At 74.9% G+C, this 47,293-nt stretch carries 35 protein-coding genes (1 of these 35 only partly in view); 20 read left to right on the plus strand and 15 right to left on the minus strand.

The genetic code is table 11. The features are described 5' to 3' along the window. The 6 genes from ABZ793_RS09890 to ABZ793_RS09915 all read left to right on the plus strand — a co-directional run. Positions 1-5,372 carry the 3' portion of a DUF6603 domain-containing protein gene (locus ABZ793_RS09890; RefSeq protein ID WP_357454643.1) on the plus strand. Its footprint begins 4,219 nt before the window's first position, so 5,372 of the gene's 9,591 nt are visible here — the last part of the coding sequence; its start codon lies beyond the left edge, outside the window; its stop codon occupies positions 5,370-5,372. After that, on the plus strand, positions 5,369-6,694 hold the full coding sequence (locus ABZ793_RS09895; protein WP_357454646.1) for a hypothetical protein: 1,326 nt from the start codon (positions 5,369-5,371) through the stop codon (positions 6,692-6,694). Before ABZ793_RS09890 ends, ABZ793_RS09895 begins: the two co-directional genes overlap by 4 nt. Then, complete coding sequence (locus ABZ793_RS09900) at positions 6,691-7,719, plus strand: hypothetical protein (RefSeq protein ID WP_357454649.1); 1,029 nt, start codon at positions 6,691-6,693, stop codon at positions 7,717-7,719. Before ABZ793_RS09895 ends, ABZ793_RS09900 begins: the two co-directional genes overlap by 4 nt. Before the next feature lie 72 nt (positions 7,720-7,791). Further along, a complete protein-coding gene (locus ABZ793_RS09905) occupies positions 7,792-11,193 on the plus strand; it encodes a DUF3892 domain-containing protein (RefSeq protein WP_357454652.1) in 3,402 nt (1,133 codons plus the stop codon). A gap of 250 nt (positions 11,194-11,443) precedes the next feature. Next, positions 11,444-11,959 (plus strand): GNAT family N-acetyltransferase, encoded by a 516-nt coding sequence (locus tag ABZ793_RS09910; RefSeq protein WP_357454655.1) that lies wholly within the window; start codon positions 11,444-11,446, stop codon positions 11,957-11,959. A 207-nt stretch (positions 11,960-12,166) separates the two neighbouring features. Then, positions 12,167-13,306 carry a CaiB/BaiF CoA-transferase family protein gene (locus tag ABZ793_RS09915; protein ID WP_357454658.1) on the plus strand — a complete coding sequence of 380 codons (1,140 nt, stop codon included), beginning with the start codon at positions 12,167-12,169 and terminating at the stop codon, positions 13,304-13,306. A gap of 19 nt (positions 13,307-13,325) precedes the next feature. On the opposite strand, the gene ABZ793_RS09920 is transcribed toward ABZ793_RS09915, so the two are convergent. The 7 genes from ABZ793_RS09920 to ABZ793_RS09950 form a co-directional block, all read right to left on the minus strand. Beyond that, positions 13,326-14,192, minus strand: a complete 867-nt coding sequence (locus ABZ793_RS09920) for a MauE/DoxX family redox-associated membrane protein (RefSeq protein WP_357454661.1) — start codon at positions 14,190-14,192, stop codon at positions 13,326-13,328. A 74-nt stretch (positions 14,193-14,266) separates the two neighbouring features. Next, a complete protein-coding gene (locus tag ABZ793_RS09925; protein ID WP_357454664.1) occupies positions 14,267-14,863 on the minus strand; it encodes a cell wall protein in 597 nt (198 codons plus the stop codon). A 13-nt stretch (positions 14,864-14,876) separates the two neighbouring features. Then, complete coding sequence (locus tag ABZ793_RS09930; RefSeq protein WP_357454667.1) at positions 14,877-15,290, minus strand: hypothetical protein; 414 nt, start codon at positions 15,288-15,290, stop codon at positions 14,877-14,879. Positions 15,291-15,391: 101 nt separating this feature from the next. Next, a complete protein-coding gene (locus ABZ793_RS09935; RefSeq protein ID WP_357454670.1) occupies positions 15,392-15,958 on the minus strand; it encodes a GNAT family N-acetyltransferase in 567 nt (188 codons plus the stop codon). 11 nt (positions 15,959-15,969) lie between these two features. Beyond that, entirely contained in the window at positions 15,970-18,435 is a 2,466-nt protein-coding gene (locus ABZ793_RS09940) for an ATP-binding cassette domain-containing protein (RefSeq protein ID WP_357454673.1), read from the minus strand. Next, positions 18,432-19,376 (minus strand): ABC transporter permease, encoded by a 945-nt coding sequence (locus ABZ793_RS09945; RefSeq protein WP_357454676.1) that lies wholly within the window; start codon positions 19,374-19,376, stop codon positions 18,432-18,434. The genes ABZ793_RS09940 and ABZ793_RS09945 overlap by 4 nt, the downstream gene beginning before the upstream one ends. Continuing rightward, positions 19,373-20,950: an ABC transporter substrate-binding protein gene (locus tag ABZ793_RS09950; protein WP_357454679.1), complete on the minus strand. Its 1,578-nt coding sequence runs from the start codon at positions 20,948-20,950 to the stop codon at positions 19,373-19,375. Before ABZ793_RS09950 ends, ABZ793_RS09945 begins: the two co-directional genes overlap by 4 nt. Before the next feature lie 172 nt (positions 20,951-21,122). On the opposite strand from ABZ793_RS09950, the gene ABZ793_RS09955 reads away from it, so the two are divergent. The 3 genes from ABZ793_RS09955 to ABZ793_RS09965 all read left to right on the plus strand — a co-directional run bounded on the left by ABZ793_RS09955 (position 21,123) and on the right by ABZ793_RS09965 (position 24,626). Next, positions 21,123-23,573: a PEP/pyruvate-binding domain-containing protein gene (locus tag ABZ793_RS09955; protein WP_357454682.1), complete on the plus strand. Its 2,451-nt coding sequence runs from the start codon at positions 21,123-21,125 to the stop codon at positions 23,571-23,573. 12 nt (positions 23,574-23,585) lie between these two features. After that, complete coding sequence (locus tag ABZ793_RS09960) at positions 23,586-24,170, plus strand: TetR family transcriptional regulator C-terminal domain-containing protein (protein ID WP_357454685.1); 585 nt, start codon at positions 23,586-23,588, stop codon at positions 24,168-24,170. A 96-nt stretch (positions 24,171-24,266) separates the two neighbouring features. Continuing rightward, positions 24,267-24,626: a hypothetical protein gene (locus ABZ793_RS09965; protein ID WP_357454688.1), complete on the plus strand. Its 360-nt coding sequence runs from the start codon at positions 24,267-24,269 to the stop codon at positions 24,624-24,626. A 77-nt stretch (positions 24,627-24,703) separates the two neighbouring features. Here ABZ793_RS09965 and ABZ793_RS09970 read toward each other — a convergent pair whose 3' ends face one another. Continuing rightward, positions 24,704-25,894 (minus strand): hypothetical protein, encoded by a 1,191-nt coding sequence (locus ABZ793_RS09970; RefSeq protein ID WP_357454691.1) that lies wholly within the window; start codon positions 25,892-25,894, stop codon positions 24,704-24,706. A gap of 469 nt (positions 25,895-26,363) precedes the next feature. Between ABZ793_RS09970 and ABZ793_RS09975 the strand changes: the two genes are divergently transcribed. After that, the gene (locus ABZ793_RS09975) at positions 26,364-28,838 is read left to right on the plus strand and encodes a low temperature requirement protein A (protein ID WP_357454694.1); all 2,475 of its coding nucleotides are present in this window, start codon (positions 26,364-26,366) and stop codon (positions 28,836-28,838) included. A gap of 286 nt (positions 28,839-29,124) precedes the next feature. On the opposite strand, the gene ABZ793_RS09980 is transcribed toward ABZ793_RS09975, so the two are convergent. Next, positions 29,125-30,024, minus strand: a complete 900-nt coding sequence (locus ABZ793_RS09980; protein ID WP_357454696.1) for a bifunctional helix-turn-helix transcriptional regulator/GNAT family N-acetyltransferase — start codon at positions 30,022-30,024, stop codon at positions 29,125-29,127. Between the two features lie 119 nt (positions 30,025-30,143). Between ABZ793_RS09980 and ABZ793_RS09985 the strand changes: the two genes are divergently transcribed. The 3 genes from ABZ793_RS09985 (at position 30,144) to ABZ793_RS09995 (ending at position 31,686) form a co-directional block, all read left to right on the plus strand. After that, positions 30,144-30,350: a hypothetical protein gene (locus ABZ793_RS09985; RefSeq protein ID WP_357454699.1), complete on the plus strand. Its 207-nt coding sequence runs from the start codon at positions 30,144-30,146 to the stop codon at positions 30,348-30,350. A 162-nt stretch (positions 30,351-30,512) separates the two neighbouring features. Further along, positions 30,513-31,277 carry a rod shape-determining protein gene (locus ABZ793_RS09990; RefSeq protein ID WP_357454702.1) on the plus strand — a complete coding sequence of 255 codons (765 nt, stop codon included), beginning with the start codon at positions 30,513-30,515 and terminating at the stop codon, positions 31,275-31,277. Positions 31,278-31,413: 136 nt separating this feature from the next. After that, positions 31,414-31,686, plus strand: a complete 273-nt coding sequence (locus ABZ793_RS09995; protein ID WP_350708186.1) for a potassium transporter TrkA — start codon at positions 31,414-31,416, stop codon at positions 31,684-31,686. A 96-nt stretch (positions 31,687-31,782) separates the two neighbouring features. Here ABZ793_RS09995 and ABZ793_RS10000 read toward each other — a convergent pair whose 3' ends face one another. Next, positions 31,783-32,778 carry an esterase family protein gene (locus tag ABZ793_RS10000; protein ID WP_357454707.1) on the minus strand — a complete coding sequence of 332 codons (996 nt, stop codon included), beginning with the start codon at positions 32,776-32,778 and terminating at the stop codon, positions 31,783-31,785. 73 nt (positions 32,779-32,851) lie between these two features. Beyond that, positions 32,852-33,967 carry a DUF4185 domain-containing protein gene (locus ABZ793_RS10005; protein ID WP_357454710.1) on the minus strand — a complete coding sequence of 372 codons (1,116 nt, stop codon included), beginning with the start codon at positions 33,965-33,967 and terminating at the stop codon, positions 32,852-32,854. A 393-nt stretch (positions 33,968-34,360) separates the two neighbouring features. Between ABZ793_RS10005 and ABZ793_RS10010 the strand changes: the two genes are divergently transcribed. After that, positions 34,361-35,845 carry a peptidoglycan DD-metalloendopeptidase family protein gene (locus ABZ793_RS10010; protein WP_357454773.1) on the plus strand — a complete coding sequence of 495 codons (1,485 nt, stop codon included), beginning with the start codon at positions 34,361-34,363 and terminating at the stop codon, positions 35,843-35,845. Between the two features lie 42 nt (positions 35,846-35,887). Here the strand turns inward: ABZ793_RS10010 and ABZ793_RS10015 are convergent, their stop codons facing one another. The 3 genes from ABZ793_RS10015 to ABZ793_RS10025 all read right to left on the minus strand — a co-directional run bounded on the left by ABZ793_RS10015 (position 35,888) and on the right by ABZ793_RS10025 (position 37,980). Next, the gene (locus ABZ793_RS10015) at positions 35,888-36,175 is read right to left on the minus strand and encodes a DUF1905 domain-containing protein (RefSeq protein ID WP_357454713.1); all 288 of its coding nucleotides are present in this window, start codon (positions 36,173-36,175) and stop codon (positions 35,888-35,890) included. 105 nt (positions 36,176-36,280) lie between these two features. Then, positions 36,281-37,468: a hypothetical protein gene (locus tag ABZ793_RS10020; protein WP_357454716.1), complete on the minus strand. Its 1,188-nt coding sequence runs from the start codon at positions 37,466-37,468 to the stop codon at positions 36,281-36,283. After that, positions 37,465-37,980: a SigE family RNA polymerase sigma factor gene (locus ABZ793_RS10025; protein ID WP_357454719.1), complete on the minus strand. Its 516-nt coding sequence runs from the start codon at positions 37,978-37,980 to the stop codon at positions 37,465-37,467. Before ABZ793_RS10025 ends, ABZ793_RS10020 begins: the two co-directional genes overlap by 4 nt. Before the next feature lie 190 nt (positions 37,981-38,170). Here ABZ793_RS10025 and ABZ793_RS10030 point away from each other — a divergent pair, with 190 nt between their 5' ends. Continuing rightward, on the plus strand, positions 38,171-39,115 hold the full coding sequence (locus tag ABZ793_RS10030; protein ID WP_357454722.1) for an ATP-grasp domain-containing protein: 945 nt from the start codon (positions 38,171-38,173) through the stop codon (positions 39,113-39,115). On the opposite strand, the gene ABZ793_RS10035 is transcribed toward ABZ793_RS10030, so the two are convergent. Continuing rightward, positions 39,045-40,913 (minus strand): transketolase, encoded by a 1,869-nt coding sequence (locus ABZ793_RS10035; RefSeq protein ID WP_357454775.1) that lies wholly within the window; start codon positions 40,911-40,913, stop codon positions 39,045-39,047. The two genes, ABZ793_RS10030 and ABZ793_RS10035, sit on opposite strands and share 71 nt — an antisense overlap. A gap of 247 nt (positions 40,914-41,160) precedes the next feature. On the opposite strand from ABZ793_RS10035, the gene ABZ793_RS10040 reads away from it, so the two are divergent. From ABZ793_RS10040 to ABZ793_RS10060, 5 genes are all read left to right on the plus strand, one after another. Further along, the gene (locus ABZ793_RS10040; RefSeq protein WP_357454725.1) at positions 41,161-42,027 is read left to right on the plus strand and encodes an SPFH domain-containing protein; all 867 of its coding nucleotides are present in this window, start codon (positions 41,161-41,163) and stop codon (positions 42,025-42,027) included. A 314-nt stretch (positions 42,028-42,341) separates the two neighbouring features. Then, positions 42,342-43,964 (plus strand): serine/threonine-protein kinase, encoded by a 1,623-nt coding sequence (locus ABZ793_RS10045; RefSeq protein WP_357454728.1) that lies wholly within the window; start codon positions 42,342-42,344, stop codon positions 43,962-43,964. A 44-nt stretch (positions 43,965-44,008) separates the two neighbouring features. After that, complete coding sequence (locus ABZ793_RS10050) at positions 44,009-45,232, plus strand: hypothetical protein (protein ID WP_357454731.1); 1,224 nt, start codon at positions 44,009-44,011, stop codon at positions 45,230-45,232. Between the two features lie 140 nt (positions 45,233-45,372). Next, positions 45,373-46,332 carry a hypothetical protein gene (locus tag ABZ793_RS10055; protein WP_357454734.1) on the plus strand — a complete coding sequence of 320 codons (960 nt, stop codon included), beginning with the start codon at positions 45,373-45,375 and terminating at the stop codon, positions 46,330-46,332. A gap of 200 nt (positions 46,333-46,532) precedes the next feature. Beyond that, positions 46,533-47,249, plus strand: coding sequence for an MFS transporter (locus tag ABZ793_RS10060; protein ID WP_357454737.1), 717 nt, complete (start codon positions 46,533-46,535; stop codon positions 47,247-47,249). Positions 47,250-47,293: the final 44 nt, after the last annotated feature.

The following is a 47,293-nucleotide window of genomic DNA, read 5'->3' on the forward strand; positions in this document are numbered from 1 at the left end:
CCCGGCTGCCCGCGCTGGTCGACCGGGCCGCCGGGCTCCTCGGCCTGGTCCGGGACACCGCCGCCGGCGGCGGTCCCTGGCGGCGCCGCCTCGCCGGGCTGCCGGTCGAGCTGGTGCTGGAGGCCCAGCCGTGGCGGCTCACCGCCCGCACCACCGGCACCGGGCTGCGCCTCGGCCGCGGCGTCACCCTCACCGGTTCCTCGACCGTGGCGCTGGCCGACCCCACCCCGCGGGTGCAGGCCGCGCTCGCGGTCGGCGGCGTCACCCTCACCCGGGCCGGCGGCGCGGTGTCGCTGGCCGCGCCGTGGCTGCCCGGGCCGGTCGGGCTGTCGCCGGCCGCCCCGGACCTGCCCGCCCGGCTCGCGCCGCTGCTGCCCCGGCTGCTGGTCGGCGGGGCGCTCGGCGTCCTGCTCGAACAGCTGACCGGCGAGGACCTGCGGGTGGCCTCCCTCGACGGGCTGCTGACCGACCCGGCCGCCTGGCTGCAGCGCACCTTCGCCGGTACGCCCGGCGCGCCGCCGCAGGCCGCGCCGCTGGCCGGCCTGCTGCGCCTGGCCGCGGCCCCGCTGGGCCTGGCCGCCGACCCCGCGCACGCCCTCACCCTGCCCGGCGGTGTCACCGTCGACCTGCTCGACGTCGGCGCCGCCGAGGACCGGGCGCTGCGGCTGCTGGTCGGCGCCGCCGACCCGATCGTGTTGTGGACCGACGACGCCGGCACGGCCACCCTGGACCTCGCGCTGCGGCTGGACGTCGACGCCGCCCGGCAGGTGCAGCCGGGCGGCGAGTTGACCCTGCACCTGCCGCTGCCCGGCGACTGGGGCGCGCTCGACCTGCGGCTGGGCGCCGACGCCTCGGGCCTGTCCGTGGCCGTCACCCCGGCCGCGCTGGACGCCACGGTCACCCTGCTGCCGGCGGTGAGCGGCCTGGACACGCTGGTGGAGGCCGCCGGGGCGCGGCTGCTGCCGGAGGTCCTCGACCGGCTCGTCGACGGCATCGGCGCCCGCGACCCGCACCCCGCCGTCCTCGACGACGTGCTCGACGTCGCCACGGCGCTCGGCGTCTACGACCCGAAGGCGGCGCCGCACGGGTTCGCCGCCCGCACCGGCGCGCTCGCCGACCTCGTGCGGGACCTGTCCACCGGGGCCCTCTCCGGCGCCGGCTCGGTCGTCGCGCCCGCCGTCGTGGCTCTGCTGCGCCGCGTCCTGGGGGACGCCCAGGTGCCGCAACCGGCCACCCCGGGAGAGGTGCTGGTCCGGGTCGCGGTGCTCGACGGCACCGTCGAACTGCGTACCGACCTGGCCGCCGATCGACCGGAACTCGGCATGTCCGTGCGGGGCCTCACCGCCGGCGCGGTCACCGCCGACATCGCCGTCGGCTACGCCGACTCCACCGTGACCGCGTCGCTGAGCGCCCACGCGTACGTCGACACGGGACTCGGGGTGGCCCTGCGCGCCCGGCTGTCGGCGCAGGCCACGGCGGCGGGGCTGGCCGTGCGGCTCGGCCTGCTCGGCAGCGACGACGCCGGCACCGGCGAGCTGGGCGTCCAGCTCGCGCCGGTGGTGCAGCTGCCCGGGCCGGCCGAGCTGGCGCAGCTCGCCCAGCGGCTGGTCGTGCCGATGGCCGGCACCCTCGCCCTGCGCGCGGCCGAGCCGTGGCTGCGCCGGCCCCTGTGGTCCGGCGGGCGCACCGCCGCGCAGATCCTCACGACCGCCGGCGTGGCCGTGGACTCCCCGGACGGGATGCGGATGGCTCCCGCCCTGCCCACCCCGGTCATGGTGCTGCGCGGAGCCCTCGACGCCGTCATCGGAGTGCCCGTGCCGGTGCCGGGCGGGCTGACCCTGTCCGTGGTCACCGACGGCGCCCGCTACGGCCTCGTGCTGCGCGGCGAGCTGGCCCTGCCCGCCGGCGACACCGCCGTGCAGCTGCGCTTCGGGCTCCCCGACACCGTCGACGCCGGATGGGGCCAGGCCGGCCGGGGCGTCGGCCTGCTGCTGCTCGACCTCACCACCCCCGCCGCGCCGCAGCTGCGGCCGGTGCTGCGGCTGGGCGGGCTGGGCATCCGGGTGGCCGCCGCCGCGTCCGGCAGGGCACTGGTCGAGACCGGCGGATTCCGCCTCGGCGCCGTCGGCGCCCACGTCCGCGCCGACCTGGCGCTGACCGGACCGGCGGCGCTGGACCGGCCGACCGTGGTCGACGGCGCCGTCATGCTCGACGGGCTGGGGTTCCCGATGGCCCCCGGCGGTGGCGGGTCCAACCCGGTCGCGGCGTCGCTGCTGCAGACCGGCGGCGGCGGCGACGCCGCCCCGGCGAATCCGCCCCTGGACGTGCTGGTCGCCCGCGGCGGCGGCCGGTGGCTGGTGCTGTTCGGCGGGAAGGCCGAGGCCCGGTTCGAGATCAACCGGAGCTACGGTCCGCTGCACATCGCGGAACTGGCGCTGCTGTACAAGGCGGCCACCTCGGGGCCGGGCAAGGTCGGGGTGTCCGTCGACGGCGGGGTCGCCGTCGCCGGGCTCACCCTCGACGTCGACGACCTGTCGCTGCTGGTGCCGCTGCGCAACCCCACCGACCTCAGCGCCTGGGAGGTGGACCTGGCCGGCCTGTCGGTGTCGTTCAGCTCGCCCGGGGTGTCGGTCGCGGGCGGGCTGGTCAAGGTCACCGGCGCCAACGGCGTGCAGTACGACGGCATGCTCTCGGTCGACCTGGCCGGGCGCGGCCTGACCGCGGTCGGCTCGTACGCCCGACCCCGCGACGACCTCGGCGAGTACACCTCGCTGTTCGTGTTCCTCTCCGTCGGGTTCCCGCTCGGCGGCCCGCCCTACCTGTACGTCCTGGGCCTCGCCGGCGGCGCCGGCTACAACCGCCGGCTGATGGTGCCCCGCGACCCGCAGGGCGTGCCCGCCTTCCCCCTGGTGAAGGCCATCGACGAGGGCGGCTTCGGGGGCTCCGGCGGCCCGATGGGCGCACTGGCGCGGATGTCCAGGGACATCCCGCCGGCCCGGGGCGCGTTCTGGCTCGCCGCCGGGGTGAAGTTCTCCACCTTCCAACTGCTGCACACCACCGCCCTTGCCTACGTCTCCGCCGACCGGGGACTGGAGGTCGGCCTGCTCGGCCTCATGCGGATGGCGCTGCCCGACGCGCAGGCCGCGGTGGTCAACCTGGAGTTGGCCCTGGCCGCCCGGTACAGCACCGTGGACAAGGTGCTGTCCGTCCGGGCGGCGCTGACCCGCAACTCGTGGCTGCTCAGCCGCGACTGCCAGGTCACCGGCGGGTTCGCCTTCGTGGTGTGGTTCGACCGGCCGGAGGTGCTGCTCTCCATCGGCGGCTACCACCCCCGGTTCAACAAGCCGGCGCACTACCCGGACGTGCCCCGGGTCGGGTTCCACTGGTCCGTCGGCGGCGGCGTGGTGGTCAAGGGCGAGGCGTACTTCACCCTCACCCCGTCGGCGGTGATGCTCGGCGGTCGCCTGGAAGCCTCGTACGACCGCTCACCGGTGCGGGTCTGGTTCGTCGCCGCCCTCGACGTGTACCTGCGGTGGGACCCGCTGACCTACGACATCACCGCCAGCGTCAGCGTCGGCGCGCGCTTCACCATCAAGGTGTGCTTCTTCGCCTGCGCGCGGATCAACGTCAGCGTCTCCCTCGGCGCGCGGGTACGCATCCAGGGCCCGCCGCTGCACGGCACCGTCACGGTCGACCTGGCCATCGCCTCGGTCACCGTCAAGTTCGGCAGGGCGCAGCCGCAGCCGTTCCTCGACTGGAACCAGGTCACCGTCAAGTACCTCGGCGGCGGTGACGCGGCCCGCCCGGCGACCAGCGGCACCGTCACCGCCGGCACCCTGCCGCCGGCGGTGGGCAGCCGTCCCGACGGCACCCTGGAACGCCCGTGGTCCGTGGCGCCGGAGTTCGCGGTCCGGCTGGAGTCGCTGATGCCGCTGTACGGATGGCGGCTGACCGGCAGCGGTCGCGCCGACGACCGCACCGGCGGGCGGGAGGTCGACGTCGTCCCCGCCGGAAGGAACATGGGCAGAACCCGCGCGACCATGGTCGTCACGGTCGAACAGCGCGTCGGCACCACCTGGGTCACCGTGCCCACCGCCCAGATCCGGTCGCTGCGGCCGTCCACCGCCAGCACCGGATTCCCGGCCGGCCTGTGGGACAGCGCCCTCGCCGGCACGGCGAACGGCGGCGCCACTCCCACCATGGTCCGGGCCCTGTCGTCGGTGGGCCTGGCCGCCCCGATCACCGTCTCCGAGGCGACCGGCGTGCTGCCGGACGTGGCCCTGGCCACGATGATCGAGGAGGAGACACAGCGACACCTGCCGCTGTCGGTCCCCGGCGCCGCCGCGCCGGCGCCGTCGGTGCTGCGCCTGCGGCGCACCACCGACTCGTCCGAGACCGCCGTGACCGCCCGCCGCGCCGTGGCGGCGCCGGCCGGGCCGAGGCTGCGGGCGACCGTCTCCGCCGACCAGCACCGGGGCGCGGCGCGGGCGGAGTTCCGCGCCGCCGCCCGGGCCCGCACCGGGCACGACAGCGGCGCGGCCCTGCCGGTGGGCGGCACCCAGGTCTGGGACACCACGGGCGCCGGCGGGCTGCGGCTGCGCCTCGACGAGGGGCCGACGCCGCTGCGGCTGGTCACCTTCACCGGCACCGGCGCGCCGCTCAGCGACGGCCCGGCCCGGGCGGGCGCCCGGGTGCCCGCCGACGCCGCCCGCGCGGTGGTGACCCCGGCGGCCGGCGCCGCCGCCGGCTGGGCCGCCGACACGCCGCTGGTCCCGGTCACCGACGGCGTGCTCGTCGCCCCGGGCGCCACCGTCCTGCTGCCGCACCCGTGGCATCCGCCGGCCCGCTACCGCCAGGCCGGCGAGCACGTGCCGGTGCCCGCGGCGCTCCTCTCCGCCGCCGTCGACGGCCTGGTCACCACCCTGCCCGCCACGACCCGCGCGGTCGTGGTGTCCCTGGAACCGGTGTCCGCCGCCGCCAGCCTCGCCGACGTCCGCATCGAACTCGACGGGGTACGGGTGAGCAGCCGGGAGGACGCCCCCGACGACGACCAGCCGCACCGCATCCTCCTGACGGTCGACGCGGAGCGGGGCGCCGAGGCGATCTCGGTGCAGGTCGTGGCGGGGGACGGCTGGCGGGTCGCCGCCGTGATCGGCACCCCGGAACACGCCGTCGACACCGACTGCACCGCCGCCCGGCGGGAACTGGCCCGGGTCACCAGACCCGCGACGGTGCCCGGCCGCCCGGGTGCCGCCGCCCGGTCGGTGGCGCGTACCGCGGTCGCCGAGGCGGCCCCGGCAACCGAGCCGGCGGCCCCGGCACCAACGGCGGCGTTCGTCGCCTTCGACGACGACGAAACGGAGGCGTCATGACGGAGACCCCCGTCGCGCCAGGCTCGATCCGGCTGCACGACACGGTGACGCCGTCGCTCACCGCCGGCATCTACCGGTTCACCAGCAGGCTGGAGGTGACGGACCGGGGCACCCCGAAGACATCGCCACCCGAGCACGCCACCCACGTGCAGGTCGGCGCGCCGCGACTCGCCCTCGACGCCACCGAGGTCGCCGGGCAGCACCCGCCCCGGGACGCGGTGGGCGCGTTCGGCGACCGACTGCCGCACGTGGTCCTCGGCCGACGGGCCCTGCCGTGGGAGCGGCGGCTCGGCGACGGCACTCCCTGGCTGGCGCTGCTGGTCGTCCGGTCCGACGAGGCGACCCTGACGACCGGGACGCTACGCTCGGTCGTCGGCGAGGCGGTGTTCACCCGCCTCAACGGCATCGAGCCGGTCGACGGCAACCGGGCCGTCGTCGGGCTGCGGGCCAAGGACCTGGCCACCTTCCGGGCGCTGCTGCCCAGCCGCACCGACGTCGGGCTGCTCACCCACGTCCGTCAGGTCAACGTCGCGGACACCGCGCTGGCCGGCAGCGACGACGACGGCTGGTTCGCCGTGGTCACCGCCAACCGGCTGCCGCTGGGCGGGGCCACGCCCACGCCGTACACGGCCTGCCTGGTGTCGCTGGAGGCCCGTGACGACGTCTGGGCGACCAACCTGACCAGCGTGCCCACGTTGCTCGTGCTGGCGTCCTGGCCGTTCGTGACGAGCACCGCCGGTGGCACCTTCGAGCACGTCGCCGCGCACCTCGACCTCGGCGCGTTCGGTGCCCCGCCGGCCGGGCAGCCCCCGCTGGTGGACGCCGACGGGGCGCTCGCGCTGGCCGCCACCCGCCGCGACGGCACGCCGGCCACCATGGGCTACCGCCCGCCGCTGCTCGGTGCGGCGCCCGACCCGCTGCCCGCCGGGCCGGGCGACGTGACGGGCGCCGCCGCGTTCGAGCTGGGCCGGCTCCTCGCCGCCGCCGACGGCAGGTTCATCCGCGAGGTGGTGGCCTGGCACCGCGCCGCCGACGACGCGGCCCGAGCCGGCAGCGCGGCGGGCCTCCGCGAGGACAACGCCCGCTCGTACGCCGCCTCCGGCACCGCCGTGCGCCGCACCGCCGCGGTGGCCGCCGAGGGCACCGACCTGCGGCGTGCCGCCGCGGTGGCCGTCGACGGCGCCGACCCCCTCGCCGCCCTCGGTGCGGCGTTCGCGCAGCGGCTGCTGTCCCGCACCGCCCGCGCCGACCTGTGGCAGGCGCACCCGGGTGGCTCCACCGTCATCCCGCGCCAGTTGCACCCGGAAGGAGAATCCTCGTGACGACCCACCTGTCCGCCGGCGGCCGGCTGCTCGCCGAGCGGCTCGGCGCGCTCGTCGGCCCGCCCGCCGACCCCGCCGGGCAGCCCGAGCCGCGGGCCCGCACCCTGGCCGCCGCCGCGCGTGCCGGCACCGCGGTCGCCGGGCCGGTCACGGAGGCGACCGCCGACGCGCCGCCGCTGCCCCCGTACGTCGAGCACGTGCTGGCCCGCTGGAGCCTGCTGCACGACCTGCCGTTCCGCTACCTCGTGCCCGACGCGCGCCTGCTGCCGCCGGAGTCCATCCGGTTCTTCCGCCTGGACGGCGGCTGGCTGGAGCGGCTGCGGGCGGGGGCGCTCGCCGTCGGCGGCGACGGCAGCCGGGAACGCGCCGGCACCCAGACGTTGCTGCCGCAGGTCACCGCCGCGGTGACCGAGCAACTGCCGCTGGTGCGGGAGGTGCAGCGCACCCGCATGTCGATACCGGTCGCCGCCGACCTGCTCGCCGAGGCCCGGGCCGCGGGCGACCTCACCGCCGCGGCCGGGCCGGTCCCGGTCACCGGGTTCCTGCTCCGGTCGTCCCTGGTCAGCGGCTGGCCCGGCATGGAGGTACGCGCCTGGACCAGCGACGACCAGGCCGTGGTGCGGCCGGGCGTCGACCCGGACGAGCTGGCCCGCACCCGACCCGACCTGGTGGTGGAGCTGCTGCGCCTGGAGCGGCTGTCGCCGTCGGTGCTGGTGGCGTTGTTCCACGGCGCCCCCCGCCTGGTGTGGCTGGAGGAGCCGCCGCAGAGCGTGCAGTTCGGCCTGGAAGCCGACGGGACGGGCTGGCGGGCCCCGATCCGCGACGGCGCGGGACCGGACCTGGGCAGCGTCGCCGTGCCGATGCGCCCCGGCCCGGTGCCCGGCGTCGTCGACGTCGCCGGCCTGGCCCGCAACCTCGACCAGGCCCGGCCCCTGCCCCGGCCGCGCGGCGGCGCCGCCGTGGCGCTGTCCCTGCTCCAGGCGCCGTCGCGGCAGCGGTTCGGCGCCTCCACCCCGCCGGCCTGATCCTCGGCGTCGCCGACCCACCGCGGGCCCGACCGCGGTCAGGCCCACCCCGAACAGAGGGAGCCCCCTGTCGTGACAACTGTCCTCGTCCCGGTCGCGCTCGACGTCCTGGTCGTGCGGGAGCCCGGCGCCGCCTCCGACTGGGCGCGTACGGCGCTGACCCGGCCCACCCCGCCGGCCAGCGGCCGGGTGCAGCAGGACGTGCTGCCCGAACCGTTCAGCGCGCGGCAGACCGCCCGGCCGCCCGGCGCGCACCTGCACTGGGGGCTGCCCGACGGGCTGACCCGCGGCGTCGCCGACGACACCGGCGCGACCATGTTCCCGCCGGTGCCCGACCGGTGGCTGGTCGTGCGGATCTCCGGCCCGGCGACGCCCGGCCCCCGGGCGGTGGAGGCATGGCTGCTGCCGTACGCGGGCGCGATCGAGCCCGTCCGGGTGGACCGGGCGTTGACCGGCCCGACCCTGCCGGCCCCCGGCGCCGCGCCGAGGTCCCCGCTGACGGCGCTCGGCCACGGCGACCTCGGCTGGGCCGGCTACTACGACAACGTGACCCACCGGTTCGCCCTGCACGACGAGCTGACCGGGGTGACCGGGCCGGTGGCGTACCTGGTGCTCGGCTGGTACACCGACCCCGTTCGCGACCCGCTGCACGTGGCCGGGGAGACGGCGTACACGGAGCGGATGGAGGACCTCGGCTGGGAGGTCCACCCGCCGCGCCGCGACGACCAACCGGTGCCGGACCGGTCGGTCTACCACGCGGCGGCGGTGTCCATCGGCTGGCCGCAGCCGAACTGGCCCGGCGACGGCGGGCTGCTCGGTCGGGAGACCGACCACCGTCCCGCGTCGGACGCGGTGGCGGTGGCGCTGGGGGAGACCCTCGCCGAGGCCCTCGCGGCGCTCGCCGCCGAACCGGACGACCCCGCCGACGCGGCCCGCATGGTCGAGGCGCTGCTGCAGGGCGCGCTGTCCGACGTGACCGGCGCCGACGGTCCCGCCCGGCTGGACGCCTCGCTGCACCAGAGCCGGTTCGGCTCGGCCCCGGCGGCGGCGGGCAACGAGTACATCTGGCAGCCGGCGGCCGGCTCCGGCGGTGCCGCCGGCGGCGGGTCGTTCGTGCAGGTGGAACGGACCCGGCCGCGGGTCTGGCACGCGTTGGAGCCGGCGCTGGTGGTGGCCGGCGGCGGACGCAGCCCGAAGCACGGCGCCGACGGCCGCTACTCCGAGCTGGGCAACCTGCTGTGCCGGGTGGACGGGCAGACCGTACGCGGCTTCGGCGTGGCCGGCGGCGACGCCGGCCCGGGCGCGGCGGTGCTGCCGCCCACCCCGCTGGCCGGGCTGCTGCCGCAGTACGGCGTGCCGGCGGTGGCCACGGACCTGCTCGTCGAGCTGGCCAGCATCGACCCGGGATCCGCCCCCGACCTGGCGCTGGCCACCGACGCCCAGCCGTCGCCGGTGGCCGCCGCGCGGGCGGCGTGGTGGGCGACGTTCGACCCGGGCGTGGGGGACCCGACGCGACCGCCGGCGGGCGCCGTGGTCGACGGGCAGTTGCCCAGCCCGGTCGGGGTGACCCCGCCGGGCCGGCCGTGGAACCCGCTGCTGCTGGAGTGGTCGGCCACCTACCTGCCGACGCCGCGCGGCGCGCACGACTGGCCGCTGGGCGAGGTCGACCACGACCTGCCACCCGTCGTGACCGAGCCGGCGCCGGAGACGGGCCGTACGCTGCGCGGGCGGGTGATGCTGTCGGCGTCGGCGGCGGCGCTGCTCGACGGCACGGTCGACCCGCAGGACGCCGAACGCGACCTGCTCTCCGGCGAACTCGTCGGGATCGCCGAGCAGTTGCGCCGCGACGCCACCGGCCTGGTGGTGGACGCCCCGAACGCCACCGACGCCGCGCAGCCGCCACAGACCCCCCGCGCCGCGGACTTCGTGGCCCTGCGGGCCGGGTTCCTGCGGCTGGACCGGGCCCGCCTGGTCGACGGCTACGGCCGGTTCCTGGAGGTGCTCGGTCCGGACGTGGCGACGCCCGCGCCGGTGACGCACGGGGTGACGCTCGCCGTGCCGGGCCACCCGGACCTGGCCGCCCTGCGGCCGCGCTTCACCGCCCCGGCCCGGGTGCTGCTGCGCTTCGCCGACGCGCTCGGCGCGCCGCGCGACGCGGACGCGGGCGTCAGCCCGGTGTGCGGCTACCTGGTGCCGTCGTCGGTGGACCGCACGCTGGAGTTCTTCGACGACAAGGGCAACGGCTACGGGCGGCTGCGCCCCGACCCGGAGACGGTGACCGCGTGGGAGGAGGATCCGGGCCGCCCGGCGACGCTGGGCGCGCCGCCGAGCCGGTTCCTGCCGAACCCGCTGTTGGCCCGGTTCGCCGACCGCATGCTGGCCGCCGACCACGCGCTGGCGACCGCCCGGGCGGGCGGCCATCCGGCCGGCGGCGCGCAGAGCGCGCTGGAGTCGCTGCTGCGGGTGCTGGACACCACCCGGTGGACGGTGGACGTGACCGGCCGGGCCGGCGACGAGCACCTGGCGCTGCTGCTCGGCCGGCCGGTCGCGGTGGTGCGGGCGTACCTGAAGGTGGAGGTGGAGGATCCGCGGCAGCCCCCGGAGAACGCGCGCACCGGCGTCCCGGTGCGGCTGGGCACGCTGGCACGGGCGCAGGACGGGCTGCTGGCGTACTGCGTCGGTGACGACATGGACCGGCTGCACATCGTGGACCCGGCGGTGGCGCTGCTCGCGCCGGGGCTGCCCGACGCCAGTGGGGCGGCCGCGCTGCCGGGCGCGGACCCGATCACCTCGCCGTACGTGGACACCTCCGGGGTGTTCACGGTCAACCCGGGGGTGCCGGTGCCGCTGACCCTGCTGATGGTGCCCGGCTCCGACGTGCACGTCACCGCGGGGCTGGTGCCGCAGAAGTCGGTGGGGCTGCTGCGGGAGTGGACGTCCTCGGCACTGTCCCGGCTGTCGCCCGCCCTGCGCTACGGCCCGGTCCTGCACGACCTGGAGACGACCCGCCTGCCGCTGCCACAGGACGTACGCGGCTCGTGGCACTGGCACCGGCGCGCCGAGCCGGGCACGTGGCGGACGGACGTGGTGGTGCCGAGCACCCCGGACGCGTTGCTGCCGAACGAGCCGTCGACGGCCAGCGAGGGCTGGTTGCAGGTGGCGCTGGTCGCCGACACCGAGTACCACGACACGGCCGTGCCGGTGCGGGTGAGCTGCGTGCGCACGTCGAGCGGCACGACCCTCGCCCTGGGCGGGCACAACGGCGACGGCAGTCACTTCCTCATCCCGGTGCCGGAGGCGATCGAGCTGATGGGCAGCGGCCGGTTCGCGTTCTTCGTGCAGGAGCCCGGCACGGAACGTACGGCCATCCGGGTGGTCCGGCCCAAGCGTGGTCGGCCCTACCTGCGTACCGTCGCCGACGACGCGTCGCCGAACAACCTGGACAGCCTGCCGGAGTGCCAGCACGTCGCGTGAGGCGGCACATGGCGGCGTCGATGCCGGCCGGGCGAGTGGCGCGCGGGTCGCGCCGCGATCCCGCCGGCGCGAAGGGCGGCTGCGCGCCGGGCTCCGGGCCTGCTAACGTCGCGTCAGCGCGAGAGGCGCGTGATCACGGGACAGGGAGGTTGATGAATATGGCCGCCGTCGGCCTTCATCAGCATGCCCTTGTCCGGCCCGCGCGACAGTAGCGCGCGGTCCGGGTCGTTACCACGACCAGGAGTGACACGTGTCTTCCTCTTCCTCATCATCCCGGATCGACCTGACCACCGACCGCCTGGTGCTCCGGCCCTGGACCACCGCCGAGGCCACCGCGGTCCTCGGTGACACCAGGTCCGCGCACTGGGCGGACGACTTCCCCGCCGACGGCGATCGCGTCGTGGCGGGCCTCTTCGACCAGCACCCCGCCTGGCTGGGCGCGTACGGCCACCGCCTGATCGTCGAGCGCGACAGCGGGCTGGTGGTGGGCTCGATCGGCCTGTTCTGGCCGCCCAGCGAGGGCACCGTCGAAATCGGATACGGCATCGTGCCGTCCCGCCGCGGCCGGGGCTACGCCGCCGAGGCGACCCGGGCCCTGGCGGAGTTCGCCCTCACCGTGTCGGCGGTCCACGCCGTGACCGCCGACGTGGAACTGTCGAACCCGTCATCCGTCCGGGTGCTGGAGAAGGCGGGCTTCCACCGATGGGCCACCGAGGGGAACCTGGCCCGGTACCGGATCACGAGACCGGACCACCACCGGCGGTGACCCGGTGGGCCGGCGCGACGACCCCCGCGACGCGACGCGGGCGTTCGTCGCGCCGGCCCGTCCGGCGTGGGATCCCTCGGGGCGGGCGACGCCCGGCGCGCCGGCTGTGCCATCGTTGTCCTTCCATCGGGGACCGTCGGGTGCGGACGGCGAACCGCCCGTACCCGACGGCGCGCGCCCACGGCGGCAGCGGGTAGGGGAGGGGCGATGGCGGAGCAGCAGGCCGGGCCGCTGAGCGGCATCCTCGTCGCGGACTTCTCGCGGATCCTGGCCGGGCCGTACGCGACCATGCTGCTCGCCGACCTCGGCGCCGAGGTGGTCAAGGTGGAGGGGCCCGGCGGGGACGACACCCGCGCCTGGATGCCGCCGGTCCGGGAGGGGACGTCCACCTACTACCTCGGCGTCAACCGCAACAAGCGCTCGGTGGTCCTCGACCTCGCCGACCCCGACGACCTCGACGTCGCCCGGCGACTCGTCCGGCGGGCCGACGTCATGATCCAGAACTTCCGCCCCGGCGGGCTGAAGCGCTTCGGCCTCGACTACGACGGCGTCGCCGCCGACAACGAACGGATCGTCTACGCCTCGATCAGCGGCTTCGGCACCGGCGCGGGCGCGGACCTGCCCGGCTACGACCTCGTGGTCCAGGCCGCGTCGGGCCTGATGAGCCTCACCGGCGAGCCGGACGGCCCGCCGTACAAGGCCGGTGTCGCCGTGTTCGACGTGATGGCGGGTCTGCACGCGGCCCTCGGCATCCTCGCCGCCCTGCACCACCGCGCCCACACCGGCGTCGGTCAGCACGTCGAGGTGAACCTGCTCTCCTCGGCGCTGTCCGGCCTGGTCAACCACGCCAGCGGCCACGTCGCCGGCGGCGCCGCGCCGTTCCGGATGGGCAACGCCCACCCGAGCCTGTTCCCGTACGAGCCGCTGCCGGCCGCCGACGGCGACCTCGTCGTCATCGCCGGCAACGACGGTCAGTTCCGGAAGCTGTGCGAGGTGCTCGGCCTGCCCGGGCTGCCCGACGACCCCCGGTTCCGGCGCAACCCCGACCGGACCGCGAACCGGGAGGTCCTGCGCCCGATGCTGGTCGAGCGGCTGGTCCGGCGGACCCGCGACGAGTGGTTCCGGGACCTGCGCGCGGCGGGCGTGCCGTGCGCCCCGATCAACACGGTCGACGGCGGCGTCGCCCTGGCCCGGGACCTCGGGCTCGACCCGGTGGTCACCGTCGGCGGGGTGCCGGGCGTCCGCAACCCGATCGGCCTCTCCGCCACGCCGCCCCGGTACGACCTGCCGCCGCCCCGCCTCGACGAGCACGGCGACAAGATCCGCGCCTGGCTGACCGCCGACTGAGACCCCGGCAGGCGCGGCGTCAGACCGGCGCGACGGAGAGCCGAGGGCCGGCGGGCGGCGGCGCGGCGGCCAGGCTGAGCAGGGTGTGCCCGGTGGCGTCGTCGACCACGGCGACCCGCACGGCATCGGGCTCCCGGTCGGCCAGCGGCACGGCGAACACCGCGGTCGCCGGGCGGCCCCGGTAGCGCGCGGCGTGCCCGACGAAGCGCCAGTCGCCGTCGTCCCAGTGTTCCCGCACGTCGGAGCGGAGCAGCGGGGCCACCCGCCGGTAGGCGTCGCTGAGCTGGAGTTGCTGCACGGTGGCCAGCAGCGGCACGCCGGTGCCGCCGCGCAGCGGATGGGTCAGCCGGGCGCGCAGCCGGCGCAGCGGCAGCAGCCAGGCAGCGTCCAGCTCCGGCGAGAGCGCCACCACCGCCGCCAGTTCGGCGACCAGCACGGCGCCGCCGGCCGCCGGCCGCCCGGCGAGTGCGCCCGCCCAACCGCCGTCGGCCAGCCCCGCCAGCCCGGCCGCCGCCAGCAGCAGCCCGGCCCGGGCCAGGCCGCGGCCGGAGACCGGGGTTGGCCGGGCGCTCAGGCACCCGCAGGAGGAGGCGGGGGCGGCGCGCCGGGCGTACGTCAGGTAGGCGAGGAACCCGGCCGTCAGGAGGGTCGCGCCGACCGCCTCCAGAGGCAGCGCGGGCGGCAGCACGAGCAGCGCGCCGAGGGCCAGCTCGACACCGCCGAGCAGCCGATACGCGGGCAGTGCCCGGTGCTGCCCGAGCAGGCGGGCGAGCGCCGACCGGCCGGCCGCCGCGGCGGCGTGCCGGCTGAAGAGCTTCACGCGGGCGGACCAGATCAGCACCGCGCCGACGACCAACGGTTGCAGCGCCGCGATCATGTCGATCATGTGGTCTCCATCGGGTGGTCCGACGGGCGGCCTCCGGGCGGTCCGCGGCTGCGTACCGCCCGGAGGCCGCGCCGTCAGGCGGCGGCGTAGATGGTGGCGATGTCGATCTCGTTGGTGTCCGGGTGCCAGGCGCCGAGCACCTGAACGTGCCGGCCGACCCGCAGCAGGGACATGTCGCTGACGGCCGGGGTGCCGTTGTAGACGGCGGCGGACCGGTCCGGCACGACGTGCGCGACGATCCGACGGCCCTTGTGGTCGAGGTGCAGCACGTTGCGGCCGACCGCCGCGATGTGTCCGTGCAGGTTGACGATGTTGACCCACACGGCGTCCGCGGCGAGCGTGCCGTCGGGCAGGCGGACGCCGCGGGCGTAGAGCCCGTCGCCGACGGCGACCCGGTCGAACGTGGTCGGGTGCAGCTTCCAGATGCTCGTGCCGTCGGTGATCCGGATCGAGTGGAGCACGGTGTCCGAGCCGGTGACCAGCAGCATGTTGCCGGAGATCGTGCTGATCCGGCCCTCGGCGAAGTTCGGGTCCGGCGTGCCGGGTTCGACGGTCGCGGCGTCGGCGGCGAACGCCGCCTCGGGGGCGAGCGAGCCGAGCCCGGTGGCACCGACCACGCCGCCGAGCGCGGCGGTGGCGAGCAGCCGGCGGCGCCTCAGGGTCTGGTCCATGGGGTCCTCCCGTTCAGACGCTGTCGACCGAGCAGGGCCGCAGCCCGGTGGAGAGACTGGCGATCGCGCTGTACGCCGCGGGCGTCAGGTCGATGATCCGGTTGCTGCCGCAGGCCGAGCCGCAGCAGGTGCGCTCACCGCAGAACAGGTCGGTCTGTGGGCCGCAGTCGGCGATGGCGGTGCCGACCCGGGCACCGTTGCAGAGGTTGGTGGTGTAGTGCCGGAAGCCGCAGCCGCGGCGGCTCATCCCGCTGATTCCGCACACGTGTGGGCGGGTGATGGCCAGGCACGCGTCCGAGGTGTTCGGCCAGGCGTGCTGGTAGTTGCCGGACGAACAGGTGCCGCATGCACCACCACCGGCCGAGCCGCAGGGACCCCAGGCGTTGCCGCAGCAGAACCACGACATCTCGCCTCTCAGAGCAACCACGGGTACCTCCCTCCAGATCCGATCAACAGCGATATCCATCGATATGGAAGGTGATTGTTGTGGCGTAAATCATCGAAGTCAATGGATGATCGGAAGGATTCTTACGCCCACGGCCGGCGGCCGGCCAGCGGGATCCGGAAGTGGACGGTCTGGTGGGTGTCGGCCCGGCCGTCGCGCGCGTCGTGCACCGGCTCGGCCACCGCCCGCCAGAACCGTTCGGCGCCGTCGACGCGGGTGTCGGTGTGCAGGTACAGCTCCCGGTAGCGGGGTTGCCGGCAGACGAAGTCGACGGCGAGACCGACGAGGGCGCGGGCGAGCCCCCGCCGGCGGTGCTCGGGCCGGACGTAGACCCGGAAGAGCTGCGCGGTGGACTCCTCCGGAAAGCGCTCCGCGAGGCAGCGCGGGTGCGGTGGGCTCTTCGGCGCTGCGGCGCGGACCGCGGTGGTGCCGACGACCTCCTCGCCCCGGGTCGCGACGAACAGGGCGTGCGGTTGCGGTGCCAGGTAGGTGCCGGCCAGGTCGATGACGTCGTGGTGCCAGTCGGGACGGTAGCCGTGGCCGAACTCCCGGTAGAACGTGTCGAGCATGACGCTGCGGGCCCCGTCGAGGTGCCGGCCGTCGGCCATCCGCACCTCGTACGCGCCCACGCCGTGTCGGTAGTTCCGCATGGTCTCTCCCCTCATCGTGTCGCCGCCGGATCCGCCCGCCGCTCCTCGTCGTCCCGTCGCCGACGCTGCGGGGCGGCGGGCAGCAGCGCGCGGGTCAGCGGGTGCCGGGCCGCGCCGAGCAGGGCGTCGGCGGGTCCCTGCTCGACGACGCGTCCGCCGTCGAGCACGACGATCCGGTCGGCGAGGCGGGCCACGACGTCGCGGTCGTGACTGATCACGACCAGCGCCAGGTCGCGGCGTCGACGTAGGTCATCCAGCAGCGCGAGGATGCGCTCCCGGGCGTCGCCGTCCAGGCCGGCGGTGATCTCGTCGCAGATCAGCACGCGGGGCTCGCCGGCGAGGGCGCGGGCCAGCGCCGCGCGGTGCAACTCCCCGCCGGAGAGCCGGTCGGGCGGGCCGGCCACGGTGTGTTCGGCGAGGCCCACCTGGTCGAGCAGGCGCAGGGCGGTGCGCCGGGCCTCGGCGTCGGTGGCGTCCCGCAGGCGCCGGGCGGCGCGGGCGACCTGGTCGAGGACCGGGCGGTACGCGTCGAAGCTCGCCCGGGCGTCCTGGAACACGTACTGGATGGCCGCGAGGTCGCGCCGGGCCCGCCGGTCGAGGTGCGGGTCGAGGCGTCGGCCGGCGAGCGCGACCCGGCCGCCGGTGGGCGGGTGCAGCCCGGCGACGCAGCGCGCCAGCGTCGTCTTGCCGCTGCCGGACCGGCCGACCACGGCGAGGCACTCCCCGGCGGCGGCCGTCGCGCCGACGCCGCGGAGGACGGTGCGCCGGCGACCCCCGTGGCGGTGGGTGGCCACGAGGCCGGTGACGGCGAGCAGCGGTGAGGCGTCCCGGCCGGCGGCCGGGCCCCGGGTCGGCGGGCCGGGCGCCTCCTCCCGGTCGTGGTGGTCCCGCGCCGCCAGGACCTCGGCCGTCGGACCCTGCGCGACTGCGGTCCCGTGGCGCAGCACCAGGACGCGGTCCGCGACGGCGCGGACGAGAGGCAGGTCGTGGCTCAGCAGGACCACCGCCATGCCGTGGCGGGCGAGCGCCGTCAGTTCGCGCGCGACGTCGCGGCGGGTGAGCGCGTCCTGCCCGGTGGTGGGTTCGTCGGCGACGAGGAGGACCGCCCGCGAGAGCAGGGCGTGGGCGATGACCAGCCGCTGTTGCTGCCCACCGGAGAGCTGGTGGGGGAAGCGCCGCAGGAACCGGCGGTCGGTGGGCAGGGCCATCCGGTCGAGCACCTCGGACACCGCCTGTCGCCTGGCGCGGCGGGTCCGGCCGGGCGGGTGGCGTCGGGCGATCTCGCCGAGCACGGCGCCGACGCGGCGGAGGGGATGCAGCGCCACGGCGGGCTGCTGCGGGACGTACCCGACGCTGCCGGCCGGGGGCGGCGCGCCGGCGGCGACGGCCGAGCCCGCCAGCGCGATCCCGCCGGTGAGGCGGACGCCCGGTGTGGTCTCGCCGAGCAACGCCCGGCCGGTGGTGCTCTTGCCGCTGCCCGAGGCGCCGACGACGGCGAGGATCTCCCCGGCGGCGAGGTCGAAGGACACCCCGTCGACGAGCCGTCGCTGCCCGGCCGTGGCGGTCAGCCGCCGCACCCGCAGGAGCGGCCCGCCGGGCGACCGTCGCCGATCCGCTCCGGGAGCCTGCGGGCCGGAGCGGCGGGGCGGGTGGGCACCCTGGGCGGGCGGCCCCGCGTCCCCGCGCGGCGGGGCCGGATCGGCGCGGGCGGCCAGCACCTGGTCGGCGACCAGGTTGACGCCCACCGCCAGGGCGACGACCAGCGCGGCCGGTACGACGACGGCCCACGGTTGCAGGAACAGCCCGGTGCGGTTGCGGTCGACCATCACGGCCCAGTCCGCGGCGTCGGGAGCGACGCCGACGCCGAGGAAGCTGGCCGTGGCGACCAGGTAGACCGCGCCGACGAACCGGACCCCGGCGTCGGCGAGCAGGATCCGGCGGACGCCGCGCCCCACGTACCCGCCGGCCCGGCGCCACCACGTCTCCCGGTGCAGGCGCATCGCCTCCATCGCCGGCCCGTGGGCGAGCGGCAGGGCGGCGGCCCGGGTGACCCGGGCGATCTCGGGAAGGGCGATGAGCGCCACGACGCCGACGAGGGTGGCCGGCCCGGGCCGTGCGACGGCGGCCACCAGGATCAGCAGCAGCAGGGACGGCACGGCGAGGACCAGGTCCAGCGGGCGCATGAGGATCTCGTCGACCCACCGGCGGCGGGTCGTCGCGGCGAGCAGGCCGACGGGGACCCCGACGAGGTAGGCCAGCAGGGTGGCGGCGACGGCCACCAGGACCACGGAGCGGCCACCGAGCAGCACCTGGTGCAGGACGTCCCGGCCGACGAAGTCGGTGCCGAGCGGCCCGTCGGGGGCGAACGGCAGACCGCGGGAAGTGGCGTCGCCGGCCAGGGCGGGGCCGAGCACGGCGAGGCCGAGCGGCACGGCGAGCAGCAGGCCCGCGACGAGCGTACGCAGCGGGGGCCTCACCGGACGGCTCCGGTACGCGGCGCGAGCCGGAACGCCACCAGGTCGGCGGTCAGGTTCACGGCGACGGCGGTGACGGCGACGAGCACGCACAGCGCCTGGACCGTGGGGACGTCCCGGGTGGAGACGGCGTCGACGAGGGCGGTGCCGAGACCGGGTACGACGAACACCGCCTCGACGACGATGACGCCGCCGAGCAGCCAGTCGGTGGTACGGGCGAGCTGCTGGGCCACCGGGGCCAGGGCGTGGGGCAGCGCGTGGCGCAGCCAGATCCGGCCGCCGGTGATGCCGAGACGCCGGGCGTGCCCTACGTGGTCGGCGCGCAGCGCGTCCACCATGCCGGCCCGGGTGAGCCGGCTGATCGTGCAGACGGGCCGGGCCAGCAGGACGAGCAGGGGAAGGACGAGGACTGCCGGCCGCGCCGACAGGTCGGCGCCGAACGCCGTGGGCGGCAACCAGCCCAGCTGTACGCCGAACCCGGCGACGAGCAGGATCGCCAGCGCGAACTCCGGCACGGCGTACAGGGCGACGGACCCGGCGGACAGCGCCCGGTCGAGCCGGCCCCCTTCGCGCCGGGCGGCCAGCATGCCGACGCCCACGGCCAGCGGCACCAGCACCGTCAGGGTGAGGGCCGCCAGCAGCACGGTGGCGCCGGCGCTGTCGGCGAGCCGCTCGGCGACCGGCCGCTGGGAGACCAGCGAGACGCCGAGGTCGCCCCGCAGGAGGCCGGTCAGCCAGTCGAGGTAGCGCTGCCAGGCCGGCTGGTCCAGGTGCAGGTGCGCGCGGATCAGGGCGATGCGGGCCGGATCGGGCTGATCACCGGCGATCACCACGGCGGCGTCACCGGGCAGCGCCTCGGTGAGCACGAAGACGACGGTGGCGACGCCGGCGACCTGCCCGACGCCGAGCAGCAGCCGCCGGACGGCGTAGCGGGGCAGGCTCACCCCAGCCAGACCTTGTCGAAGCGGGCCCAGTCGAGGGTGTTGGCGGGGGCGTCGGCCGAGACGCCGCCGACCCGTGGGCCGGTGGCGACGAGGAAGTCGGCGAAGCCCCAGACCAGGAAGCCGCCCTCGGCGTGCAGCCTGCGCTGCATGTCGCCGTACGCCTGCCACCGGGCCTGCTCGTCGGCGCTGGAGACGGCCCTGGCGTAGAGGGCGTCGAAGTCGGGCCGCGCCCACCTGGTGGCGTTGGTGGTGGAGTGGGTGAGCAGTCGCTGGGAGATGTGCGTCTCGATGGGCATGGCGCCGGAGCGGTACGACGCCAGCACGCCCGAGCCGAGGATGTCCCTCCAGTAGGTGTCCTTGTCGCCGATCCTCGGTTCGACGACGAGGCCGGCCTTCCTGGCCTGGTCGGCGAAGACGCTGGCGGCCTCGACGAAGCCGCTGGCCACCGGCGCGGTGTCGAGCGGGATCCGCAGGCCGCGGGCGCCGGCCCGGTCGACGAGGAACCGGGCCCGGTCGAGGTCCTGGGAGCGCTGGGCGATGTCGTCGGCGTAGTGCTGGTAGCCCTTGCCGAACAGGTCGTTGCCAACCTGCCCGGAGCCGGCGAGCACGGTGTCGACGAGCTGCCGCCGGTCGGTCAGCAGGAACATGGCCTCGCGCAGGTCGCGGTCGTCGAACGGGGGCCGGTCCACCTTCATCGCGAAGGACTGCATGGTGCTGTTCGGCATCCGCGTGACGGTCATCCGGCGGTCGCCAGCGTACGTGCGGGCGGTGGTCGGGGTGACGTCGTGCGCGTAGTCCACCTGGCCGGCGAGCAGGGCGTTGACCCGGGCGGACTCCTCGTTGCTGGTCAGGTACTCCAGCTCGTCGAGGTGGGCCGCGCCGTCCCAGTGGTCGGCGTACCGCCGCAGCAGCAGCGACCGGCCCGGCCGCCAGGTGTCGAACGTGAACGGACCGGAGCCGACGGGACGGTCGAAGGTCTCCGTGCCCTCGGGGACGATGTAGGCGCCGAAGGCCGCGAGGGCGTTGGGGAACTCGGCGAAGGGCCGCTTGAGCGCCAGCTCCACGACGCGGTCGCCGACCGCCCCGCTCGCGGCCAGGTCGATCATGTCGAGGCTCGCCCTGGCGCGGAAGGCCCGCTTCGGGTCGGTGACCCGTGCGTAGCTGTACAGGACGTCGGCGGCGCGTACCGGCCGGCCGTCGTGGAAGGTGGCCTGGCGCAGGGTGATCCGCCACCGGGTGAGGTCGGCGCTGGGTTCCCAGCCTTCCGCGAGGCGGGGCCGGATGGAGACGTCGGGGCCGTAGTCGGCGAGCTTGTCGAACATGGCCTTGGCCCGCGACGCCTCGTTGAACAGGTTCGCCAGATGGGGGTCGAGGGTCTCGTTGGCGCCGCCGCCGGCGAACGCCGCCCGCAGCCGTCCGCCGCGCCGCGGCCGGCCGGACGGGGCGGCGGACGGGCCGGTGTGGACGCCGCAGCCGGTCAGCGCGACACCGGTCGAGGCGGCGGCGGAGAGGGCGGCGGCGCCGAGCAGACCGCGGCGGGTCAGCCTCGGCGTGGCGGTGGGCGAGAGGGGCATGCTGGCGGGTCCCTTCCGGAGGCAGGTGGAACGTCGTGCGAGCGAACGCCGAAACGATAACGGTTTCCATTTGCGTTCCGGTCGGGAGGGTCGCCGACGGGTTGGCATTGCACCTGCATTGCGAACGACGTACGGTGATAGCAATGCAGATGTATTGCAAAAGGGGGTCGGCATGCGCGTGATCGCGTTGTCCGAGGTGACCGGGGACATGACCGAGCTGGTGGGTGGCAAGGCGGCCCGGCTGGGGGAGCTGGCGCGGTCGGGTGAGCGGGTGCCGGACGGCTTCTGTGTCACGACCGCCGCCCACGAGCGGGGCGTGGTGCCGCGGGTCGAGGTCGCGCAGGCGTACGAGCGGCTCGGCGGGGGACCGGTGGCGGTGCGCTCCAGCGCGACCGCGGAGGACCTCCCGGACGCCAGCTTCGCCGGGCAGCAGGACACCTTCCTCGCCGTCACCGGGATCGCCGATCTCCTGACGGCGATCGAGGCATGCCGGCGCTCGCTGCACGACCCCCGCGCCGTCGCCTACCGCGACGCCCACGGGATCGACCACGCGTCGGCGCGGATGGCCGTCCTCGTGCAGCGCATGGTCGACCCGGTGACCGCGGGCGTGCTGTTCACCGCCAACCCGCTCACCGGCTGCCGCACCGAGATGATGGTGGAGGCGGCCGAGGGGCTCGGTACGACCGTCGTGGACGGCAGCGCCGCCGTGGAACGGTACGTCCTCGACGGCTCGCCCCCGGCCGCCGCCGGCCTGCTCACCGCCGAGCGGCTGGACGAGCTGCGGGACGCGGGCCGCCGCCTCCAGGACCGGTTCGGCTGCCCGCAGGACGTCGAATGGGCGTACGACCGGCAGGGCGTGCTCTGGCTGCTCCAGTCGCGGCCGATCACCACGCTGTTCCCGCTGCCGCCGGAGACCGGGCGGCCGGCTCCCCGGGTCTACCTGGAGTTCGGCCACGTGCAGGGCATGCGGCAACCCGCCACCCCGATGGGCATGTCCACCCTGAAGTCGCTGGTGGCGGCGATGCTGGCGTCATTCGGCCTGACCGTGGAGATCACCGACATCGGCGGGCGCCTGTACGGCGACCTGACCGACCTCGCGCGGCACCCGTCGACCCGCAAACGGCTGGTCAAGCTGATGGCGGTGGACTTCGGGCCGCGGGCCCAGGCGGTGATGGAGCACGTGCTCGCCGACCCGCGCTTCGCGCCGCTGCCGGCTTCCGGTCCGGGGCGTACGGCCACCGGCCCGGCGCTGCGGACCGCCGCCCGCGCGGCGACCGGGGTCGTACGGGCGCTGGCCCGCCCGGAGGCCGCCCGGGCCCGACTGTTCCGGGAGGTCGAACGTCTCCGGGTCGGCTCGGCCGCGCCCGCCGGGCTGGACACCGCCGCCGACCGGCTGCGGTACGTGCGCGACGAGGACCCGTCAGCCAGTCCCGACGACATCGTCTGGCCGATCGTCGCCGGGATGCTCGCCGCCACGCTGCCGGCCTCGCTGCTGCGGGGCGTGGCCGGCCCCGGCGAGATCGACACGGTGCTGGGCGGCATGCCGCACAACGTCACCATCGAGATGGACCTGGCGTTGTGGCGGCTGAGCCAGCAGGCCGCCGCGCACCGCCACCTGCTGCTCACCACCCCACCGCACGACCTGGCCACGGCGTACGCCCGGGGAGCGCTGCCCGACATCGGCCTGGCGGCGTTCCTGGACCGCTACGGCCACCGCGCCGTCGCCGAGGTGGACCTCGGGGTGCCGCGCTGGGACGAGGACCCGACACCGGTCTTCGCGATGATCGCCAACTACCTGCGCGTCACCGACCCGGAGCAGGCCCCGGACCGGCGCTTCGCCCGCGCCGCCGAGGCCGCCGAGGCCGCCTGCGTGGACCTCGTCGCCCGGGCGCGCCGGCGCCGGCCGGTCCGCGGCCGGATCGCCGGATTCCTCCTGCGCCGGGCACGGATGCTGGCCGGCCTGCGGGAGGCCGGCAAGTTCGCCGGCCTCTACCGGCTACGGGAGATGCGCCGTCAACTGCTGCTCGTCGGCGCCGAGCTGGCGGAGCGGGGGCTGCTGGGGCGGCCCGACGACATCATGTTCCTCACCCTCGACGAGACGCACGCGGCCGTGCGCGACGGCGCCGACCACCGCTCGACGGTCGCCGCGCGCCGCGCGACGTACCGGCGGGAACTGCGCCGCCCGGCGGTGCCGGTGGCCCTGCTCTCCGACGGCACCGACGTCGAGGCCGTCCTCGCGCCGCCGCCGGCCCCGGACGGCGCCCTGCGGGGGGTGGGCGCGGCGGCGGGCCGGGCGACCGGCCCGGCCCGGGTGGTCCACGACCCGGCCACCGCCCACGTCGAACCCGGGGACGTGCTGGTCGCTGCCACCACCGACCCCGGCTGGACGCCCCTGTTCCTCACCGCCGCCGCGCTGGTCACCGAGACGGGGGCGGTGATGGCGCACGGCCCGACGGTCGCCCGGGAGTACGGCATCCCCGCCGTCATCTGCGTCCCCGACGCCACCCGCAGGATCCGGACCGGCCAACTCGTCACGGTGGACGCCGCCGCCGGCACGGTGACCCTGCACCCCGCCTCCGGGGCCGCGGAGCCGTCGGTGATCGGCGAGGCGTGCGCGTCGTGACAGCATGAGGCCATGCCGAAGAAGGTCGACCGCCACGAACGGCGCACGCTGATCGCGGCCGCCCTGATGCGCGTGGCCGCGCGTCAGGGCGTGGAGGCCGTGAGCCTGCGTCACGTGGCGGCCGAGGCCGGCGTCTCGGCCGGAATGGTCCAGCACTACTTCCGCACCAAGGACGAGATGATGGCCTTCGCCATGGCCGTCGTGCGGGAGCGCAGCCAGGCCCGGGTGACCGACGCGATCGCGCGGCTCGGCGAGGACCCGGCCCCCCGGCTGCTGCTCCGTACGATGGTCGCCGCGCTGCTACCGCTGTCCGAGGAGTCGCTCGCCGACGGGCGGGTCGCCCTGGCGTTCCTCGCGTACGCGGCGGTGCGGCCGGACGTCGCCGCCGGCATGCGCGAGGACACCGAGCAGATGCGCGCCTTCGTCGCCGGTCTCATCCCGGGTCCCCGGCGGGACGAGTACGCGGCCGGCGTGCTGGCGCTGATGGAGGGGCTGGGTGTCCACCTGCTCGGCGGCCACTACACCGCCGCGCAGGCGCTCGCCGCGTTGGACGCCCACCTCGATCTCGTGTTCGCCGGCGGCGGGACGTCTCGATAAAAGTTTTCGTCTCCATTGATGATCCTCTTGGAACTTATCTCCAGAGCGACTAACCTCCTGTGGACCACCTACCGTCCATCGTGGAGGAGACTGGTCATGCGCAAGCTGATGTCAGCGGTCGGAGCGGGGGCCCTGCTGACCGTGGGGTTGTTGGCCGGCGCCGCCCCGGCGCAGGCGGCGAGCTGCACCCTCGTGCAGTCCGAGATCTACAACGGCGCCAACATGATCGCGTGGTCCCAGGGGCTGCAGGGCTGTTCGGGCGACGTCTACTGGGAGATCCAGTCGGGCGACGCGGGTGCCTGGCAGGTCGCGCAGAGCGGCACCACGCACTACGACAACGCGGTCCAGAGCTACTACGGTGACGTCGACCTGCCGTGTTACCTGCGGGTCTACGCGAAGTTCGGCAGCCAGGAGAAGCTGACCCAGCCGGTGCAGAACTACAACTGCGCCGGCTGACGCCCGCCGGCACGGGCCGCAGCCGCACGGCTCCGGCCCGTGCCGAGAGCATCAGGCGGGACGACCCCCGGGCGGGATCACACCGTCCCGACCGGGCGCTGGTGGGCGCCGGTGATGTCGGTGCCGACGATGTGCGGCGTGGAGCCGGTGACGAAGAGCCGGTAGCCGTCGTGGTAGCCGACGTAGGAGCCACGCTGGTGGTGGGTGACCCGCAGGTTCAGCCGCGTGCCGGCGGCAACCTGGACCTGGATCGTGTCGGCCAGCTCGACGGAGTTCGACACGGCGAGCACCCGCCCCGTGTCGTCGGTCAGCCGCAGGTCGAAGTCGTCCACTAGCGCCGTGCCACGCGCCGCGCCGCTCGGGTAGTCCAGGTGGTTGTTCGCGGCGCTGGTCACGTACCCCGACAGGGTGGCGAGGTCGTAGCGCATCCACTTCGGGACGACGTTGACGGTGACCCACTGGGTGCTCTGGGAGGTGAACCGGTAGTCGACGGAACTGCCGGGCGACAGGGTGCTGCGCTCCACCATGAACGAGGTGTCGTTGCCGTAGCCGAGACCGCGGGCGTACTCGTCGTGGTACTGCTCGTACAGCTCGTAGCTGCGGGTGGCGGTCCCGTACGGCACGGTCGCGGTGCGGCGCACCGCGCCGCCGCTGGTGACGTACGCGCCGTCGGCCGTGCGCCCGAGCCCGTGCGCGCCGGCCGGGCCGAGCGGACCCAACGGGCCGAGCGGGCCGAGCGGCCCGACGGGGCCGAGCACGCCCCACACGCCGCCGGCCTGGACCTGCTTGCTGAAGTCACCCAGGCTGGGCAGCGTCTCGTGGTACGCCTCCGGGGACAGTGGGCCGTCGGGGCCGAGCGGGCCCCACTCGCTCATCGGCCCGCCGTACCAGCCGAGCATGCCGGCCCAGTCGTCCCAGGCCGTCCCGGTGATCCAGCTTGACGGATGCCACGGCTCGACGCCGATCGGACCGGCGACGCCGAGCGGCCCCCAGGGGCCGATCAGCCCGTAGTGGCCCAGCGGGCCCATGGGCTTGAGGTAGTCGGCGGGGCGCAGCGGGTCGCCGGAATAGGTGGTCTGCACCGTGGGGCTGACCGTGGACAGGTCGCCGCCGAGGGCCTCCACCGAAGTCGCCGACACGTAGCCGGTGTCCGCGGCCCGGGCGGGGGGCGCCGCCGCGACGACGCCCACCGTGGCGGCGAGCAGTGCGGTGAGAAGGCGCCGTCGGGCCGGCGTCGCCCGGCGGCGTGCTGCGGTTGTCCCCTGCATGTGTCGTGCTCCCGTGTCGTGTCGTCGATGGACCTGGCCGGCGCCCCGGCATGCCCGGACACGCGTCACCGCAGCCGACGGCGCCGCCCCTGAAAATGGGCGGAGACGGGTGGGGGTGGTGCCTCGGCGTCGGAAATCACGTGCCGACCGGGCCGATAAACCGGCGGACAGAGCGTACAAAAGAACGGGCCGCGCGGGAAATCCGAGAAAGCGTGACTTTCGTCTTCTTGACTCCACCGCGGGCCGCCGCCGCCAATGCGGCGGCGCCCGACGGCTCGCCCCGCGACGATTTCGGTGGACGGCGGGAAAATCCGGGTGGGCCGCCAGGGAAATGACGCGGAAAGCGACGGCGCGAAATGCGGGACCGGTCGGCGCAGGCCGCCGGGCGTGCCGGCCGGGCGACGAGGGCTCCTGGGCCCCGCTTCCCGGATCCGCTGTCCACCCGGCCGGCCCTTGGCAGAGTGAGGGCGTGACCGAGAAGGGGCCGACGGTGGCGGCCGGCCGGATCCAGCTGGTCGGGGAGTCCAGCGCGGTCAGCCGGCTGGAGCTCTTCCTCGACCTGATCTTCGTCTTCGCCTTCATCACCGTGTCCAGCACGGCCGCGGCCGACCTGACCGTCACGAGCCTGCTGCACGGCGTGGTGCTGCTGGTCCTGCTGTGGACCTGCTGGCTGTCGTACGCCTGGCTCGGCAACGTCGTCCGGGTGGACCGGGGCGTCATGCCGGTGGTCATCTTCGGCCTGGCGGCGCTGATCCTGGTCGTGGGGGTGACCCTCAACGAAACGTTCGCCGACAAGCCGGGCGGCCTGCACGGGCCGCTGGTCGTCGTGGTCTGCTACCTGGTCGTCCGCTCCGGCGCGCTGCTGGTGGCCACCGTCGCCGTCTGGCGGGATCCCGCCGCCCGGCGCACGTACCCGCGTGTCTGGGTGCCCCTGCTCGCCGCCGCGCCGTTCCTGCTGGCCGCGGGCCTCCTGCCCATCGGCACGTTCGGTGCCGACGGCGAAGCCCTGGAGTGGGCCCGCTTCGCGCTGCTGCTGGCCGCCTTTCTCGTCGAGTACCTCGGGATAACGATCATCGGCGTGAGCTGGTGGCGCGTCCAGTCCGTCAAGCACTGGACCGAGCGGTTCCATCTGATCATCCTGGTGGCGTTCGGCGAGATCATCATCTCGGCCGGCACGGGCCAGGGTGTCGGCTGGGCCAGCCCGGTCACCTGGGGGGTGGTCGGGGGCGCCGTGCTCAGCATGCTGCTGGTGGGCGTGCTCTGGTGGACGTACTTCGACATCGCCAGGTTCTCCGCCGAGGACGCGCTGGAACAGACCACCGGCGTCGCCCGCTCGCGGCTCGCCCGGGACGCGTACACGTTCCTGCACCTGCCGATGATCGTCGGGCTGATCCTGCTCTCGCTCGGGCTCAAGCACACGTTCAACAGCGTGGCGTTCCAGTCGGTGCGGTCGGAGCCGGCGCTCGGCCTCTTCGCCCTGTACGGCGGGGTGGCGCTGTACCTGCTCGCCCTGATCGCCTTCGAGCGCCGGACGATCGGCATCTGGGGCCGCGGGCCGCTCGTCGGCCTCGTCCTGGTGCTGGCGCTCGTCCCGGTGGCGGCGCGGGCGCCGGTGGTCGCCCAGTTAGGGCTGCTCGCCGCCGCGGTCGCCAGCCTGGTCCTGCTCGACCGCACCGTCTTCCGGGTGCGGCACCGGGCGCTGCACCGGGCGATCGAGCCGGTCACCGAGCGCTCCACCGGAGTCACGCCCAAGGAACTCTTCCTCGACCTGGTCTTCGTCTACGCCTTCATCCAGGTCACCGAGCTGATGACCGCGCAACCCGGCTGGCGCGGGCTGCTCCAGGGGCTGGCGGTGCTCGTGCTGCTCTGGTGGGCGTGGTGCAGCTACGCCTGGCTCGGCAGCTCGTTCCGCACCGAGAACGCCATCGCCCGGCTCCTGCTCCTCGGCGCCGCGGCGAGCGTCCTGGTGATCGCCGTCGCCGTGCCCGTGGTCTTCATCGGCCTGCCCGGCGGCCTGCCGGGACCGGTGGTCTTCGTGACGTGTTACGGCCTCGTGCGCGCCCTGAACTTCGTCGCGTTCTGGACGGTGGCCCGGAAGGACCGGCTGTTCCGCGGCCAGTTGGTGCGCCTCGCGGTGTCGGCCGCCGTGGCGCTCGCGCTGCTCTACGCCGCCGCCATCGTCCCGCCGCCGTCGGACGATCCGCAGGCATTCCGACCCGTCCGTGCCGCCCTGTGGGCGGCGGCCGTCATCGTCGAACTCGGCAGCGGTTACCTGCTCAACGCCCGGCACTGGCCGGTGCGCTCCGCCGAGCACTGGGCCGACCGGTTCGGCCTGATCATCCTCGTCGCGCTCGGCGGCGCGATCGTCTCGACCGGCGCCTCGGTGAGCAACCGCGCGGTCTCCGTGCCCGTGGCCGTCGCCTCCGTGCTGAGCCTGGTGGTGGTCGCGATGCTCTGGTGGGCGTACTTCGACGTCGACGCCACCGCGGGGCAGCGAGGCGTGCAGAGGCTGCACGACGGCCGGCGCAGCCGCCTCGCACTCGAGGCGTACACGTACTCGCACCTGCCGATGATCGCCGGGGTCGTGCTGGTCGCGCTCGGGCTGCGCAAGACGGTGGCGGAGGTCGAGCGGGTCGCCGGACCCGTCGGGTGGTGGGACATGTCCCACCTCACCCTCTACGGCGGGGTGATCGTCTTCCTCCTCGCCGACCAGGCCTTCTGGTGGCGCATCCAGCACCGGGTCCGTGGCCTCCGGCTCGTCGCGATCGTGGCGCTGGTCGGGCTGACGGCGGTGACCACCACGGTGTCCCGGCTGGCGGGGCTGGCGGTCCTCGCCGGCGCCCTGAGCGCGTTCGCGCTGGCCGAGGCCGTCAGCACCCGCCAACTGCGGCACGCCGCGCACGACCCGCTGGTCCCGGAGTCGTCCGCACCGCACCGGCCTTGACCGGGCGCCGCCGGGAGCCGACCCGGAAGAAATGCCGAGCCCCGTCATCCGGTACGCCGGAAACGGCAATTCCCCACCGTCGTCCTCGTCACACGGCAATGGCGGTGGGTCACACGGAGAAACTGCCCGGAATGGCGCCCCGGCCCATGACGGTCGGGGCAGAATGTGCGAATGAGGGCCGGCGTCAATTGATTCGCCATTCCCGTCGTCCCTGCTGGCGTCGTTCCGCCCCGCCGCCCGGCCAAGGGGCTCGACGCGCGCTGGCGGCGGTGCGGCGGTCGACACGTCACGGCGTCAGGTGCTTCTCGAACCAGTGGTGCGCGTAGTGTTCGGTGTTGTAGGGCTCGATCTCCCGGTAGCCGGCCGCGCGGTACATCGCGATCGCCTCGGTGAGGTTGCGATTGGTGTCCAGCCGGACGGCGGTCCAGCCCCGTGCGGCGGCGTGCCGTTCCAGCTCGCCGAGCATCCGCCGCCCGACCCCGAGCCCGCGTACGGTGTCCGCCACCCAGACCCGCTTGATCTCGGCGGGCGCGTCGCGGTGGAGCTTGACCGCGCCGCACCCGACGGCCTCGCCGTTGAGGGTGGCGAGCAGGAACAGGCCGGCCGGCGGGACGAGGTCCTCGTCGTGCACCGGGTTGCTCCGGCTCGGATCGAACCCGTCGTCGAAGCGTCGGGCGACCTCCCGGGCGTAGGCCCGCGTGCACGCCCGGGCCCGCGGGTCGCCGGGCGGGCAGGGTGCGATGACCACCATCGACGCGACGAGCAGCCGCTCGACCTCGGCCATCGCCGCGACGAGCCGCTCCCGGCGCCGCGCGGACAGCGGCGCGAGGATCGACGAGGCGAACTCGTCGGAGCGCCTGTCGAGTTCGGACCACTCCGCCCGGCCGGCGTCGGTCAACGTGGCGACCCGTACCCGCCCGTCGCCCCCGACCTGGTCGGACGGCCCGACGGTGACCAGCCCGTCGTGCTCGAGGGTGCGCAGGAGCCGGCTGAGGTGACCCGAGTCCAGCCCGAGCCGGGCCCGGAGCGCCGCGACCTCGCTGCCACCGGGACCGATCTCCCACAGCACCCGCGCCTGCGCGAGGGGACGCCCGCGCGCCATGTAGGCGTCGTCGAGGGCGCCCACCCGCTGGGTCACCGTCCGGTTGAACCGCCGCACCGCGGCGACGAGCCGATCCGAGGTCATGAAACCTGACTTTAGTCAGCTATCCACCCCGGCGCCAGGGCTTGCGGATCCCGGTGGCCGGGTGGTGCCGGGTCGAACGCCGTGGCCGAGCGGCCGGTCGCCCGGCTATGGTGTCGGCCATGCAGGATCGGCACGGTCTCCGCCGCGTCGGCAAGCGCGTCTCGCTGCCGGCGCTGCTGATGCTCGCCGTGCTGGTCATGGTGCTGTCGGCGGCGCGGGGCGTCGGGCTGTGCATCGTGTTCCGTTGCACCCGGCGGGCCGTCCCCGGGTGCGTGCCGGCGTGGTCGGCGGACCGTGCTCCGCCCGGGCTGACGTTCGCCGTCTGAAGCCTGTTCGCCTCCCGGCGCCCCACGGCGCCGGCCCGTGGCTTGGAGCACCATGCCGACCCTGCGTCACGACCCGCGCCCCCGCTTCCTGTCCCTCGGTGACGGACCGCCCCGACCGACGACGTGCGCCACCGCGCGCACTCCGGCACGGGGACGATGAGCATGCTGGCTCCCGGCGCGTACGCCCGCCTCGGCGTACGACATCCCGTCGCCCTCGACCTCGGCACGTCGACGGTGCGTGTGTGGACCCCGGTGCACGGGGAGGTCGTCACCGAACCCGCCGTCGTCGCGCGGATACCCTCCGGCGGCCATGCCGTCGGGCACGCCGCGATGGACCTGCGCGCCACCAGCGGCGCCAAGCTGCTGTGGCCGGTGCGGCACGGCGTGGTGGAGGACTTCTTCGCCTGCGTACACCTGTTGCGGGTGGTGGCGGCGGCCGCCGGGCGGCCGGGCGACGACGTCTCACCGGTCGTCGTCGGCGTGCCGGCCACCGCCACGTTGCAGCAGAAGAACCTCCTGGTCGCGGTGGTCCGCCGGGCGCTCGGCGGGCGCGTCGCCACCGTGGAGGAGCCGTTGGCGGCGGCCCTGGCCTGCCAGGCCGACCTGGACCGCGACGACGTCGTCGCCGTCGACATCGGGCACGGCCGCACCGAGATCGCCCGCATCGCCGACCGCGCGGTCGCGGCCGCCGAGCACGTCGACGTGCCCAACGCCGTCGACCAGGTGCCGTTCATCGCGGCCGCCGTGCGCCGCGTCGGCGCCCGCCCGGCCGGCCCGGGTCGACGTCGACTGCTGATCACCGGTGGCGGGGCGGCGCATCCGGGGCTCGCGGCCAGGCTGGCCGCCCTGACCGGCCGCACCGTCACGATGCCCCCGGATCCGCACCTGGCCACGCTCGCCGGCCTGCGCCTGCTGCTCACCGGCTGACCCGGGCAACGGTCTCCACACGGCGAGCCGACGGCTGCGCCGTGTTCTGCCGTTGCCGCCGCAGCCGGACGTGCCCTCGTCCGGCCGTCACCGCACCGCGCCCACCGCTGCGGTTCCCTCACCACCTGGAGTTCCGATGGACGTCGAACTGACACCGCTGCCCGGCATCGGTTTTCGCCGCATGTTCACCACCGACGCCGGATGCCGCGTCGGGGTGGTGACCCACTACGCCGGCGGCCGGCGTGAGCTGGTCTACCACGACGGCGACGACCCCGACGCCACCCGCAGCATCATCCTCAAACGCGACGAGGCCGTCGCCCTCGCGGGACTGCTCGGCCTCCTCGACGTCTTCGACGTCACCATCACCGCGCCCGACGACTCCGACCGGCAGCCCGCCGAGCCGCGGTGAGTGCCCGCCGGCGCGCGGATCCCGTGCACCGCGCAGCCTGCGTCGGCGTTCCCGCCGCGCCACGGCTCGGGTGGCGCGGCGGGAACGTCGACGAGGTCAGCCGGCGCGGCGGAGGCGGCGGAGCATGCCGTCGAGGTCCTGGACGAAGAGTTCGTGCCGGAAGTAGTGGCCCCCGGGAACCTCGCGCCACTCGTGCGGGATGCCGGCCCGGGCGAGAGCCGCCCGGAACTCGCGCTGGCCGGCCAGCACCTGGGTCTCGTTGACGGTGTCGAACCAGTTGACCGGGTCGGGCGAGGTGCCGGCGGCGAGGAACACGCGCTTGTTGTGGTAGCTGCCGATGCGCTGGACGGGGTTGTCGGCGCTGACCCGGGCCTCGTCCCACAGTGGTGCGCCGTAGACCGTGCCGCCGCCCAGGTCCAGCGCCGCCGAGGTGGCGTTGGCCCAGTGCACGACCAGGCCGAAGTCCCGGCGCAGGCTGGCCGGGCCGGAGTGTGAGCTGACCGAACAGAAGTGGCCGTAGTACTTCGCGGCGTACTTGAGGGCGCCGAACCCGCCCATCGAGAACCCGGCGACCGCGCGTCCGTCGTACTCGGGGAACGTGCGGAAGTTCGACTCGATCCACGGCAGCAGTTGCGCCATGTGGAAGGTCTCCCAGTTGCGGGGGCCGGTGTTGCTGTGCACCGGGTTCGAGTACCAGCCGGTCGAGGCGTCCGGCATGACGACGATGATCTCCCGGCCGGCGGTGAGGTTGACGATGTTGTCCTGTAGGTGGAAGGTGCGGAAGTCGGCTCTGCCGCCGTGCAGGAGGTACAGCACCGGATAGCGCCTGCCGCTGGTGTGGTAACCGTCGGGCAGCAGGACGTTGACCGCCGGGTCCCACTCGATGGCGGCGGTGGCGAAGCGGTAGTACTGCAGCCGGCCGGGGTTCTCGTTGCGGTCGACGATGTGCAGGCCGTGGCCGTCGACAGCGGCGACCGCGGGGGACGACGCGGAGAACGCCCCGGCGAACGCTCCGGCGGCGGCGACTCCCGCCGTGCCGGCCAGCAGGCGCCGGCGGCTCATTCGACGACGGACGTTGCCACTGTCGCTCATGGTTTCCCTCCACTGCCGGGGCCGCGTCGACCCGGCGTGACGACTGGTGCGCGCCCGCCTCCGTCCGGCGGGCTCACGCCGACGCGACGAACTGACTGACGTGGTACGCGGTGCTCCGGTTGTCGGGCGTCCTGGTCCACTTCGACACCATCAGGTGCAGGTCGTTGGCCCGGTGGCTGGACCACGGGTGGATGAACCCGCCGTAGAGCCCGGGCTCCTGCCACGGCGTGACCTGGACCTTCTCCGCCGTCCAGACCTGGTCCGGCCCGCCCGCCGTGCGGGTGACGATGCAGCCGGTGGCGCAGTTGAGGTAGGACATCGCCCAGGTGCCGTCGGCGAGCCGCCGCACCGACGGCTCGCCGAACCGGCCGGTGAGGATCGGGGTGCACGGGCGGCCCCAGCCCCAGTTGCTGCCGTTCCAGCCCCAGCCCTCGTAGGACTCGGGGTAGAAGAGCCGGTCCCAACGGACGCGGCGCAGCATCATCGGGCCGTCCTGTCGGCCCGAGCGCACCGAGAAGACGTACACCCAGTCTCCGTCGCGCTGCATCGTCCACATCTGGAAGGGGTCCGTGTTGGCGCCGTCGTTCCACCACTTCAGGGGCGTACGGACGAAGTCGTTGCCGTTGTCGCTGTAGGCCAGCCCCGCGTAGCGCGACTTCCAGTGCGGCCCGGCGGGGCCGGCGGAGTTCCAGTTCTCGATGCTCATGTACGAGATGAGCTGGCGGCCGGTCTCGGGGAAGCTGATGCCGTCGTTGGGGATGACGGTCACCTCCCAGAGGCCGTCGATGCCGACGCCGTTGTGGCCGTTGTGCATCAGCTCGGGAGCCCGCCCGTTGCCGGCGACCCGGGCGGCGCTGTCGAAGACGATCCCACCGCTCGACCCCGGGTGGACGTTGGAGCGCAGCATCACCGGTGAGCGCCAGTCGTTGGGCAGCGGCGGGCCCTCCGGCCACGGAGTGTTGAAGGTGTCGCCGAACAGGTAGCCGATGGAGCCGTTCTCCAGCACGTACGGTATGCCGAGGTCGGTGCCGGCGACCTGCCACCGGTGGTTGGTGTCCAGGTCGGCGCCGGTGAGGCGCTTCTTCCAGTAGGCGGCCTGGGCCGTGCCGGGGGCCAGGGCCGGCGCGACCGCGGCGGCCGCGCCGACCACGGCGACCTTTCCGAGCAGTGAGCGGCGGTTGATCGTCATGACCGTCCTTGTCGCGGGCGTGCGGCGGGCAGGGCGGAGAACTGCGGCGCCGGAACGGACGCCGGTCTTATCAAGCGATTTCCATCGATGTAAGGCTGCAAACTACGGCTGCCGGCCGGCGGAGTCAAGCGCGCTCCATCGCCGAAGGATGTTTGCGGGGCGCTAGTGACACCCTGCCGGAAACTTTCGTCGACCCATTGACAGGCGTCACCGCGTTTCTCCAGACTCGCGGCCATCGGAGCCCCGATCGCCCGCGCTCCGAGCACCGTCCCGACCGACCGGCGGGCCGGGGCGACCGCGGATCGCGCAGCCCGTCCCCGCAGCCGCCACCACCGCAGCGAGGAGCCGTCAGTGCGTACCGTAGGCATCGTCCGCCGACTGGGCGTGACGCTCGTGGCCGCCGTGGTGACGTGGGCGGCGCTGGCCGTGGCGGCCGGCGCACCCGCCGGCGCCGCCGCGCCCACCTTCAAAGCCCCGTTCCCGTGCGGGCAACGGTGGACCTACAGCCACCACAGCAGCGAGGTCCGCCAGGCGCTGGACTTCGTCCGGGCCGACGGCGGGGTCACCGACGGCACCCCCGTGCTCGCCTCGGCAGCCGGCACCGCCTACCGATACTCGCAGCCCAGCGGCGCGGGCAACTACATCGCCATCGAGCACGGCGGCGGATGGAAGACCTACTACTTCCACCTCGCCGCCTACTCGGTGGCCAACGGCGCGACAGTCGCCCAGGGCCAGCAGATCGGGCTGACCGGCAACACCGGCAACTCATCCGGCGCGCACATCCACTACGAGCAGCTGTACAACGGCGTCGGGCAGACCATCGTCATCAACGGCATCTCCCTCGCGCCGTATCCGGGCTCCTACCACCAGCGCTACCTCACCAGCGACAACTGCGGTCGCCCCGCCGAGCCCGTCGCCGGTCAGGCGTTCGTTTCCGGCGACGGGCAGCACGTCGTGGCGGTGGGTGCGGCGGGGTCGTTGGTGAATCTGTCGTGGTCGCCGGGTGCGGGACTGGTGCGGGCGGACTGGGGCGGGGGCCCGCTGACGGGTAAGGCGGTCGGGTATCCGCACGCCGGCCAGCAGCACGTGTTCGCGCGGGGGAGCGACAACACGTTGCGGCACTGGTGGTTCGGGCCGGGCATGGCCTCTCCTGGCATGGACGACTGGAACACGGTCGGGCGGGTGACGTCGAATCCGACCGGCTTCGCGTACGGCAGCCAGCAGCACGTGTTCTACCGCAATCCGGAGGGGAACCTGGAGCACCGCTTCTACGACCTCAACACGGGTCAGATCGCGGGCGGGGTGTGGCCGGGCGGTGGGTTCGTGGGGAATCCGTACGCGTTCGTGCATCGGGACCAGCAGCACGTCTTCGCCCGCACCGCCTCGGGTGGGTTGATCCACTGGTACTGGTGGCCGGGCATCAACCCCGCTACGGACAACTGGGGCGTGACCTCGGGTGTGGCGTCGGATCCGACCGGGTTCTCCTACGGCGGAAACCAGCACCACGTGTTCTTCCGCAACGCCGACGGCAGATTGCAGCATCGGTTCTTCGACGATCCGTCCGGCACGCTCAACGGTGGTGTGTGGCCGGGTGGTGGGTTCGTCGGGAACCCGCACGCGTTCGTGCACCGGGAGCAGCAGCACATCTTCGCCCGGACGGCTTCGGGGGACCTGGTCCACTGGTACTGGTGGCCCGGGATCAGCCCGGGCGTCGACAACTGGGGCGCCCTCGGTGTGGTGACCGACGACCCGGCGGGCCTGTCGACTCCGAACCAGCATCACGTGTTCTACCGGACGACGAACGGCACCCTCGAACACCGCTTCATCGACGACACCACCGGCCGACTCACCACCGACAACTGGGGCGGAGCGCTGTAGGGAACCGACCGGGACGTCTCCGGCCCGACCCGGTCACCCTGCTCAGACGTCGACGACCAGGCGCACCGTGACGGTGTCTCCGACCACGAGCCCTTCGGCCTCGCGCACCCCGGCCTTCACCGGCACGAGGTAACGCCCGTCCTTGGGGAACAGCGACGTCCGCCACCCGGTGCCCCCGATCCGGGCCGTCACCGGGATCATGCCCCAGCCGTAGCTCACGGACGCGCAGGTCGCGTTCAGCTCGCGGGAGTCGTCTTCCGGCACGGTGACGAAGTGCCAGGGCGCGGGGCCCCTCCAGAAGAACATCTCGCCGCTGAACTCCACGTCCATCGGCTCAGCATAGGACCGCGAACTCGTGCGGCGGCGGGCCGAGGCTGCCGGTGACGGTCGTCGCGACGGCAACCCGGCCCGGCCACGCCTACCAGGGCCGGCGTGTCACCGGCAGCGCCACACCACCGGGACAGCCCGGGGACCGCCGACCGACCCGCCACCCGCGACGAGGCGACCTTCCCGGCTGATCGCCACGGCGTAGTTGGACATGTCGGTGTCGTGGTCGTGCAGGTCCGGCAGCGTCACCATGCCCTGGTGGCTGGCGAGCAGTCCCTGCCCCTCCCGGCTGCCGACGAGCCAGCCGTCGGCGCTGACGCCGCGACCGCCCATGCGCATCTCGGGGAAGGTCTGGACCTCGCCGGTGCGCAGGTTCCACCGCGTCGGGACGTCGCCGCGCGGTCCTTTCGCGGTGCCGGCCACCCAGTCCTCGGAGATCGACATCGCGCGCGTGGCGACGGCCCTCTCGCCGTCGACGACCGGTGGCGGCAGTTCCCGCAGCGTGCCGTCGGGCAGCCAGGCGTACGCCTGGAACAGAGTCGTGCGCTGGCGGTTGAGCGTGCCGACGATCGTGCCGTCGGCGGCGATGTCGCTGGCCTCGCCCTCCCAGTCGCCGTCCGGCATCGGCAGCACGGTCGGTTGGTCCGACGGTGTCCGCCAGACGACGGGCCGCCGGGGCCCGTTCGAACCGACCACGACATTGCTCTCGTTGATCGCGTTGGCTCTGGTGGGGCGCTCACCGGGCAGGTGCGTCACGGTGCCGTCGCGGTAGATCCAGGCCCGTTCGCCGACGACGCCGCTGACGCCGACCGCCTCGCCGCGGGAGTTGATGTCGGTGGGCAGTTGCTGGTCGCCCGGCACCGGGATCACCTGAAGGCGGCCGTTGTCCCAGATCAACATGTCGAGACCGGTGCCGCCGCGGCCGGGGTTCGTCCGACCCACGATGTAGCGACCGGTCGGATCCATGCCGATCACCATGTCCATGACGCTGCCCGCCGGCACCGGCAGCCGCTCGACCGGGCAGGCCGTGGGCAGGCCGCGTGGCGGCTCCGACCTGGACGCGGCCGGCGCCGGATGGGTCGGACGTCGTACGGCGTCGGTCACGGCGGGCGCGGCCACCACCGCCAGCGCGGTGACCGCTGCCGCCGCGGACACCCGGATCCGCGTGGTCCGTCGTCGGGCCGCTCGGCGTCCCGCCTGCACGATCTCCTCGGCGGAGAACCGAGGCCCTGGCGCGATCGAGTCGGCCCGCCGCTCGAGTGCGTCGGCGAGTCCCCGGTCCGGTCGGTCGTTCATGGCGTCACCGCCCCCTTCTCCGCATCCTGTTCCTCAAGTTGGCGGCGTAGCGCGGCGAGACCCCGCGACGCGTGGCTCTTCACCGTGCCCCGCGAGATGTCCAGCACCTCGGCGATCTCCGCCTCGGCCATGCCCTCGTAGTAGCGCAGCACCAGCACGGCCCGCTGCTTCGGCGGCAGCGTCAGCAGGCGCTGCCACATCGCGTCGTGCTCCAGTCGCGCGTCCGTCTCGTCCACGCCGCCGCGGTCCGGCACCGTGTCGACCGGTCGCTCCCGGTACGCCCGGCCCCGCCACCACGACGTTGCGGTGGTGACCAGCGCCCGCCGCACGTACCCCTCGACGGCGGCGGGGTCCCGGATGCGCGACCACCTGACGTACGTCTTGACGAGCACCGTCTGCAGCAGGTCCTCGGCCCTGTCGCGGTCGCCGACCAGCAGGTACGCGCTGCGCAGCAACGCCGCCGACCGCGCGGCGACAAACGACCGGAACGCGTCCTCGGCAACCTCGTCCATCGAACCTCCACACCGCCCTATCCGACTGCTCGAACTAAGGACGCAGTCGCATACCGAACGGTTGTCCTCGGGCGCAGCCCGCCGAGCCCGACGACCGTCACTGCCGGTCCGCTGGCGCGAGTCGCCCCGGCCACCACCGCCGGCAGGAACGCGGTCGCGTCGTACCGGCCGATCGGGCAGCATCCACCGGGTGCTGTTGATCGTTCCCGCGGACCCGCTGCGACCGCGTCGGCCGGATGACCACTTCGCGCCGGAGGCACACGCCGCCCAGGACCTCGGCGTCTCGGTCGCCCTCGTCGACCACGACGCGTTGGCCCGTGGCGACGACGTGCCGCAGGTGGTGTCCCAGGCGACGGTGGAGGGCGAGGCCGTCTACCGCGGGTGGATGCTGCGCAGCGAGCGGTACGCCGCCTTCGCCGCGGCGCTGGCCGGCCGTGGCGTCACGCTGCGGACGAACGGCGAGCAGTACCGGCGCGCCCACGAGCTGCCCGGCTGGTATCCCGACCTGGCCGACCTCACGCCGCGTACGACGTGGACGGTCGGGACGCGGCGCGCCGACTTCGACCGGGCGCGGCGCGACCTCGGCGGCGGGCGGGCGGTACTGCGCGACTTCGCCAAGTCCATGAAGCATCACTGGCACGAGGCGGCGCTCATCCCGGACCTCGGGGACGGGGACGCCGCCTGGGCGGTCGCGAGCCGGTTCCTCGACCTGCGCGGGGACGACGTCGTCGGTGGCTTCGTGCTGCGCCGGTTCGAGCGGTTCGCCACCGCCGAGGTCCACACGTGGTGGGTCGATGGCGGCTGCGTCCTGGTCGGCGCGCACCCGGACAGTCCGCACGACACCCCGCCCGGGGACTTCGACCCGCGTCCGCTGGCCGCGTCGATCGCGGCGCTGCGGCTGCCCTTCGTGACCGTCGACCTGGCCCTGCGCGCCGACGGGGTGTGGCGGATCGTCGAACTCGGCGACGGGCAGGTCAGCGACCGGCCGGTCACCATCGCACCGGAAGCACTCGTCGGCGCCCTGTTCACCGACCCGGCTGCGCGGCCACCCGTCGCCCGCCCGCTCAGTTTCCGGACAGCGCGGCGCGCGACGCCGCGACGATCGCCTCCACCCCGATCCCCGCCTGGTCCATGAGCTGGCTCGACGTCCCGGAGGTGGGCAGGCCGCGGACGGCCAGGTGGGTCACCCGCACCGGCTCGGCGAGGTCGGCCAGCGACTCCAGCACGGCCGAGCCGAGGCCACCCTCCGGGTAGTGGTCCTCCACCACCACCAGCCGGCCGCCGGTGACCCGGACCGTGTCCAGCAACCGCTGCCGGTCCAGCGGCTTCACCGAGTACAGGTCGATCACCCGGGCCGCGACGCCCTCGCCCGCCAGCCGGTCCGCGGCGGCGAGGCAGTTGTGCACCGTCACCCCGGCCCCGACCAGCGCGACCCGGTCGTCGTCGCCGCCGCGCAGCAGCTTGCTGCCGCCCACCGGGAAGTCCTCGCCGTTGCCGTACAGGACGGGGTACGCGCCCCGGGTCGTCCGCACGTAGGTGATGCCCCGACAGTCGACCATCTCCCGCACCAGGGCCGCGCAGGACACGGCGTCGCTGGGGTAGAGGACGGTCGACCCGTGGACGGCGCGCATCGCCGCCAGATCCTCCAGCCCCATCTGCGAAGGGCCGTCCGCCCCCACCTCCACCCCCGCGTGCGAACCGACCAGGGCGATGTCGGCCCCGGAGATGCCGGCCATCCGGATGAAGTCGTAGGCGCGGGAGAAGAAGGCCGCGAAGGTCGAGGCGAAGGGCCGGTACCCGCGTACCTGCAACCCGACCGCCGCGGCGACCAACTGCTGTTCGGCGATGAACATCTCGAAGAACCGGTCGGGATACTCCCCGGCGAACCGGTCGGCGCGCGTCGAGTCGCTGACCTCGCCGTCCAGCGCGACCACGTCCGGCCGGGCGCCCAACGCGCGCAGCGCGTCGCCGTAGGCGTTGCGGGTGGCGACCTTCGCCCCCCGGTCGTACCGGGGCAACTCCGGTGGCGCGCCGGCGGGAGCGGCGGGCGGCGGAGCGGCCTCGGGACGTGGGCCGGTGACGCGGATCTGGCGTACGCCGCCGAGCGCGTCGACGGCGCGGTCGGCCAGGTCGGGCTTGAACGGCTTGCCGTGCCAGCCCGGCTTGTTCTCGACCTCGGGCACGCCCTTGCCCTTCACGGTCCGGGCGAGCACCACGGTCGGGCCCGTCGCCTGCCGGGCGCCGCCGAGCGCCTCGTCGACGGCGGCGAGGTCGTGACCGTCGACGACGACCGCCCGGCAGCCGAACGCCTCGACCCGCCGCCGGTAGGTGTCCAGGTCCCATTCCAACTCGGTCGGCCCCCGCTGCCCGAACCGGTTCACGTCCACGATCGCCGTCAGGTTGCCGAGCCCGTAGTGGCTCGCCTTGTCCAGCGCCTCCCAGATGGAGCCCTCGGCCGTCTCGCTGTCCCCGCACAACACCCAGACGTGGTACGGCAGCCGGTCGAGGTACCGGCCGGCCAGCGCGATCCCGACACCGACGGGCAGCCCCTGGCCGAGCGCGCCCGTGGCCACGTCGACCCAGGGCAGCGCCGGCGTCGGGTGCCCCTGCAGGCGTGAGCCGAACTGGCGGTAGGTCTCCACCAGTTCCTCGTCGCTGATCACCCCGACCGCCTTGAAGACCGCGTACAGCAGCGGCGAGGCGTGGCCCTTGGAGAAGATCAGGTGGTCGTTGGCGCGACCGCCCGGATCCGACCAGTCGTAGCGCAGGTGCCGGGTGACCAGCACGGCGAGCAGGTCCGCGGCGGACAGGCTGGAGGTCGGGTGACCGGACCCGGCCCGGGTGCTGCACCGGATCGCGTCCACCCGCAACTGCGCGGCGAGCTCACCCAGCTCGGTGATCTCGTCGGCGCGGAGAGTGCGCTCTGCTTCCATCGTCACCGGCATCGCCTCCAGCGATCGGCCTTCCCCGGCCCGGTGCTGCCGGACCGCCCGGCCCACGGCCGGGCAGCCCCCGCCGGCCTGCTCCCCGTACCGTAGCCAGGAAACCGGTCCGGCGTCCGGCAACCACCGATCTGCCCCGAGGGGCGTCGGCGGCCGACCGGGCGGCCGCCGGGAGGCAGGACTATCCGGCGACACAGCGGGAAAGGGGCCCCGGGGAGCCGAACGGATCGGGGGTGCCGTGGAAGCCGTCGTAATCGGCGCGGTGATCGTGATCGTGGTCATCGCGCTCGTCGGCGCCCTGAGCGTCCGGCTTGTGCAGCAGTACCAGCGCGGCATCGTCTTCCGCTTCGGCCGCGTGCTGCAACCGGTCCGCGAGCCCGGCCTGCGCCTCATCGTCCCGATCGCCGACCGGATGGTCCGCGTCAGCATGCAGACGACCGTGATCGGCGTGCCGCCGCAGGGCGCCATCACCCGGGACAACGTCACCCTCACCGTCGACGCGGTCGTCTACTACCGGGTCGTCGACCCGGTGAAGGCGCTGGTCAACGTCCGCGACTACCCCGCGGCCGTGCTTCAGGTGGCGCAGACCGCGCTGCGGTCGGTGATCGGCAAGGCCGACCTGGACACCCTGCTCGGCGACCGGGAGCGGATCAACACCGAGCTGAAGGCCGTCATCGACGCGCCGACCGAGAAGCCGTGGGGGCTGCTCATCGAGCGCGTCGAGGTCAAGGACGTCGCGCTGCCCGAGGGGATGAAGCGGTCGATGTCCCGCCAGGCCGAGGCGGAACGCGAGCGCCGCGCCCGGGTGATCGCCGCCGACGGCGAGTACCAGGCGTCCCGCCGGCTCGCCGACGCGTCCCGGGCGATGGCGGCCACCCCCGGGGCGTACCAGCTCCGGCTGCTGCAGACCGTCGTGGACGTGGCGGCGGAGAAGAACAGCACCCTGGTGATGCCGTTCCCGGTCGAGCTGCTGCGCTTCTTCGACAAGTTCACCCGCGGCGCCGAACCCACGCGCGACGCCGAGCCGGCGGCGCAGCCCCCCACGGCGGAGCGCGCCGCGCCGGCACCCGTCGCCGCGCCCGGCGACGGCCGACCTCCGGCCTGACCCCTCGTCGGCACGCGTGCCGACCTCGGCGCGCCGCCGCCTCCGTCGCCGGTCCGCCCGGCTGCCCGGGTACGACCACCGCCCGCACGCCGGCCGAGCCGGCGGGTGACGGCCCGTTCGGCGACGACGCTTGCGAGAGGGTACTACGAGTAGCGTGTGTCCGTTACCGACCATGCCGCCACCCCGCCGCGCCGAGCGGGACGTCCGGAGTCCGGAAGCAGCCGTCGCGCCGATGGATCCACCGCCCGGCGCGACCACAATGGCCACCGGGGCAGCCACGGAGGCTGTCCGTTCCGGGGTGGGGAGGTGCGCGCGTGACCGGCTGGCAGGTCTCGGGCTACCACCCGGTCCGGCAGCTCGGCGCCGGCGCGTCCGGCCGGGTGGACCTCGCCGTGCACGACGCGACCGGCACCCCGGTCGCCATCAAGTACCTCACCGGCGGCCTCGGTGACGACCCCTCGTTCCGCGCCGCGTTCCGCGACGAGGCCCGGCTGCTGGCCGAGATCGACGACCCGCACGTCTCCCGGCTCTACGAGTACGTCGAGTCGCCCGCCGGCGCGGCGATCGTCATGGAGCTGGTCGACGGCGTATCGCTGCGGCAGATGCTGCGCGCGCACGGCCCCACCACCCCGGAGTCGGCGCTGTGCGTCCTCAAGGGATCGCTCGCCGGGCTCGGCGCCGCGCACGCCAGGGGCGTGGTGCACCGCGACTACAAGCCGGAGAACGTGCTGGTAACCGCCGGGGGCGCCAGCAAGCTGGCCGACTTCGGCATCGCGATGCCGGTCGGGGAGACCTCCGGGGTCAGCGTCACCGGCACCCCCCGCTACATGGCCCCCGAGCAGTGGACGGGCGCCCCGGCCAGCCCGGCCTGCGACATCTACGCGGCCACCGCCACCTTCTACGAGTGCCTCACCGGTCGGCCGCCCTACGACGGGCGGGACCTGCTCACCCTGCACCAGCAGCACGCCCGGGCGCCGATCCCCACCGACCCGGCTCCCGAGCCGGTGCACGAACTGCTGCGGCACGGCATGGCCAAGCAGCCGGCCGAGCGACCGCAACCCGCGCAGGTCTTCCTCGCCGCACTGGAGCAGGTGGCGGCCGGCGCGTACGGGCCGGAGTGGGAGGAGCGCGGCCTGCGCGAGCTGGCCCGCCGGGCGGTCCTGCTCGCCGCCCTCTTCCCGTTCCCCGACGGCACCGGCGGGGCCACCAGCCTGGCCAGCACCACGCTGGGCGGGGGCACCGGCCGGTGGACCTGGCTGCGGGCGGGCCGGGCCCGCGCGGCGCTGGTCGGCGGCGGGCTGGTCGCCGCGCTGCTGGTCGGCGGGGCCGGGCTGAGCTACGCCAGCCGCGACGAGACCGTGCCGGCGGCGGCCGCCCCGCAGGCGACGGCGGGTCCGACCGGCGAGACGTCCGCCCCGGCCGCCGCGCCGCCCACGCCGACGGCGGCGGCGACGCCCGCCCCGGCGCCCGCCACGCCCACCGCGACGACGGCCGCCCCGGCGTCAACCGGCCCGAGCGCGTCGTCGCCCCCGTCCGCTTCCGCCTCGCCGACCGCGTCGGCCAGCACCAGCCCGCCACCGCCGGCGGAGACCGCGCCCTCCGTCGGGCGGGTCGCGGCAAGCCCGACCGAGCTCGACCCCAAGGGCTGTCCGTACGGGCCCACGTCCAGCACCGTCTCGGCCGTCGTCTCCGACGACCGTACGACGGCCGGGAAACTGCGGGTCAGCTTCCGGTACACCCTGGACGGCCGCACCACGGAGGTGCCCATGACGGCCGACCGTCGTGGACTGTTCCGTGGCGTCCTGCGCGACCTGCCCCGGCCGGGCGACAGCACCCGGATCCCGGTCCGGGTCGTCGCGGTCGACGAGGCCGGCAACGCCTCGCCCGAGAGCTCGCCGGTCCACGTGACGCTCCACCCGTTCTGCACCCCGGGCTGATCGGTGACCCGGATGTCGACCACGATGACGGAGGGCGGGCCGCCGTGACCCAGCCGAACGACCAGACCGAGGCGCTGCGCACCCACCGGCTGCCCGTCGACGCCGCGGCGACCGCCCGCCTCGACGGCCTCCCGCACCCGACCGGGCCCACCGCACACCCCGCCTCCGACGAACCCACCGCGCACGTCGGTGCCGGCGAGCCCACGGCACACCTGGCCTCTGATGAGCCGACGGCCCACCTGGGTTCCGGTGAGCCGACGGCGTACCTGGCCGCTGGCGAGTCGACGGCCTACCTGGGTTCCGGTGAGCCGACGGCGTACCTCGGCTCCGGTGAGCCGACGGCGTACCTCGGCTCCGGCGAGCCGACCGCGCCCATGGCCGGCGGCGCGCCGACGATGCGGCACCCGGCCGCCGGACACGGCACGACGCACCTGGCCCAGGGGGAGGCGACGGCACACCTGAACCTTGGGAACGCCACCGGGCACCTCGGCGGGGCAGAGCCGACGGCGCACCTCGCGCCGGGGTGGCGGGTCGCCCCGCCCGCCGGCCCTGTGCCTGCCCCGCCCGGCGGTCCCGTGCCGTCCCCGCGCGTGGACCCCGGCCGGCTGCCGATGGATCCGGGTGGGCGGTCCGGGCCGTGGACGACGGCGCAGCCGAGCGGGCAGGAGCCGACGGGCCCGGTGACCGCGGTCGGGACGGGGCGTACCACCGGGACCGGGCCGGGGACGGTCATCGGCGGGCGTACGGAAGCGTCGCCCGCACCGGCGGGCGGGGAGGTGCGGTTCGGGCCGGGCGTGCCGGCCGCCCCGCCGGTCGCGCCTGCCTGGCCCGTGCCGACGCCCCCGCGCCGGCGGCGGTCGGCGTGGCGGATCGTCACCTCGGCGCTCTCCACCGTGCTCACCGTCGCGCTGCTCGTCGCCGTCGGCCGCTATCTCTGGCAGCGGATCAGCCCTCTGGAGGTCACCGGGGTCACGGTGGCGGTGCCGCGGCCGGCCGGCGACCGGTGCGACGTCACCGTCGACGTGGTGGCCACCGTGTCGACCAACGGCCGGGCGGGGGAGATCCGCTACCAGTGGCTGCGCAGTGGCAGCACCCCCGGCAGCCTGCTGACCGAGCGGGTCGGCCGCGGCCAACGCACCGTCGAATTGACGCTGCGCTGGGCCTTCAGCGGCGTGGGCGCCACGACCGAGACGGCCACGGTCAACATCACCTCGCCGTCCCCGGTGCAGGCCCAGGCCCCGGTCGCCTACGACTGCCGGCGCCGCTGATCCTCCCGGCCGAGCGGCGCGCGCCGCCCGCCGGCACTGCCACGTCGACGCGCCGCCGCCCGGCGCCGACCGGTGTTTCCCCGGTCGGCGCCGAGGGTAGGTCGGGCGCGACGAGACGGACACCCGTGTGGAGGATTCCCATGAGAGACGACTTCGGCGACGCGGTGGGGGACGCCCTCCGCTCGGTGCTGCTGTTCCTGCCCAAGGCCGTGGCCTTCGTGGCGATCCTGGTGGTCGGCTGGCTGATCGCCAAGGCCGTGCTCAAGATCGTCGACAAGGTGCTGGAGCGGGTGGGCTTCGACCGCGCGGTGGAGCGCGGCGGAATCCGCCGGGCCCTGGCCCGGTCCCGGTACGACGCCAGCGACATCGTCGCCAAGCTCGCCTACTACGGCGTGCTGCTGGTGACCCTCCAGCTCGCGTTCGGCATCTGGGGCCCGAACCCCGTCTCGGACCTGATCGCCGGCGTGATCGCCTGGCTGCCCCGTGCCCTCGTCGCGATCGTCATCGTCGTGGTCGCCGCCGCGATCGCCAACGCCGTCAGGGACATCATCAGCGGCGCCCTGGGCGGGCTGTCGTACGGCAGCATCCTGGCCACCGTCGCCTCGGTGTTCATCCTCGGCCTCGGCGTCATCGCCGCCCTCAACCAGATCGGCGTGGCCACCGCCGTGACCACCCCGGTGCTGGTCGCCGTGCTCGCCACCGTCGGCGGCATCCTCGTCGTCGGGGTCGGCGGCGGTCTGGTCCGTCCGATGCAGAGCCGCTGGGAGTCCTGGCTGACCCGCGCCGAGCAGGAGTCGCACCTGATCGCCACGCACGCCCGCGCCTACCAGGCCGGCCGCCGCGACACCGAGACCCACCTGACCGGCCCGGCCGCCGACGCCACCCAGGTCGTCCGTGCCGGTGAACCCGCCGGCCCGGCCGTGGACGCCGACGCCACCCAGGTCGTGCCGCGCCCCGCCGGCCCGGCCGCGCCCCACGCCGACCCGGACGCCACCCAGGTCACCTCGACCGGCGCCACGGCCCCGGCACAGCCGACCGGCCAGGACGCCGAGGCCACCATGGTCATCCCGCCGATGGGTCAGGAGAAGTTCCGCCGCTGAACGCGCCGCCGCGTTCCGGGGTGGGATCCGCGCGGGTCCCACCCCGACGCGTGTCGCGGTAAGGCATGGCCGTCACGGTCACCGCCGTCTACCATCGCCGGCATGACGTGGCGATGTTGATGCACCGCTGACGGTCGCCCCCGTGGGCCGCCGCGGACGCCGTACGTCCGGTGTCCGCTTCGTCTCCACGGGAAGGCTTCATGACCGTCCACACTGTGCGTGTGCCCGACCCGCGTGTCCGCCGGCTGGCGGCCACCCTCTACGGGTACGCGTTCCTCGGTGAACTCGTTCTGCTCTATCCGCTGTACGCGCTGCTGTTCAGCGACACCGGCCTGTCGGTCTGGCAGATCTCCTCGCTGTTCGTGATCTGGTCGGCCAGCAGCATCCTGCTGGAGGTGCCCTCCGGCGCCTTCGCCGACGCGGTCTCCCGGCGGCTGCTGCTCGCCCTCGCCCCGCTCGTCACCGCCGCCGGCTTCGCGCTCTGGGTGCTCGTCCCCTCGTACCCGGCCTTCGCCGTCGGGTTCGTGCTGTGGGGTGCCGGCGGTGCGCTCGCCTCGGGTGCGCTGGAGGCGCTGGTCTTCAGCGAACTCGACCGGCTCGACGCCGCCGGCCGGTACGCCCGCGTCATCGGCCGGGCCGGGACGGCCGAGACGCTCGGCGTGCTCGCCTCGATCGTCCTGGCCGGCCCGGTGTTCGCCGTCGGCGGCTACCCGGCGGTGGGCCTGGCCAGCGTGCTCGCCTGCCTGCTCGCCGCCGCCGTCGCCACCCGTTTCCCCGAACACCGGCGGCGCGACGCCCCGGTGGCCGCTGCCGCTCCCGCGGCCGGGCCGGCAGCGGCCACCACCCCCGGCCCGGCCGCGACCGCCCTCCAGGAGCGGACCGAGATCGGGAGAGCGGCGGGGAGGGGAACAGTGTGACCCGAGATGTGTAGATCACGGGGGGAGCCGGAACAAAAAAAAAG

The sequence above is a fragment of the Micromonospora sp. NPDC047465 genome (assembly GCF_040643125.1).
Lineage (GTDB): Bacteria > Actinomycetota > Actinomycetes > Mycobacteriales > Micromonosporaceae > Micromonospora.

Bases quoted from the DNA above. Each gene is read 5' to 3' on its own strand.
- ABZ793_RS09915 (WP_357454658.1), top strand. From the start codon at position 12,167: ATGGCGGAGCAGCAGGCCGGGCCGCTGAGCGGCATCCTCGTCGCGGAC.
- ABZ793_RS10055 (WP_357454734.1), top strand. From the start codon at position 45,373: ATGAGAGACGACTTCGGCGACGCGGTGGGGGACGCCCTCCGCTCGGTG.
- ABZ793_RS10000 (WP_357454707.1), bottom strand. From the start codon at position 32,778: ATGAGCGACAGTGGCAACGTCCGTCGTCGAATGAGCCGCCGGCGCCTG.
- ABZ793_RS10005 (WP_357454710.1), bottom strand. From the start codon at position 33,967: ATGACGATCAACCGCCGCTCACTGCTCGGAAAGGTCGCCGTGGTCGGC.
- ABZ793_RS09920 (WP_357454661.1), bottom strand. From the start codon at position 14,192: ATGATCGACATGATCGCGGCGCTGCAACCGTTGGTCGTCGGCGCGGTG.
- ABZ793_RS09995 (WP_350708186.1), top strand. From the start codon at position 31,414: ATGGACGTCGAACTGACACCGCTGCCCGGCATCGGTTTTCGCCGCATG.
- ABZ793_RS10015 (WP_357454713.1), bottom strand. From the start codon at position 36,175: ATGGACGTGGAGTTCAGCGGCGAGATGTTCTTCTGGAGGGGCCCCGCG.
- ABZ793_RS10035 (WP_357454775.1), bottom strand. From the start codon at position 40,913: ATGGAAGCAGAGCGCACTCTCCGCGCCGACGAGATCACCGAGCTGGGT.
- ABZ793_RS10060 (WP_357454737.1), top strand. From the start codon at position 46,533: ATGACCGTCCACACTGTGCGTGTGCCCGACCCGCGTGTCCGCCGGCTG.
- ABZ793_RS10020 (WP_357454716.1), bottom strand. From the start codon at position 37,468: ATGAACGACCGACCGGACCGGGGACTCGCCGACGCACTCGAGCGGCGG.
- ABZ793_RS09955 (WP_357454682.1), top strand. From the start codon at position 21,123: ATGCGCGTGATCGCGTTGTCCGAGGTGACCGGGGACATGACCGAGCTG.
- ABZ793_RS09990 (WP_357454702.1), top strand. From the start codon at position 30,513: ATGCTGGCTCCCGGCGCGTACGCCCGCCTCGGCGTACGACATCCCGTC.
- ABZ793_RS09895 (WP_357454646.1), top strand. From the start codon at position 5,369: ATGACGGAGACCCCCGTCGCGCCAGGCTCGATCCGGCTGCACGACACG.
- ABZ793_RS09980 (WP_357454696.1), bottom strand. From the start codon at position 30,024: ATGACCTCGGATCGGCTCGTCGCCGCGGTGCGGCGGTTCAACCGGACG.
- ABZ793_RS09965 (WP_357454688.1), top strand. From the start codon at position 24,267: ATGCGCAAGCTGATGTCAGCGGTCGGAGCGGGGGCCCTGCTGACCGTG.
- ABZ793_RS09935 (WP_357454670.1), bottom strand. From the start codon at position 15,958: ATGCGGAACTACCGACACGGCGTGGGCGCGTACGAGGTGCGGATGGCC.
- ABZ793_RS09925 (WP_357454664.1), bottom strand. From the start codon at position 14,863: ATGGACCAGACCCTGAGGCGCCGCCGGCTGCTCGCCACCGCCGCGCTC.
- ABZ793_RS09985 (WP_357454699.1), top strand. From the start codon at position 30,144: ATGCAGGATCGGCACGGTCTCCGCCGCGTCGGCAAGCGCGTCTCGCTG.
- ABZ793_RS09960 (WP_357454685.1), top strand. From the start codon at position 23,586: ATGCCGAAGAAGGTCGACCGCCACGAACGGCGCACGCTGATCGCGGCC.
- ABZ793_RS09950 (WP_357454679.1), bottom strand. From the start codon at position 20,950: ATGCCCCTCTCGCCCACCGCCACGCCGAGGCTGACCCGCCGCGGTCTG.
- ABZ793_RS10025 (WP_357454719.1), bottom strand. From the start codon at position 37,980: ATGGACGAGGTTGCCGAGGACGCGTTCCGGTCGTTTGTCGCCGCGCGG.
- ABZ793_RS09970 (WP_357454691.1), bottom strand. From the start codon at position 25,894: ATGCAGGGGACAACCGCAGCACGCCGCCGGGCGACGCCGGCCCGACGG.